The organism is Leptotrichia wadei (assembly GCF_007990445.1).
Taxonomy (GTDB): domain Bacteria; phylum Fusobacteriota; class Fusobacteriia; order Fusobacteriales; family Leptotrichiaceae; genus Leptotrichia; species Leptotrichia wadei_A.
In genome coordinates this window covers 1,095,759-1,153,429 of the sequence record NZ_AP019841.1, presented here as the reverse complement: position 1 = coordinate 1,153,429, position 57,671 = coordinate 1,095,759, and the positions used below count along the sequence as shown (strand labels likewise).

At 27.0% G+C, this 57,671-nt stretch carries 54 protein-coding genes and 1 pseudogene (2 of these 55 cut by a window edge); 8 read left to right on the top strand and 47 right to left on the bottom strand.

The features are described from left to right. The 6 genes from hisH to hisB form a co-directional block, all read right to left on the bottom strand. Positions 1 to 430 carry the 5' portion of an imidazole glycerol phosphate synthase subunit HisH gene (gene hisH / locus FVE74_RS05500; protein WP_147003593.1) on the bottom strand. Its footprint begins 206 nt before the window's first position, so only the first 430 of its 636 coding nucleotides appear in the window; its start codon is at positions 428 to 430; its stop codon lies off the left edge, out of view. Positions 431 to 655: 225 nt separating this feature from the next. Beyond that, positions 656 to 2,305, bottom strand: a complete 1,650-nt coding sequence (locus FVE74_RS05495; RefSeq protein ID WP_147003592.1) for an AAA family ATPase — start codon at positions 2,303 to 2,305, stop codon at positions 656 to 658. A 67-nt stretch (positions 2,306 to 2,372) separates the two neighbouring features. Next, positions 2,373 to 4,691 carry a phospholipase D-like domain-containing protein gene (locus FVE74_RS05490; protein ID WP_147003591.1) on the bottom strand — a complete coding sequence of 773 codons (2,319 nt, stop codon included), beginning with the start codon at positions 4,689 to 4,691 and terminating at the stop codon, positions 2,373 to 2,375. A 45-nt stretch (positions 4,692 to 4,736) separates the two neighbouring features. Further along, positions 4,737 to 5,549, bottom strand: a complete 813-nt coding sequence (locus tag FVE74_RS05485; RefSeq protein ID WP_147003590.1) for a hypothetical protein — start codon at positions 5,547 to 5,549, stop codon at positions 4,737 to 4,739. After that, the gene (locus FVE74_RS05480) at positions 5,549 to 6,244 is read right to left on the bottom strand and encodes a DNA alkylation repair protein (protein ID WP_147003589.1); all 696 of its coding nucleotides are present in this window, start codon (positions 6,242 to 6,244) and stop codon (positions 5,549 to 5,551) included. Before FVE74_RS05480 ends, FVE74_RS05485 begins: the two co-directional genes overlap by 1 nt. Positions 6,245 to 6,385: 141 nt before the next feature. Continuing rightward, the gene (gene hisB, locus FVE74_RS05475) at positions 6,386 to 6,976 is read right to left on the bottom strand and encodes an imidazoleglycerol-phosphate dehydratase HisB (protein ID WP_147003588.1); all 591 of its coding nucleotides are present in this window, start codon (positions 6,974 to 6,976) and stop codon (positions 6,386 to 6,388) included. A gap of 167 nt (positions 6,977 to 7,143) precedes the next feature. On the opposite strand from hisB, the gene FVE74_RS05470 reads away from it, so the two are divergent. Next, complete coding sequence (locus FVE74_RS05470; protein WP_147003587.1) at positions 7,144 to 7,539, top strand: hypothetical protein; 396 nt, start codon at positions 7,144 to 7,146, stop codon at positions 7,537 to 7,539. A gap of 69 nt (positions 7,540 to 7,608) precedes the next feature. On the opposite strand, the gene hisC is transcribed toward FVE74_RS05470, so the two are convergent. From hisC to FVE74_RS05425, 9 genes are all read right to left on the bottom strand, one after another. Beyond that, on the bottom strand, positions 7,609 to 8,682 hold the full coding sequence (gene hisC, locus FVE74_RS05465) for a histidinol-phosphate transaminase (protein WP_147003586.1): 1,074 nt from the start codon (positions 8,680 to 8,682) through the stop codon (positions 7,609 to 7,611). Positions 8,683 to 8,746: 64 nt separating this feature from the next. After that, a complete protein-coding gene (locus FVE74_RS05460) occupies positions 8,747 to 9,475 on the bottom strand; it encodes a hypothetical protein (protein WP_147003585.1) in 729 nt (242 codons plus the stop codon). A 139-nt stretch (positions 9,476 to 9,614) separates the two neighbouring features. Then, positions 9,615 to 10,895, bottom strand: a complete 1,281-nt coding sequence (hisD, locus tag FVE74_RS05455; protein ID WP_147003584.1) for a histidinol dehydrogenase — start codon at positions 10,893 to 10,895, stop codon at positions 9,615 to 9,617. An 86-nt stretch (positions 10,896 to 10,981) separates the two neighbouring features. After that, entirely contained in the window at positions 10,982 to 11,599 is a 618-nt protein-coding gene (hisG, locus tag FVE74_RS05450) for an ATP phosphoribosyltransferase (RefSeq protein WP_147003583.1), read from the bottom strand. Then, on the bottom strand, positions 11,577 to 12,752 hold the full coding sequence (locus FVE74_RS05445; protein ID WP_147003582.1) for an ATP phosphoribosyltransferase regulatory subunit: 1,176 nt from the start codon (positions 12,750 to 12,752) through the stop codon (positions 11,577 to 11,579). Before FVE74_RS05445 ends, hisG begins: the two co-directional genes overlap by 23 nt. A 169-nt stretch (positions 12,753 to 12,921) precedes the next feature. Then, the gene (locus tag FVE74_RS05440; protein ID WP_232054106.1) at positions 12,922 to 13,446 is read right to left on the bottom strand and encodes an NUDIX domain-containing protein; all 525 of its coding nucleotides are present in this window, start codon (positions 13,444 to 13,446) and stop codon (positions 12,922 to 12,924) included. Between the two features lie 33 nt (positions 13,447 to 13,479). Continuing rightward, positions 13,480 to 13,665, bottom strand: coding sequence for a hypothetical protein (locus FVE74_RS05435; protein WP_147003580.1), 186 nt, complete (start codon positions 13,663 to 13,665; stop codon positions 13,480 to 13,482). Positions 13,666 to 13,948: 283 nt separating this feature from the next. Next, positions 13,949 to 14,806, bottom strand: coding sequence for a YlmH/Sll1252 family protein (locus FVE74_RS05430; protein WP_147003579.1), 858 nt, complete (start codon positions 14,804 to 14,806; stop codon positions 13,949 to 13,951). A gap of 416 nt (positions 14,807 to 15,222) precedes the next feature. Then, positions 15,223 to 15,678 (bottom strand): YkvA family protein, encoded by a 456-nt coding sequence (locus tag FVE74_RS05425; RefSeq protein WP_147003578.1) that lies wholly within the window; start codon positions 15,676 to 15,678, stop codon positions 15,223 to 15,225. 229 nt (positions 15,679 to 15,907) lie between these two features. Here FVE74_RS05425 and FVE74_RS05420 point away from each other — a divergent pair, with 229 nt between their 5' ends. Beyond that, the gene (locus tag FVE74_RS05420) at positions 15,908 to 16,399 is read left to right on the top strand and encodes a hypothetical protein (protein WP_147003577.1); all 492 of its coding nucleotides are present in this window, start codon (positions 15,908 to 15,910) and stop codon (positions 16,397 to 16,399) included. Between the two features lie 733 nt (positions 16,400 to 17,132). Here the strand turns inward: FVE74_RS05420 and FVE74_RS05415 are convergent. The 3 genes from FVE74_RS05415 to FVE74_RS05405 all read right to left on the bottom strand — a co-directional run bounded on the left by FVE74_RS05415 (position 17,133) and on the right by FVE74_RS05405 (position 19,914). Next, positions 17,133 to 18,650 carry an ABC transporter permease/substrate-binding protein gene (locus tag FVE74_RS05415; RefSeq protein ID WP_147003576.1) on the bottom strand — a complete coding sequence of 506 codons (1,518 nt, stop codon included), beginning with the start codon at positions 18,648 to 18,650 and terminating at the stop codon, positions 17,133 to 17,135. After that, positions 18,643 to 19,389 carry an ABC transporter ATP-binding protein gene (locus FVE74_RS05410; protein ID WP_147003575.1) on the bottom strand — a complete coding sequence of 249 codons (747 nt, stop codon included), beginning with the start codon at positions 19,387 to 19,389 and terminating at the stop codon, positions 18,643 to 18,645. The genes FVE74_RS05415 and FVE74_RS05410 overlap by 8 nt, the downstream gene beginning before the upstream one ends. Positions 19,390 to 19,464: 75 nt before the next feature. Then, positions 19,465 to 19,914, bottom strand: a complete 450-nt coding sequence (locus FVE74_RS05405) for a MarR family transcriptional regulator (RefSeq protein WP_147003574.1) — start codon at positions 19,912 to 19,914, stop codon at positions 19,465 to 19,467. A 171-nt stretch (positions 19,915 to 20,085) separates the two neighbouring features. Between FVE74_RS05405 and FVE74_RS05400 the strand changes: the two genes are divergently transcribed. From FVE74_RS05400 to FVE74_RS05380, 5 genes are all read left to right on the top strand, one after another. Then, positions 20,086 to 21,147, top strand: a complete 1,062-nt coding sequence (locus FVE74_RS05400) for a zinc-binding alcohol dehydrogenase family protein (protein WP_147003573.1) — start codon at positions 20,086 to 20,088, stop codon at positions 21,145 to 21,147. A gap of 155 nt (positions 21,148 to 21,302) precedes the next feature. After that, a complete protein-coding gene (locus tag FVE74_RS05395) occupies positions 21,303 to 21,659 on the top strand; it encodes a Fur family transcriptional regulator (protein WP_147003572.1) in 357 nt (118 codons plus the stop codon). Positions 21,660 to 21,696: 37 nt separating this feature from the next. Then, positions 21,697 to 22,611, top strand: coding sequence for a metal ABC transporter substrate-binding protein (locus FVE74_RS05390; protein WP_147003571.1), 915 nt, complete (start codon positions 21,697 to 21,699; stop codon positions 22,609 to 22,611). 52 nt (positions 22,612 to 22,663) lie between these two features. Beyond that, positions 22,664 to 23,362, top strand: a complete 699-nt coding sequence (locus FVE74_RS05385; RefSeq protein WP_147003570.1) for a metal ABC transporter ATP-binding protein — start codon at positions 22,664 to 22,666, stop codon at positions 23,360 to 23,362. Positions 23,363 to 23,404: 42 nt separating this feature from the next. Further along, positions 23,405 to 24,247, top strand: a complete 843-nt coding sequence (locus tag FVE74_RS05380) for a metal ABC transporter permease (protein ID WP_147003569.1) — start codon at positions 23,405 to 23,407, stop codon at positions 24,245 to 24,247. An 87-nt stretch (positions 24,248 to 24,334) separates the two neighbouring features. Here the strand turns inward: FVE74_RS05380 and FVE74_RS05375 are convergent, their stop codons facing one another. The 29 genes and pseudogenes from FVE74_RS05375 to FVE74_RS05235 form a co-directional block, all read right to left on the bottom strand. After that, positions 24,335 to 25,342, bottom strand: coding sequence for a LacI family DNA-binding transcriptional regulator (locus FVE74_RS05375; RefSeq protein WP_147003568.1), 1,008 nt, complete (start codon positions 25,340 to 25,342; stop codon positions 24,335 to 24,337). Between the two features lie 224 nt (positions 25,343 to 25,566). Beyond that, the gene (lacG, locus tag FVE74_RS05370) at positions 25,567 to 26,973 is read right to left on the bottom strand and encodes a 6-phospho-beta-galactosidase (protein ID WP_147003567.1); all 1,407 of its coding nucleotides are present in this window, start codon (positions 26,971 to 26,973) and stop codon (positions 25,567 to 25,569) included. 59 nt (positions 26,974 to 27,032) lie between these two features. Next, positions 27,033 to 28,736, bottom strand: a complete 1,704-nt coding sequence (locus FVE74_RS05365) for a lactose-specific PTS transporter subunit EIIC (protein ID WP_147003566.1) — start codon at positions 28,734 to 28,736, stop codon at positions 27,033 to 27,035. Then, the gene (locus FVE74_RS05360; protein ID WP_146964330.1) at positions 28,736 to 29,053 is read right to left on the bottom strand and encodes a PTS lactose/cellobiose transporter subunit IIA; all 318 of its coding nucleotides are present in this window, start codon (positions 29,051 to 29,053) and stop codon (positions 28,736 to 28,738) included. The genes FVE74_RS05365 and FVE74_RS05360 overlap by 1 nt, the downstream gene beginning before the upstream one ends. A gap of 150 nt (positions 29,054 to 29,203) precedes the next feature. Continuing rightward, the gene (lacD, locus tag FVE74_RS05355; protein WP_147003565.1) at positions 29,204 to 30,181 is read right to left on the bottom strand and encodes a tagatose-bisphosphate aldolase; all 978 of its coding nucleotides are present in this window, start codon (positions 30,179 to 30,181) and stop codon (positions 29,204 to 29,206) included. Positions 30,182 to 30,475: 294 nt separating this feature from the next. Continuing rightward, the gene (locus FVE74_RS05350; protein ID WP_147003564.1) at positions 30,476 to 31,414 is read right to left on the bottom strand and encodes a tagatose-6-phosphate kinase; all 939 of its coding nucleotides are present in this window, start codon (positions 31,412 to 31,414) and stop codon (positions 30,476 to 30,478) included. Between the two features lie 164 nt (positions 31,415 to 31,578). Next, positions 31,579 to 32,094 carry a galactose-6-phosphate isomerase subunit LacB gene (gene lacB / locus FVE74_RS05345; RefSeq protein WP_147003563.1) on the bottom strand — a complete coding sequence of 172 codons (516 nt, stop codon included), beginning with the start codon at positions 32,092 to 32,094 and terminating at the stop codon, positions 31,579 to 31,581. A gap of 57 nt (positions 32,095 to 32,151) precedes the next feature. Continuing rightward, positions 32,152 to 32,574, bottom strand: coding sequence for a galactose-6-phosphate isomerase subunit LacA (gene lacA, locus FVE74_RS05340; protein ID WP_147003562.1), 423 nt, complete (start codon positions 32,572 to 32,574; stop codon positions 32,152 to 32,154). Between the two features lie 313 nt (positions 32,575 to 32,887). After that, positions 32,888 to 33,646, bottom strand: a complete 759-nt coding sequence (locus FVE74_RS05335) for a DeoR/GlpR family DNA-binding transcription regulator (protein WP_147003561.1) — start codon at positions 33,644 to 33,646, stop codon at positions 32,888 to 32,890. A 164-nt stretch (positions 33,647 to 33,810) separates the two neighbouring features. Next, positions 33,811 to 34,002, bottom strand: coding sequence for a hypothetical protein (locus tag FVE74_RS05330; RefSeq protein ID WP_147003560.1), 192 nt, complete (start codon positions 34,000 to 34,002; stop codon positions 33,811 to 33,813). Positions 34,003 to 34,013: 11 nt separating this feature from the next. Continuing rightward, positions 34,014 to 34,658 (bottom strand): CRISPR-associated endonuclease Cas6, encoded by a 645-nt coding sequence (locus FVE74_RS05325; protein ID WP_147003559.1) that lies wholly within the window; start codon positions 34,656 to 34,658, stop codon positions 34,014 to 34,016. 63 nt (positions 34,659 to 34,721) lie between these two features. Next, positions 34,722 to 35,462, bottom strand: a complete 741-nt coding sequence (gene cas6 / locus FVE74_RS05320) for a CRISPR system precrRNA processing endoribonuclease RAMP protein Cas6 (protein ID WP_147003558.1) — start codon at positions 35,460 to 35,462, stop codon at positions 34,722 to 34,724. Beyond that, a complete protein-coding gene (gene csm5, locus FVE74_RS05315) occupies positions 35,462 to 36,613 on the bottom strand; it encodes a type III-A CRISPR-associated RAMP protein Csm5 (protein WP_147003557.1) in 1,152 nt (383 codons plus the stop codon). The genes cas6 and csm5 overlap by 1 nt, the downstream gene beginning before the upstream one ends. Then, complete coding sequence (gene csm4 / locus FVE74_RS05310) at positions 36,613 to 37,677, bottom strand: type III-A CRISPR-associated RAMP protein Csm4 (protein WP_147003556.1); 1,065 nt, start codon at positions 37,675 to 37,677, stop codon at positions 36,613 to 36,615. The genes csm5 and csm4 overlap by 1 nt, the downstream gene beginning before the upstream one ends. Positions 37,678 to 37,680: 3 nt before the next feature. After that, complete coding sequence (gene csm3 / locus FVE74_RS05305; RefSeq protein ID WP_147003555.1) at positions 37,681 to 38,400, bottom strand: type III-A CRISPR-associated RAMP protein Csm3; 720 nt, start codon at positions 38,398 to 38,400, stop codon at positions 37,681 to 37,683. A 16-nt stretch (positions 38,401 to 38,416) separates the two neighbouring features. Then, entirely contained in the window at positions 38,417 to 38,956 is a 540-nt protein-coding gene (gene csm2 / locus FVE74_RS05300; protein ID WP_147003554.1) for a type III-A CRISPR-associated protein Csm2, read from the bottom strand. A gap of 191 nt (positions 38,957 to 39,147) precedes the next feature. Further along, positions 39,148 to 41,613: a type III-A CRISPR-associated protein Cas10/Csm1 gene (cas10, locus tag FVE74_RS05295; RefSeq protein WP_172617438.1), complete on the bottom strand. Its 2,466-nt coding sequence runs from the start codon at positions 41,611 to 41,613 to the stop codon at positions 39,148 to 39,150. A gap of 480 nt (positions 41,614 to 42,093) precedes the next feature. After that, positions 42,094 to 42,480, bottom strand: a complete 387-nt coding sequence (gene csx20, locus FVE74_RS05290; protein ID WP_147003552.1) for a CRISPR-associated protein Csx20 — start codon at positions 42,478 to 42,480, stop codon at positions 42,094 to 42,096. Positions 42,481 to 43,106: 626 nt separating this feature from the next. After that, positions 43,107 to 44,690 carry a hypothetical protein gene (locus tag FVE74_RS05285; RefSeq protein WP_147003551.1) on the bottom strand — a complete coding sequence of 528 codons (1,584 nt, stop codon included), beginning with the start codon at positions 44,688 to 44,690 and terminating at the stop codon, positions 43,107 to 43,109. Between the two features lie 85 nt (positions 44,691 to 44,775). Then, positions 44,776 to 46,059, bottom strand: coding sequence for a TIGR02221 family CRISPR-associated protein (gene csx2, locus FVE74_RS05280; RefSeq protein ID WP_147003550.1), 1,284 nt, complete (start codon positions 46,057 to 46,059; stop codon positions 44,776 to 44,778). 36 nt (positions 46,060 to 46,095) lie between these two features. Beyond that, entirely contained in the window at positions 46,096 to 47,430 is a 1,335-nt protein-coding gene (csx2, locus tag FVE74_RS05275; RefSeq protein WP_147003549.1) for a TIGR02221 family CRISPR-associated protein, read from the bottom strand. Positions 47,431 to 47,801: 371 nt separating this feature from the next. Then, positions 47,802 to 48,806 (bottom strand): class 1b ribonucleoside-diphosphate reductase subunit beta, encoded by a 1,005-nt coding sequence (nrdF, locus tag FVE74_RS05270; protein ID WP_147003548.1) that lies wholly within the window; start codon positions 48,804 to 48,806, stop codon positions 47,802 to 47,804. A gap of 142 nt (positions 48,807 to 48,948) precedes the next feature. Continuing rightward, positions 48,949 to 49,317, bottom strand: a complete 369-nt coding sequence (locus tag FVE74_RS05265; RefSeq protein ID WP_232054091.1) for an Abi family protein — start codon at positions 49,315 to 49,317, stop codon at positions 48,949 to 48,951. A 210-nt stretch (positions 49,318 to 49,527) separates the two neighbouring features. Further along, a complete protein-coding gene (locus tag FVE74_RS05260) occupies positions 49,528 to 50,382 on the bottom strand; it encodes a Fic family protein (protein ID WP_147003547.1) in 855 nt (284 codons plus the stop codon). Continuing rightward, on the bottom strand, positions 50,375 to 51,292 hold the full coding sequence (locus tag FVE74_RS05255) for a hypothetical protein (protein WP_147003546.1): 918 nt from the start codon (positions 51,290 to 51,292) through the stop codon (positions 50,375 to 50,377). The genes FVE74_RS05260 and FVE74_RS05255 overlap by 8 nt, the downstream gene beginning before the upstream one ends. 67 nt (positions 51,293 to 51,359) lie before the next feature. Beyond that, positions 51,360 to 52,218 (bottom strand): annotated as a pseudogene (locus FVE74_RS05250) (IS30 family transposase). Between the two features lie 158 nt (positions 52,219 to 52,376). Continuing rightward, positions 52,377 to 54,476, bottom strand: coding sequence for a class 1b ribonucleoside-diphosphate reductase subunit alpha (gene nrdE, locus FVE74_RS05245; RefSeq protein ID WP_147003545.1), 2,100 nt, complete (start codon positions 54,474 to 54,476; stop codon positions 52,377 to 52,379). Positions 54,477 to 54,493: 17 nt separating this feature from the next. Further along, entirely contained in the window at positions 54,494 to 54,871 is a 378-nt protein-coding gene (nrdI, locus tag FVE74_RS05240) for a class Ib ribonucleoside-diphosphate reductase assembly flavoprotein NrdI (protein WP_147003544.1), read from the bottom strand. A 146-nt stretch (positions 54,872 to 55,017) separates the two neighbouring features. After that, positions 55,018 to 55,257 (bottom strand): thioredoxin domain-containing protein, encoded by a 240-nt coding sequence (locus FVE74_RS05235; protein ID WP_018498041.1) that lies wholly within the window; start codon positions 55,255 to 55,257, stop codon positions 55,018 to 55,020. Positions 55,258 to 55,631: 374 nt separating this feature from the next. On the opposite strand from FVE74_RS05235, the gene metH reads away from it, so the two are divergent. After that, positions 55,632 to 57,671 carry the 5' portion of a methionine synthase gene (gene metH / locus FVE74_RS05230; protein ID WP_147003543.1) on the top strand. It continues 1,467 nt past the right edge of the window, so the window shows 2,040 of its 3,507 coding nt (coding positions 1-2,040); its start codon is at positions 55,632 to 55,634; its stop codon lies beyond the right edge, outside the window.

Genomic DNA, 57,671 nt, shown 5'->3' with positions numbered 1-57,671 from the left:
TCACATTTTTCAAAATTTTATCATTTCTAAATTCATCATTTATTTTCAAGTTGTTCCATCCCATATGAGGTATTTTCAAATCAGAATTTTTTAGAATATATTTTTTTATTTCCTCAACACTTCCATTTATAAGTCCAAGTCCTTCAAATTCACCGTATTCATAACTTTTCTCAAAAAGCATTTGCATTCCAAGGCAAATTCCTAAAAAAGGCTTTCCATTTTTTGCTTCATCTATCAAAATATCTTTTAACCCATATTTTTCAAGATTAGAAACAGCATCTCTAAAAGCCCCCACTCCTGGCAAAATTATCCCTTTCGCACTTTTAATCTCTTCAACATCATTAGTCAGTTTTGTATCAAGTCCAACATAATTTAATGAAGATAGCAAAGAGAAAAGATTACCCACTCCATAATCAATAACTGCGATCATAGTTTAAACTTCCTTTCTTTATACTTTTATTTTATTTTATTTTTTTGATAAATTTAAATCTTTTTACTTACTTAAATTATATCAAAAAAAATATATTGTTGCAATTAAGAAAAATTTTTTCATAAATAAAAAAGGCCCCATTTTTTATGAGACCTTTTTTGCTCCCCTGCCAAGGAACATAATTTTACATTATTTTTTATACAATGTCAACTATTCAAAAAAATTTTAGTTTTTCACAACTTTATATTTCACTTTAACTCTTTTTCCAAAAAATGCCATTCCAATATGTACAATTTCTTTTACTCCACATTCCTTTAATAAAACAGGATATTTTTTATTTTCAATTTGACTCAATGCTTCCTCTGCTCTTTTTTCAATCTCTTCTTCAGTTTTAGAAACTTTAAATTCAAATATATATCCAACATCTCTTTTATTTATTGGATTTAAAGCTAAATCATTTCTTCCATAGCCAGTTTCATTATTCGATAAAACTGTGTACTCATTATCAAGATACAACATCATTCCTAAAATAAAAGTATGATATGGTTTTTCTGTTTTAGAAGTATCGTGATAACTCATTGACACTAAAAATATTTCATTTAAAAGTTCTTCAAATCTGTCAAAATCGAAGTTTTTAAATGCTTTTATCATTTCTCTAAATCTGCTAAAACCTCCTAAATTTTGAACAAACATATCTTTAAAAAATGTTTTAACTTCATAATTTGGCAATTTTAAAGCATATTCATTCATAGCAATTTTTTCTTCAACAGTCAAATACCCTCCAAAAAGTAATAACTGCCAAACTTCTTGTGGATCTTTCAATCTATCCATATTCGATGAAGCCATTACCATTTGCTCTGTTGTTCCATTATTGAATAAATCTTTTAATTCGTCAAATAAATCTTTATCAGCATTTTCTATTGCTGAATGAATAAGCCTGTTATCTGATGTATTTATCCAATAAACGTTTATTTCTTTTTCATCGAGATAGTTAATTATACTCCACGGATTATAAATTTGAATATTCCCAAACTTATAGCCGTTATACCATTTTCTCACTTTTTCAATATTTTGCTCTAATCCATAATATTCCAAGGCATTTTTCACTTCTGTTTCAATCAATCCAAAACTTTCTGCATATTTATTATTCAAAACCGTATAAGTTTTCAAATTATTCAATCCAGAAAAAATCCCTTCCTTTGCTACCCTAAGTATCCCAGTCACAACTGCAAATTGTAAATATTCATTATCTTTCAATGTATTTGAATAAAAACTTTTAAAAAATCTTCGAGACTTTTCATAATATCCTTCGTTCCAGGCACTTGTCATTGGAGTGTCATATTCATCTATTAAAATTATAACTTTTTTTTCGTAATATTCATACAGATATCTTGATAAATTCTTTAATGAATTTTCCCAATCTGCATTATTTTTTTTGAGCCATATATTTTCAAATTCAACTAAATCTCTTTTTTTTAAATTGCTAGAAATATATTCAAAATTATCGTACAAATTAGAAATGAGATTCTTAATATTAAAAAAACTATCCTCCCAATTTTCTGCCTCGGCATTTCTTAGGCTTATAAGAATTACAGGATTTTGTCCTTGATTTTCCATATACTCACTTTTTGAAATATACAAATTATCAAATAATTTTCTATTTTCCTCTGCATTTCTAACATCAAAAAAATAATTTAACATAGACAAATTTAAAGTTTTTCCAAATCTTCTGGGCCTTGTAAAAAGTTTAACTTTTGATAAATCTTCCAGCAAATCTTCTATGAACTTTGTTTTATCGACATAATATCCGTTTTCTTGTATAATTTCCTTAAAATCAGAATTTCCAATTGCTAGTCCTTTTTTCTTTTTTTTCATAATTAATCCCTACTTTCCCTTTAATTACTTAAATTATATCAAAAAAAATTTGACATTACAATGAAAATCAATTCTCACTTTTCTTTTTCTTAAAAAAATCTAGAATCGTCTTCTTATGCTCCAATTCCTTGGGCAACGGCACTCCTATCCAATCATGAAACTCCTTTATTTTAATTTCGATAATATCTGAAGAATTATTGTCATTTTTACATTTTTGTGATAATGCATTTAAATATTTTGTTGACGGAAGAATTTTTGTACCAAATCTATTGCTTTGTCCTTCTTCACTATCTAAACTTTTTAATTTAAATAAATATACACCTTTTTCTTTTTGTATTTTAAAATCTTGATGATTATATTCGTATAATTTTCTCCATAAAGACTGATTATTTTCTACAGTGTCATCATATCTAGTTTCAGGAAACCAAGCAGGAATTTCGATTTGAGCAATTTCAAAATATTCCTTAAAAATTTCACGAGACCAATAAAGGAAATCTATCAATCCTGTAGAAGAGTGTAGAGAATAATTTTTCCAGCTTAAATTATCATCTGTCAACTTTTCTGCAAATCGAATAACAAAATCTTGGAAAAGAGTATCATTAATAATTTCAAACACTTCTGTATATGCTTTTACAGATTTTTTCTTAAGTTTCGTATCAAAAACTTTATCATTTTTCACATAGTATGATCTTCTTTGTGACCGTTGTGGCAACGAATATTCCAAAGCATTTGTTGTTCCAATGAAACAAGGCGTAAAATCAAAATTTGAAGTAGAAAGATTTGAAACATTTACAATCAAGTTGTTTCCTCTATCTTTGTTTGAAAAAAATTCTTCGTCAATTTCATCAATTAAAATTGGAGCTACATTATTTTCATTCATCCATAGTTGAATTTGTGTTATCGTATCTGCTTTTTTTGTTCTTCCAGTCGGAATAATGTTATTGTACAAAATAGGCTTTGATTTAGAAAGGCCCAGCATTTTTTGTAAAATCTGCAATAAATTACTTTTTCCTGAACCAGCAGTTCCTCCGATAAATAGAAATTGTGGAACATCTAATTTTTCCGAATCAGATTCCAGTTTAAACCTAATATCCTGAAGAAAAGGCGAAGTGAATGCATACAAAATTATCTCAACAATTCTTGAACCATAATTATCGTTATAGTCAATTACATACTTTCTATAGTTCTCAATCAATTTCACAATACTTTCAATAGAAGTTTTTATTTCTTCTTTTCCAGCTTTTTGCCCAAACGGTTTCGTGTTTCCATTTTCTTCAATATATAATCCCGAACGTCCAAATCCACGATCAGTATCTTTTGAAAATAACAATTCTCTTTCAGAAGTCGCTTGATTTAATTTTGGAGCAATTTTAATTTCCAATTTAGGTTTTATCTTTTTCGCAAATGTTTCAGGCGTCACAACCATACTTTCTTTCTTTTTAGCCTGTCGTGAAATAGTATTAATCGACAATTCATAAGCAAATTTTTCAACTTCAAGTTCCTCTTTTTTCTCATTCTCAATTATTTTCTGTTTCTCATCAATCGTTTTAATTTCCTCAATTATCGGCAAAGCAACACTATCTTCTTCCTTAACAATTACCTCATTAAATTCTTTAACAATATCTTTCGAAATATCTATTTGCAATTTGGAATTTTCATCTTGTGTAAATCTCACAGAAAATTTCTCTTCCTTTTTTTCATCATTATTCTCATCTAAAACTTTAATTTTACTTTTCGCCTTTTTTCTTATAGCTTTCGTAATAAAATCAGTACAAGTTAAAGTAATTTCGTTAAAATATTCTTCAAACTGGTTAAATAATGGGGAATTATCAAAAATGACAATGTTTTCAAATTGGTTCCTTTTGTTTGAAAAAGCCTGAAATGAAAGATTAGCCGATCCAAAAATCAATCTCGTCTCCGAATCATTTTTCAAAAGATAAAATTTACTATGAATTGTCGAACTTATTGGCACTCTCAATTTCCACTTTTCTTCCACAATACTTTCTTGATTCTCCCTTGAAAGATTCTCAAAAAAACGGATTTGTTTCTTTTTAATAATCGCCTTTTGACTCTCAATCAAATTCTTGGTTTCATTTTTCAAAGCCTTCAATCCTCTAACTTGGACATCTACATCTTGTATCCCGATAACCAAATCAACACTTTTAAACGGAGTTAGGTATTTATTCAAAAAACTTTCGTCAGCTGAAAAAGTGACAGCCTTTATCTCATAAAACCTATTACTATCGAAAATCTCTTCAATTTCTAAATCAACTCTTTCACCATTTAAAATAGTAAAGAGTGTATTTTTAACTTTTATAGCTTCAGTTTTTTCAATATTTTCATTTTCAAATAAAGTTAAAGATTCAGATTCTAACTCTTTTTCCATTTTTTCTCCTTGTCTATTGCATAATCTTTTTTACTAGTATTCGTTTTATTTCCCAAATTTCAATATTTTGTCTTTTATATATTTTTCTTCTTTATATCTATCGCTTTTTTTTATATTATTTATAATATCCTCAAAGTATTCGTTCTGTTTTTTTGTTATTTCAAAAAGTTTTCCAAAATAAATTTTCTCATCTTTTTTATTTTCCAATTCAGAATAAAATAATGCTTCATCTTCCCTAAATTTTAACCATTTTTCTTGAAAATTTTCTAAATTGCTATAATAATGTCTAGGATAGCATCCATAACCAATCGTTCCACCATAATTTATATATTCATCTCCCATTAAATCATGTAATTCAGTATACTTATCATTCATTTTTTTATTCTCTGTTTCATATTCTTCTTTTGACTTTCTCAATTGATCAAAAGATAAACTTTTTTTGTTTTTTAATTTTATAGCTAACTCCATTAATTTTTTTATTGTCTTATTATCTTCTTCTCTATAAAATTCATACAAATTCGTATTAAAGCCATATTTTATTTCTAAATCATCAAGAAAAGAAATATTGTTTTTCCAAACAGCATCCCAACTTTCATTATTTTTTTCTAATAATTCGCTACTTTTTTCAGGAAAATTATCAATTATAAATTTTTTTAAGCCAGACCTTTTTGAATTTTCTTCATACCTATTTTGATATTTAGTAGTCGTATCATTGTTATAAATATCAATTTTTTTTATTTCTTCTAATTTTTCTAGTACATACTTTTTAAAATCATTTTCAGAATTTGTATTTGTAAATGAATTTATTGAACACAACAAAGAAATCAATCCTATAAACATAACTTTTGTGATTTTCATTAAATTAATTCTCCTTCTTTCTTTCTTTTCAATCCCTTCAAATACCCCTTCTTGTCTTCCAAAATCCTCAAACTTTCTCGGGCCTTCTGTATCGTCTTATTATGCACCCAAACATCCAATCTATTATTTTCTAAATAAATCACCGCATAATCCCACTGTTTCGCAAGTGCAGTTGCAAAAAACCAAGCAACTACCATTTTCACATAATACTCCTCAGAATGAATATTCGCTACCATTTCCAAATATTCCTTTTTAAAGTCTTCATCCAAAAAATGCGTCATCAACATTTCTACACCAAACCTGCAAGTATAAGTTTTATCCGATTGAGACCATTCCTTTATTTTTTCAATCAGTTCTTTTTTATGCTTTTTAAAAATTTTTGGAGAAATCGTATCACAAACCGCCCAATTATCAATAAATGGCAAAAAATTATCAAGCAATTCAATGCAGTTCTCAAAATCTTTGTTCTCTGAAATAATTGCTCCATGCAACAAATTCTCATCGTAATATTTATGTGGCAACTCCTTCAAAAAATCTTCATATTCATTATTCTTTACCAATTTTTTAGCCAATTTTCTTATTTCAGGAATTCTCACTCCGATAATTGTATCCTCCGATACATTTGGCGTCAATTTACTTAAAAATTTCATGTATTCTTTATCTTGACGTGAAAATAATTCTTTTTGTATTTTCATTTTAACCCCTCCTATTCAAGTTTTCCTTATTATCCATTTTTTCATTTGTTACTTTTGCTTTTATCAGTGTATTATTAAAATTCTCATCACTATCATTACATCACTATTTTCAAAATCATTTGAAACTGTTAATAAATTTGATTAAACCAAAACTCCCTTAGTCGAAGGAATCTCATCCCTATATTTCTCATCAATACTCACTGCTTCTGCCAAGGCCCTAGCAACTCCTTTAAAAATTGACTCAATTATATGATGTGAATTTTTCCCTGCCATATTCTTTATATGCAACGTTGCATTCAAATGCCGTGTAAATCCAATAAAAAACTCTTCCACCAATTCAGTATCAAAAGTTCCTACTTTTTCAGTCGGAATATTTACATCAAAATTCAAAAAATATCTCCCACTCAAATCAACTGCAACCAATGTTAACGCCTCATCCATTGGCAAAAGAAAGTTCCCATATCTCTTAACACCTTTTAAATCTCCCAAAGCCTCATAAAAACATTTTCCAAGCGCAATCCCAATATCTTCTGTACTGTGATGATCATCAACTTGTGTATCTCCATCACAATAAACCTTCAAGTCAAATCTTCCATGTTTTGCAAACAAGTCAAGCATGTGATCCAAAAAACCAACTCCTGTACTATTTTCATATTTCCCAGTCCCATCAATATTCAATTCAATTTTTATTTTTGTTTCAAATGTATTTCTTTCAATTTTAGATTTTCTCATAACTTTATCCTTTCATTGCAAATTTATTTATAAATAGTATAATCTATTTTTTTATCTTTTTCAAGATTAACAAAAAATAAGAAATTTATTTTGACATATTAATTAAAAATTATGGTATAATTTAGTGAGTAATTTAATGTATTCTATAAAATATAGGAGGTGAAAATATGCTTTACGATGAAGCTAAAAATGTACTTTATGCTGAAGAAAGAGCTGAATTTTTTATAAGAAAATTAGGTTTTGATTTTGATAAAATTGATAAAAATGAAATAATTTTTCTTCTAAATAAAGAATTCGAAAGAGCAATTACAGAAAGAGAAAGCAAATTTTATGATAGTTCCGAATGTCTACGTGTATTGTGTGGATATTTGTATTGCTTAGGCGATGTTTCGGATATTCCATTATTAGAAAAAATAAAATATGGTATTGATATGAATGTTGGAACTATGATTGATAGCGAATGGATTGATAGTTTGGAAAATGGTGGGATAGAAGATAAATATACTCAGACAAGAAAAGAAATTATAAAAGGTTTTGTAGATTATTACGAAAGCTGGCTCTGATCTAATCAGTATTCTGACAAGGGGAATTACCCCCTTGCATATTCAGTTTATTTTTAATTTACATTATTTTTACAGCAAATCTTCCAATTTCTCAATAAAAATTCCCATTTCCTCATCCGTACCAATTGTAACCCTCAAATAATTATCAATCCTGTCTTTTGCAAAATATCTAACCAAAATTCCATTATCTTTTAGCTGTTTATACAAATCTCCTGCAAAAATTTTATTATGAGAAATAAAAATAAAATTAGCACTTGAATTTAGCACTTTAAATTCCAATTCTTTCAATTTTTTTACAGTTTTTTTCCGTGTTTCAATAATTTTAGCGTTAATTTTTATGAAATAATCATCATCTTTAAATGACTCAATTCCAGCTTCAATTGAAATTTTGTCAATCGTATATGAATTAAACGAAAATTTTAGCCTGTTAAGCCCTTCTATTGTATTTTCCGAACCAATCGCATATCCCAGACGCATTCCTGCAAATGAACGAGATTTTGAAAATGTCTGCACAACAAAAACATTATCATATTTATTCACCAATTTCACAGCACTTTCCGCACCAAAATCAACATAAGCCTCATCTACAACAATAAGTTGATTAGGATTTTTTTCTGCAATTTTTTCAATTTCTTCCAATTTTAATGCAATCGAAGTCGGTGCATTTGGATTTGTAATAATTATATGTCCATCAAGTCCAAAATATTTTTCAATTTCAATTTCAAAATTTTCATTTAAAGGAACCTTTATTTCTTTTAAATCAAATAAATCTGCATAAACAGGGTAAAAGCTGTAAGTTATATCAGGATAATAAACTTTGTCTCCTTTATTAAAAAAAGTCATAAAAATAAGTGCTAGTACTTCATCTGAACCATTTCCCACAAAAATTTGCTCTTTTGTAATTCTTTCATCAATTTTTTTCGAAAAATATTCAGCAATCACTTTTCTAAGTTCTGAAACATCTGGATCTGGATATAGTTTCAAATCTTCCAAATTCATAGACTTTATTTTTTCTATAACTTTTTCTGACGGTGGATAAGGATTTTCATTTGTATTAAGTTTAATATATTTTTTGTCTTTCGGCTGCTCTCCAGGAACATAAGGCTCTATTTCCTTTATTTTATCATTCCAAAATTTGCTCATTTTACAATTTCTCCCTCTTTATTTTTTTCTTTACTTTATCTATTATTTCAGATAAATTTCCTTATTAATCGTCAATGTCATTTTTCATACTTTCAAAACTATCTTCCAAATTTTTTAATGTCTCATTTATCAAATCATTATAATCAAAATTTACTTGCCATTTTCCATCAACTTTTTCAATTTCCATTTCTGTAGTACTTTCACTATAATCGGAATCCTTTATTTCTTCTTTTATTTTATTTTCAAGATATTCATAAAATTTATCAATTTTTGCTTTACTAACTTTTTCAAAATGGTCCAATTCCTTATCGGTAATACCAGATTTTTTTAATGCTTCTTCAATAATTTCATCAGTGTCAATATCATTTATATCTTTATATTTAATTGATATACTAACTTTAGCTTTATTTTTACTCAAAAATGAAATTTCCTTGATAGAAATGTCCATTTTATCAAGTGTATCAAAACCATTTTGTGATATAATTCCAGTAAGTCTGCTTAAAAATTCTTTAAATATTTGCCGTTGATTTTTTGGAGAATTTTGTACTATGTTGTCCATTAATGCGTCCATGTATTTATTGTAAAGTTCTTTTGCCTTTCCTATTATAACTTTTTTTCCTTCGTTGTTATATCTTGAAATAATCTTATCATTAATAATTTTATCAATCTCTTTGCTATCTCTATCCGCTTCACTTTGAGAAATTTTAACCCCATTTTTCACATAAACTTCATAGTTTTGCTGAGCCATTCCAAGTGTTCCTAAAATAAATAGTCCCAAAAATATTTTTTTCATTTTTAAAATTTTTCCTTTCTAATCTAACCTAAATCTAATCAAAGCCAATATAATTTATTATTAAATTATCGCTAATATCTTTTCTAAATTTAAATTTAGATAATAAATTATGTAATTATTTATTTTTTTACAATTAATTTTATTTCTCAAATCTTTTAGAAACCGAACGAGCATGTGCTGTAAGTCCTTCATTTTCAGCAAATTTAATTACTTTGTCTTTGACTTCTTCTAATCCTTGTTTAGAATAATAAATAAACGAAGATTTTTTAATGAAGTCATCTACTGATAAAGGTGATGAAAATTTAGCTGTTCCACTTGTTGGTAATGTGTGATTTGGACCTGCCAAATAATCTCCAATTGGTTCAGGTGTATTATGTCCCATAAAGATTGAACCTGCGTTTTTTATTCTTGGCAATAATTCAAAAGGGTTATCTACTGCTAATTCCAAATGTTCTGGTGCTATAAAATTACTTACCAAAACTGCTTCATCCATATTTTCTACAATTATAATTCTACCTTGAGTTTCAATTGAAGTTCTGGCAATTTCTTCTCTAGGTAATTCCTTTAGTTGTTTTTCTACTTCTACTGCTACCTCATCTGCTAATTTTTGTGATGTTGTAACCAATATACTAGCTGCTAATTTATCGTGTTCTGCTTGTGATAATAAATCTGCCGCTGTATGAACTGGATCTGCACTTTCATCAGCAATAATTAATACTTCGCTTGGCCCAGCTATCATATCAATTGAAACTTCTCCGTAAACCATTTTCTTAGCCATTGCAACGTAAATATTTCCTGGTCCACCAATTTTATAAACTTTTGGAACAGTTTCTGTACCATAACTAAGAGCAGCTATTGATTGAGCTCCACCTACTTTAAAGATTCTATCAACTCCAGAAATTTTAGCAGCAACTAAAAGAGACGGCAAAATTGTTCCATCTTTTGTTGGAGGTGTCACCATTACAATTTCCTTACATCCAGCAATTTTTGCTGGAACTGCATTCATCAAAACAGTTGATGGATATGCAGCTGTTCCCCCTGGAACATAAAGTCCAACTTTTTCAATAGGATTAACCACTTGCCCCAAAACTACTCCATTTTCCTGTCGTATTAAAAAATCATTTCTAACTTGCTTTTCGTGAAATTTTTTAATATTATCGTGAGAATATTGAATAACTTCCAGCAATTCCTTATCAATCGTATCAAAAGCCTTTTTAATTTCTTCTTCTGTAACTTCCAAATTTTCTAGTTTCACTCCATCAAATTTTTCAGTATATTCAATCAAAGCCTTATCTCCTCTTGCTCTAACATCTTTCAAGATGTTTTCCACAGTTTCATTCACATCATCATAAGAAAACTGGCTTCTAGCAAGTTCCTTTTCCAAATCAACATCTTTTGAATATTTTATAGTTTTAATCATAATAGATCACTCCATTTCATTTTTTATTTTAAAAACATAAATTTTTTAAATTGTACTATAGTAAATAGAAATAACACTAACTATTTTTATAAAATTTCTTTTATACTTTTAACAATTTTTTCTATTTCTTCATTTTTAAATCTATAGCTTGACTTATTAGCAATAAATCTAGCACTTATATCTTCAATAGTTTTCAATACTTTCAAGTTATTTTCCTTTAAAGTTGTTCCAGTTTCAACAATATCCATAATTACATCAGAAAGTCCTAAAATTGGTGCTATTTCAATAGAACCATTTAGTTTTATAAGTTCCACATCTCTATTAATTGAATCAAAATATCTTTTTGAAACATTTAAATATTTTGTCGCTACCACCAATGGTTTATCAAAATTTTCCTTAAAATTCACAGGCCCAGCAATCGCAAATTTACATTTACCAAATCCCAAATCCATTAACTCATAAATATCAGGATTTTCCTCAAGCAGAACATCTCTTCCTACAACTCCAATATCTGCACTCCCCTTTTCAACATAAACCCCAACATCTGACGGTTTTACCAAAAGAAACCTAACATTTTTTTCTCGATTTTCAAAAATCAGTTTCCTATTATCTTCCTTTATTTCTGAACTTTCATAACCTATTTTTTCAAATAAATCATATACTTTATTCCCTAATCTTCCTTTAGGAAGAGCAATATTTATCATAAAAGCTCCTTTCATTCTTTACATTTTCATTAATTAAATTTCCATTTTTAAATAAATATTTTTCATCATAATTAAAAATTTCGCTATCATTTTCTTTGAAATTTTCAATATTTTCGGTTCTCACTCTAAGTCCTTTTTCTTGAAAATCATTTACAATTTCTACCAATTTTTCAAAATCACTATTATCATAAGCAATCAATATTTCAAAATCATTTTTATCTTCATCTTTATAATAACCCTTCAAACTATCAGTTAAAATCGCAAATCCAACTGCTCCTGTGTCAACTCCAAATTTTTCAAATAATTTATCATATCTTCCACCAGTCAAAATCACATTTGGAAATCCTTCAATGTATCCTTGCAAAATAATTCCATTATAGTAATTTAAATTTTTTATGATAGAAAAATCAAATACAATTTTTGATTTTTTATGAAATTTAAACAGTAAATTATTTAATTGTTTAAGTTCAAGCAAAATTTTCTTTATATCATCATTCACTTCATATTTCAAAAGTTCTTTTTCAATATCCTCTAAATCTCCAGATAATTCAGGAATTTTATAAATCAATTGTTTCACATTTTCAGAAATAAATTTATTATTTTCCAATATCTTTCTTATATCATGACTATTTTTCTTATTTATACAATCAAAAATTTCTTCCTTTACTTCATATTCCAAATTAAGATTATCAAAAATCGAAGAAATAAATCGAGCATGTGACAAAGTAATCATACTTTTTTCATTTATAATATCCAAACTCTTTATTGCAAGATCCACAATTTCAAAATCCAAAAATGTAGATTCTTTCCCAATCAGCTCAATCCCTAACTGTTCATCTTCCTCATATCCAACATATTTTGTCAGATTATATGTATTTTCCTGATAATAAATTTTACTATATTTCAAAGACTGATCCTTAGAAATTTTCTTAGCGACTGACAATGTAATATCGGGCCTTAACGCTAATAACTTCCCATTTGGACTCATCACAGTCAAAACATTTCTATCAATAAAATCCTTGTTTTCATTATACAAATCATATTCCTCAAAACTAGGAAGTGAAATCCTTTTATACCCATACGAATCATACATTTTACGTATATCCAACAATATTAAGTCTTTCTTGCTCAAATTTTTTATATAATTTTTCACAATCTACCTCACTTTCCACATGCATTATTTTTTATTTTATTATTTTATCTTGTTATATAATTATCTTACCATATAATCGCAAAAAAAGGAAGTTTTTATGTATTTATTTACTTTGATTGAATTTTATTTCTGAACAAATCTAATAAAAACTAATTCAAAAATTTACAATTTATAAATACCTATAATATCTTTTAAATTCCTCACTAGCCTCATCTTCAGCCAGTAAAAAGCATTCCAATTCAGCTTCCTGTCTCTCTCTTTTTTCATCTAACAAAAGCTTATACCGAAAATCAATATGAATATGTTCACCCTCATTTTTCAAAGGATTTTCAGGAATCTCAATCACATTAACATCAATTAGCCCAAAGTTCTTCATCTTCTTATCAATCACAGCACTAAATCCCGTTTCTTCAAAAAACTCACGAATAGCCGTATCCAAAGGCATCTCTTCATTTTCCACATGCCCCGCTGGCAACAAAATTGTTTTTAAATAAGGATGTCTTATAAAATAGCATTTTTCATTTTTAAAAACTGCCGCACTTGCTGACAAATGCACCTTTGACTTCCTATTTGTCAAATTTTTTGCTTCCGCCTTTAACAATATTTCCAAAATACTTTCAATTTTTTCAGTTAATTCAGGCTCATATTCTATCAAGCTCATCACATGATTTTTCAAAAAATTTATATTTTCCATCTTCAATTTAAAATTCCCTTCCTATAAATTTTTTCAATATCTGTCATTAAATTTTTGATAAATAAACAATATTAAAGTAATCGAAATTATCCATATCGCAACGGATAAAAATATTCTAAGTGCCAATTTCAGCAACGCAATCACAGCCACAATCCCAATCGCTATTCCCAAACATTTTATTAATATTTCTAAATTATTTTTTGGTGTTACATCTTTCATTTTTTTACCTTCTTTCTTATTTATTTTTTTATTTTAGACTATAGACAAATATAATCTCAATTATTTTGAAGTTATATTATTTATTTTATACTCAAATCCATTTAAAATAGAACTGATAAAAATTATATAAATCTATAGTCATAATTTTTGAGTTCAGTTTTAAGTCAGTTTTACTATATAAAAATTTAAATTTAATTTCCTCTAAAATTTTTACTCTACAAATAATTTAATTTTTTGGAATAAAATAGAATAATTTCCAATATATTATATTTTAAATAAAAAATCAAATATATTTTTTTACAAGTATCCGTTCCTTCCCCTTCCTAGTTTCCCCTTTATCCAAAAACAATTTATATTTCCCAAACCCTCTAATTGTAATTAAACTCCCAATTTCAAGCAATTTAGATTTATCTTTTTCTTCCACATAATCAACAAAAACTTTTCCCTTTTCAATCGGATCAATCACTTTTGTACGAGATAAATTTGTGATTGTCGAAACTATACTATCTAACCGCTTTGATGGAACTGTAATTAATTTATCATCATATCTATACTTAGGAAGATCGTTTTTATTTTTAACATCCACAATCTCAATTTCACAAGCCACCTTCCCAATCTGCTTCAACTCTGAAACAATATAATCTGAAATTTTTTCAGAAACTGGAATATATCCACAAATCCATTTCTTTTTATCATTTTCAAGAATCAAATCCCCCATAAGTTCTCTTCTTACATTGAGCCCCATGAGACTTCCCAAAAAATCTTTATGCAAATACTCTCGAAATCTTGAATCTATTGATATTTTTAACAATTTATTTGGAAATTGAAGTTCATTTCGATTAATTCTAAAATTTTCAAAGTCACTCTCATTATTCTCAAATCCAAAATTATTATTACCATCTACAAAACCATCAGGAACAAATGCAATCTGTCTTCTATCACTATCCTCAAAAACTCCATCACAAATAATATTCACTCCTCCAAATTTCTTCCCTAATTTCTTCCAAAAATTCGGTGTATAAAATTCTTCTGTAAAACTAATAATTTCATAATCTTGTGCAATTTCATAATAATTATATAATTTACTAGCCAAATATTCCTGCTCTTTCGGAAATTGTTTTAAAAAGTTTTCTTTTTTCATTTGTTATTTGTTGTTCCCTTTCCTTAATTTTATTTATATGTTAATTTTTATATTTTTTCATTTGTTATTTTCTATTGTATAAGTTATTATATATTAATAGTAACAATATGATTAATGAAGTGGTTTATTTGTATATAATAATTAATAATAATATAATAATATAAATAAATAATAACGTCCGATAATTTTATTTTAAATAAATAATTTTAAAAAATAATAACATTAATCAATTATTGTATTTTCTTTCCCCACTCCGCTTCTCGCCGCTTTATCTCCATTTTTTTCAACTTACTTCTAATTAACTCAAACAAAAACATTACTACTTTATACTTTTTTCTTTTTTATGTGTTATTTTATTAATGTATTAATGGAAACTTTCTCTCATTTTTATTTAATATTTTTATCAATTTCTTCTCTTATGATAAAAAAATTTTTGAAAAATATTTCTTTTCATTATTAATCTTATCTTCACTAACAACTCTCAGGTTATCCCAATCAGTATTTTCACTTTTTTCTTCTTCCTTTTGCATTTGCATTTCAAATTTTTCATATTCAGAAATTAAGTTGCCTAATTTAGAAATCACATAAACTACGACACCAATATCATCACCAAATCCAATAATTGGCAAAATATCAGGCACTGCATCAATTGTTGAAATAACATAAATAATTGCTCCCACAATTTTTACCTTATCCATTGTTGGAATCTTAAATTCTTCTCTTCTATCTGATTTCACCATTCTCACAAGAAGTTCAAATTTCGTTGCAACTGCTCCCAAATTATTTTTCAATTTTCCAGCTTTTTTCAGATCTTCTGCTGTAATTTTTATTTTTTTATATTTTTCATATAATTTTTTTGCATTTTTTAACATAATTTTCTCCTTTCACATACATTTAGAATACTTTATTTGGTTAATTATACTAAAAAAATCTTTTTTATTCAATTATATTGGCTTATTATTATCAAAGTAAAAAAAATTTAAAACTTCACAAAAAAGACACAAATTTTACATAATTTTGTCAAAATTTATTGATATTATATTCTTGTCGATAAGGAAAGGACATAAAAAATAAAATTACAAATAAATTGGAGGAATTATTATGAAGAAAATAGGAAAAAAGAAAATTTTAGGAATCGCTTTATTAACATCATTATCAATCTTTGCAGGTACAACAGCAAATAATATTACCAGAACAGCACCTACAACAAATAACACAGTAAATGATGAATGTAGACCGCCACATAAATTGCAAAAAGATTCAAATGGAAATCTTGTAGATGAAAATGGAAATATTATAAAAAAACCTGACCCAGCTAAAATTGAAGAATTAAAGGCAAAATTAAACAATGGAAAAATTACAAAGGCTGAAGGAGCTGAAATTGCAAAAATGCTAGATAGAAGAGGCCCTCACAAGCCAAATGATAAATGTAAGCCAAAAGATGCCCCAAAAAGATTGACTGACACAGAAATTCAATCATTAACAGATTCATTAAATAGCGGAAAAGTTACAAAAGATGAAGCAACTAAATTAATAGAAATGTTAAATCATAGACCTAAAGGACCTAGACCTGATAATGCACCTTTAAATTAAAAAGTTAATTACTCTAACATGATCATACTAAACTAATTAATGCTAACAAATATATAATCTTTGATATTCACAACTTAAATGGCAGTTCTATATTAACTCTCTCTACTGCTATTTAAGTTCAAAAATGGCAATCTTGTAAATTAAGAAAATAGGAACTATAATTTATTAAGACTGTCATTTTTTCTTTTATTATTAATTATTTTTACATTTTTTTCACTTCTGTCTATCTGATCTACTGTGATCTTTTTATTTATTATATGAAAATCAGCATTTATATTGTAATTTAAGCAGACAGAAAAAATATTATTTTGTTAGTTAGTGTTAAGAGAAATAAAATAATAAATAATAATATATTAGACCTGTTCGACAACCTAAATTTTTTATTTCCACAAGGGGTTAAGACCCCTTGTTTCAGAATATTCGTTTTATTAAATTTTAGAAGTTTCCAAACAAGTCTATTATATATATATTATATAATGATATATATTATATAATGAATATCTGTATTATATATTTTATAAATATAAACGTCCGATAATTTAATTATATTATAAAAAATTAAAAAATTTAATATTGATATTTCTTCTATAATCTTTAATCTTTGTTGTTTGTATTGTTAAACAATAATCTGTCATAATAAATAAACAAATAAGAAAATAAATTTGATTTTTTCATAAAAAAAAGCCAAATTTTCACTTGGCTAATTTTTTTAATTAATTTTCTAATTTTATATTTATTTTTTAATAATTCCAGCATTTCTCAAATATTCTCTAGCAACATCTTCCGCTTTCTCACCTTTCACAGAAACACGATAATTCATTGTCGACATTTCTTCATCTGAAATTTTTCCACTCAATTTTTCCAAAATCTTTTTCAATTCAGGATATTTTTTCAAAGTTTCCTCACGCATCATTGGAGAACCTTGATATGGCGGAAATAAATGCTTATCATCCTTTAAAATGACCATATTATACTGAGCAAGTTCAGGATCAGTAGAGTATGCGTCAACCAAATTAATATCGCCACTTTGAACAGCAACATAACGGAGTTTTGGCTCAAACTCTTTAATATTCGGAATTTCAAACTGATACAATTTTTTAAGTCCAGGATAACCATCTTCACGGTCATTAAATTCTCTTGTAAATCCAGCTTTTATCTTATCCTTCACTCTCGCCAAATCAGAAATCGTCTTCAAATTATTTTCATCAGCAAACTTCTTGCTAACAGCGATTGCATAAGTATTATTATATTTCATAGGTTTTAACATAACCATTTTAAATTTAGTTTCCATTCCTTTTTGTGCTTGATTAAAAACATCTTCAGCATTATTATTCACAGGAGTTTCATTCAAGAAAGTGAAAACGGCAGTTCCTGAAAATTCAGGATAAATATCAATATCGCCATTTTTCAAAGCATTGAATACGAATGAAGTTTTTCCAAGTCCAGGTTTTAACTCAACGCCAAGTTTACTATTTTCTTCAATCAAAATTTTATACATATTTATCAATATTTCTGGCTCAGAACCAAGTTTTCCAGAAATTATCAATTTGTCTTTTTTTGTATTATTAAAACTGCTAATTGACCCAAAAAGAGACGCAAATGTGATTAAAATTAGGAAAATTAATATTTTTTTGATACTCAATTTTTCCAATTGCTTAAAGATGAAATCGAATAAAATCGCAAGTAAAGCGGCAGGAATTGCTCCTAACAAAATCAAATAGTTATTATTCCTATCAAGACCAAGTAAAATCAACTTTCCAAGTCCTCCAGCTCCAACAAGTGAAGCCAATGTGGCAGTCCCAATAATTAAAACTGCAGCCGTTCTAACTCCTGTCATTATTACAGGCATAGCCAGTGGAAGCTGAACTTTTGAAAGTTGCTGAAATTTATTCATTCCTAAAGCTCTTGAAGTTACCATATACATTGGATCCACGCCAGTAATTCCAGTGTAAGTATTATGTAAAATTGGAAGCAGAGCATAAAGTATTAAGGCGATTATAGCAGGTTTTCTCCCAATTCCAACAATAGGAATTAGAAGTGCTAAAATTGCTAAAGATGGTATAGTTTGAATAACGCCGTTAATCGCAATAACAATATTTGCTAATTTTTTATGATAGCTCAAATAAATTCCTAGTGGAATGGCGATAATTAGAGCGATTATTAGTGCAATAAAAGAAATTTGAATATGCTCCACAATTCCACTAAAAAGTTCGTCTTTTTTTTCTAAAAAAGTCAAAATTAATTTATTCATAAATTTCACCTTCTTTCTTTTTAAAAGCTATAAATTTTTTCACAAAATCATTTTTAGGATTTGATATTATTTCATGTTTCGTTCCAGATTGAATTAATTCGCCATCTTGAATAATGCAAATTTTATCCCCCAATAAAAATGCTTCCTCAATGTCGTGAGTTACAAAAACAATTGTTTTGTGAATTTGTTTCTGAAGTTTTTTCACATCTTCCTGTAAATTTGCACGAGTGATGGGATCTAATGCACTAAATGGTTCGTCCATCAAAATAATTTTTGGATCAGCAGCTAGAGCTCTTGCAATTCCAACCCTTTGTGCTTCTCCACCAGACAATTCCGAAGGGTTTCTCTTTCGATATTTTTCAGGCTCAAGCCCAACCATATTTAATAACTCATTAATTCTCGCATCAATTTTTTCTTTCTTCCATTTTTTCAATTCAGGCACAATCGCAATATTTTCTTCAACCGTCATATGCGGAAAAAGTGCCACTTGCTGCAAAGCATATCCAATATCCCAACGCATTTTGTGAATATTATAATCCTTCACATTTTTACCATTAATTTTCACTTCCCCAGTCGTATTATCCTCTAACCGGTTAATCATTTTCAAAAGCGTAGTTTTCCCGCTCCCAGACGGTCCAATAAAAACCGTAATTTCAGACTCCTTTATAGTCAAGTTTATATTTTTTAATCCAACATTCCCATTTGGATAAGTCATTCCAACATTGATAAATTCTATCATTCATTTACCTCCAGTTAAATACCAAATAAATTTTTATAAATTTTATAAATTTCAAATTTTGTTCAGTATTTTAAATTATTTTTTATTAAATTCCTGTTCAGCTTTTTCAAAATTATACAAAACTTTTTCTAAAGTCGCCTCAAAAGCCAATCTCTCCTCATCTGAAATTCCTTCAAAAGAGATTTCAGTCATTTTGTCAGAAATTTCATCATATTCACTTTTCAAAGATTTAGCATAATCCGTTAAAAAAATTAAACTTTTCCGTTTATCAGTCGGGCAAAATTTTCGTATCAATAATTTTTTTTCTTCCATCCGTTCAAGCATCGTTGTAAGTGAACTCATAGCAAGACCAGATTTTTTCGACAATTCTCTATTACTAATCCCATCATTTTCCCAAAGCACATGCAAAATTCGACCTTGTTCCCCATTAAACGCCGTTATATTTTTTTGTGCCAAAAATTTATTCAAAAGTCTAGTATTTACTTGTTTTATTCTGCTTATATAAAATCCAGAGTTTGATTTCATAGTATTTTCCTCCTTTACAAAATTATTACTATATGATAATATATTCACATAAAAATATTACTATATCGTAAATTTATATTACCATATAGTAATTAAAAAGTCAAATATTTTTTATAAAAATGATAAAATGTTTTAAAAATAAAAAAAACAAAAGGAAGGAAGTTAAGATTTATGAAAGCAATGGTGCTTGAAAAACCGTGTAGTGCTGAAGAAATGAAAATAAAAAATGTTCCAATTCCAGAAGTGAAAAAAGATTGGATTCTTGTGAAAATAAAAGCATTTGGAATAAATAGAGCTGAAATTTTTACTCGTCAAGGAGATTCGCCATCGGTAAAACTTCCAAGAGTAATTGGAATTGAATGTGTTGGCGTTGTGGAAGATCCAGCTAACAGCGATTTTAAAAAAGGTGACAAAGTTTTTTCGATGATGAATGGCATGGGAAGAGAATTTGACGGAAGTTATGCAGAATATATTTTGATTCCGAAAAATCAAGTTTATAGATTGCCTAATGAAAAAAGTTTCTTCAAGAATATTGATAATATCAAGTTAAAAAATAAGGAGCAATTAAAAGAAAAATTTTCAAAAAATTTGGAAATTACAGAAGAAAATATTTTCTGGTCAGAAATTGCAGCGTATCCAGAACTTTATTATACAGCGTATGGCTCACTTTTTAAAAGTTTGAAATTAAAGGAAGGAGAAACACTTTTAGTTCGAGGTGGAACAGGGTCGGTGGCATTAGCAGCTATTCAGTTGGCAAAAGCTATCAATGTGAGAGTTATCGCTACGAGCAGAAGTGCATCTAAAGAGCAGTTTTTGAAGGAAAAAGGCGCAGATGAAGTAATTGTTGGGAATGAAAATTTTGATGAAAATTTGAAAAAATTATTCCCAGATGGCGTGGATAAAGTTTTAGAATTAATTGGAAGACCAACTTTGAAATCGTCACTAAAATCAGTAAAGCAAGGTGGAATCGTCTGTATGACAGGATGTCTTGGAGGATGGATAATTGAAGATTTTGAGCCATTGGTTGATATTATTTCAGAGTCATATTTAACTTCATTTGATAGTACAAATGTCAATAAAGATACAATAAAAGAAATGTTTGAATTTATTGAAAAATATAATATTAAACCATGCATTTCAAAAATATTTACATTAGATGAGATTTCTTTGGCACATAAATATTTAGAATCAAATAGTGCTAATGGAAAAGTTATTATAATGACAGAACAATAATTTTTTAGTCCGTATAATCTGAAGTTTTTTATAAAATATATGAAAACCTATTCATTTGACAAATAGGTTTTTTTAATATATAATAAATTATATTTTGCGAATGATTTGCAATTTATTGAAATAAAAAACGTTTTTTATTATTAGGAGATGTTATTATGAAATTAACTAAGAAAAGGCAACAAATACTTAATCTTATACAGTCTTCAGACACTCCAATAAATGCCAAGTTTTTAAAATCAAAAGTAGATTTTGACTTATCGACAGTTTATCGGGCTTTGGAATTTTTAGAGAAAAATAATTATATTTTTTCGTTTGACTTTGAAAATGAAAAATGTTACTTTAAGGAAGAAAATGCCAATTTTTTTATTTGTGATTCTTGCAAGCATATTGAAACTGTGCCAGAATTTTCAAATGAAGAAACAGAAAAGGAAAAAAGCGAATTAAAAAAACGAGGCTTTTCACTATTGTCACATCTTTCTATTTTTAAAGGAAAATGCAACGATTGTGATTAAATTTATGATTTACAAAATACATATAGGAGGAATTAAAATGAAAAAATTATTATCATTACTTTTATTATCAGCTCTGTTTATTTTTTCTTGCGGAAATAAATCAGAAACTAAAAAAGAGCAAGGAACTGCAGGAACAAGGGAAAAAATTGTAACAAGCGTACCACCTTTGAGATGGCTCACTCAAAAAATTGCAGGAGATGATTTTGAAGTTATTTCAATTGTGCAGCCAAATATGAATCATGAGTTATTTGAACCCAAACCTTCAGACTTGAAAATTTTGGAAAATTCAAAAGTATTTTTTACTTATGATATGCTGGGATTTGAAGAAACTATTTCTGATAGTTTGAGTGATAAAAATAAAATTGTTAATGTTTTAGATGGTGTTGATAAAAACTTGTTTATCAAAGGAGATCATGACCATGAACATGAGCACGAACATGGGAAAAATGAAAAACACGAGCATGAAGAACATGAAGGAATTGATCCACATGTTTGGTTTTCGCTTGATATGATGCCTAAAGTTGCTGAAAATATAAAAAATGAATTGTCAAAACTTTATCCAGATAAAAAAGAAACTTTTGAAAAAAATTACAACGCTTTCATTACAGAACTTAATCAAGTAAAAGCAGAACTTTCACAAAAAATGGCTTCAAAAACTAAAAAATCATTTATGATTTATCATCCTGCATTAAACTATTTCCTAAAAAATTATGCCATTGAAGAAATTTCAATCGAGCAGGAAGGAAAAGAACCATCAGCACAGCAAATAAAGGAAATTATTGACGAAGCAAAAGAACATAACGTAACTACAATCTTAGTTCAACCTCAATTTCCAAAACAAAGTGCTGAAGCTATTTCAAAAGAAATTCCTAACTCAAAAGTCGCTGAATTTAATGTTGACAAGGAAAATGTCTTTGAAAATCTAAAACAGTTTGTAGACTATTTAAATTAAAAATTTTTATTCAAAAAAAGAACGAGAAGAAAAACGAAAGGATAAAAATTTGATGGCTAATGGACAGAATAAAAAACTTGTGAGTGTACAAAATCTTAATTTTAAATACAACAATGACTATATTTTGAATGATATAAATCTAGATATTTTTAAAGGAAAAAATGTTGCAATTCTGGGAAGAAATGGTGGCGGAAAATCGACTTTAGTAAAGGTTATGCTTGGATTTTTAAGAAAAAATTCTGGCAGTATTAAATTTTTTACAAATGAAAACAAAATTGGTTATTTGCCACAAATAAGGGAGTTTGACACTTCCTTTCCCATTAACATTTTTGACTTGGTAATATCGGGATTGACTAATAAAAATAATCTCTTCAGAAGATTTAACAACGAAGAAAAAAAAGGTGCTGAAATACTCTTGAAGGAATTTGATATTTTTCATTTAAAAAATAAATTGATAAACGAAGTATCTGGTGGACAGCTTCAAAGGGCATTAATTGCACGTGCCTTAATTTCTTCGCCAGAACTTATTTTTCTTGATGAGCCGGAATCATTTCTGGATAAGGAATTTGAATTTAAACTTTTTGAAAAAATAAAGGAATTGTCAGATTCAACAATAGTTGTAATTTCTCACGAACTTGAAAAAATCTACGATTACATTGATTCAATTTTTGTCGTGGAAGGCAATATTCGAGTTTACGAGAAAAAGGAAGATTACGTGTGCAACAATCCTTATTTACATTCACACAAATAAAATTTACAAAATTAAAGATAAATTATTAAAGATTGGGGAATTATGGAATTTATAAAAATTTTTGAATACGCTTTTATGAGAAATGCCCTTATTGTAGGGCTTCTTTCAAGTATATGCTGCGGAATAATAGGAACTTATATTGTAAATAAAAAAATGGTCTTTATTTCATCAAGTATTAGCCACGCCTCTTACGGCGGTATCGGAATAGGAATTTACCTGATTTACTTCTTTAACTTGCCAATAAAAGATCCATTATTTTTTGGACTGATTTTCTCAATATTGTCAGGTGTGCTGATTTTGATTCTAAAAGACACTCTTCACGTTGACGGTGATTTGGGAATAGGTATCGTTATGTCAATGGGAATGGCTATTGGAATTATTTTTTCCTTTTTGACGCCAGGCTACCAGTCCGATATGTCAACTTATTTATTCGGAAATATCCTTTTATCCAACAGCCTAAACATAATTTTACTGCTAATACTGGACATCATCACAATCACATTTTTCATCATCTTCTACAAAAGCATCGTCTACACCAGCTTTGATGAAAACTTTTACAAAATCCACAGCGTCCCAGTAACCTTCATAAACTACTTTATGATAATCCTAATATCCTCCGTCATAATAATAAACATAAAAACAATAGGAATTATCCTAATAATCTCAATCCTGACAATCCCGCAGGCAATCGCAGCCTCACTCGCAAGAAAATACTCAACAATCATAATTCTATCCATAATTTTCTCATTTATCGGAATACTGTCAGGATTATATTTTTCCTATACGCTGAATATTCCGTCAGGCCCTTCGATTATTGTATTGCTTACGATTTTATTGGCGTTAGTTAAGGTTGGGGGATTTTTTAAACAAAACTTTAGAAATTAATATAAAATAGGTAATCTGATAAAAATTTGATTACCTATTTATTAAGTATTAAATGTAAAAAAACATTTTCATTTTTTTATTTTTAATTTATATTTTTTGACAACTTTGCCTTTCTATTAATTCAATAGGTAAAAAAACTTTTTTGTGGTAATCTCTTTTTCCTTCTAATAATTCAACTAAAGAATTTACTGTTTCTTGAGCTATTAATTTTGTATCTATTTTTATAGTTGTCAAAGGCGGTGTATAATATTTTGATAATTTTAAATCGTTAAATCCTATTATTGACATATCTTCTGGAATTTTCAGCTTTTTTTCCCGAATTGCTCTATATGCTCCCATTGCAATCGAATCATTTCCACAAAAAACTGCTGTCGGCTTATCTTCCAATTTTAAAATTTCTTTCATCATAAAGTAGCCACTTTCCATCGAAAAATCGCCAATTTTAAGATATTCTTCTCTATACAGTCCATTTTTTATCATTATTTCCTTAAAATATCTTTCTCGAAAATCCACTAAATTTTCCACAACTTTATTCCTTCCTACTAGTAACCCTATTTTTTTATGTTTTAATTTAAACATATAATTTAAAACCATTTCAACTGAATTTCTTGTGTCAAATTTTATATAATCTGTGATATTATCCGTGTCATACACATCTACACAAATAATATTTCCATTTAAAGTTTTAAAAAATTTTAACTTTTCCTTATTTATTTCACCGACAAAAATAATTGCATCTGCAAAAGAAAAAGTTGCTATTTCATTGGATTTTATTAATTTTTGGATTTCATATAAATTAAAAATCCTTATTCTAGAAAAAATTTTTTTTAATTTGTTTTCTAAATTTATTTTTAAAGAGACAAAATAAGGATCTTCTTTTTCAATTTTTTCATCAAAACATTTTATTATTGCAATATTTGACTGTGAAATTTTATTTTTCTTTCTTTTTTTTACATAATTTAGCTGTTTTACAGTTTTTAAAACTTTTTCTTTTGTACTTTTACTCACATAAAAACTATCGTCGTTATTTAATATTCTGGAAACTGTCGTTATTGAAACTCCTGCTTTTTTTGCAACTTCTCTGATCGTAGCCATTTTATCCTCCTTTCTATTAATTTAAAAATTTTTATAATATTTTATTTTTTTATTTTATCAAGATTTTTTGAATAAAAATACACCAAAAGTAAGAACTTTTTAAAAATTATAATAGAAATAAACTTATAATGAATATATTGTATAATAAAAAAAGCAAAAAATCATTTATTCAATCAAAAATTTTTACTGCAAATGGGGATAACCCAAACTATCCCCAAATTTTATTATTCAATTTCTTTTGTTTTTGCCACTTTTTTATACCAATATGCACTTTTTTTAGGATAACGTTTTTGTGTTTCAAAGTCAACATAGAATAGTCCATATCTCTTTTCATATCCATTTGACCAAGAAAATACATCCATTAATGACCATAAGAAATATCCTTTTACGTTAGCTCCATCTCTTATGGCGTCTGAAATTACTTCTAGATGTTGTTTTATATAGTCAATTCTAGCATCATCATAAACTGTATTATCTTCAAAAACATCTTTATATCCTAAACCATTTTCAGTAATATAGATTTTTTTATAGTTTGGATAATCTCTTTTAACTCTAAAAATTTGATCATAAAGACCTTTTGGATAAATTATCCAATCCCAGTCAGTTCTAGGAATACTTTCGTTAGCTCTTCTTTGTCCTATACCTTTTAATTGATATTTAGAGCTTCCTTTATTTCCAGTGGCATTATGAATAATTTCATTTTCACCATCATATTCAGTCATCCAATCACTCATATAATAATTTATTCCAAGGAAATCATTTAAGTCTTTTGCTGCTTTCAATTCTTCAAAATCTTCTTCTCTTAAATCTAATTTTCCACCATTAACTTTTAAAATATGATTTACACCTTCCATTGTTTCTTTTGAATATTCACCTTTAAAAGTAGCATCTAAAATAAATTTATTATGAATGATGTCATCCAATTCAGCGGCTCTAACATCTCCAGGATTATTTGGATCATAAGGATATTTTGTTGGCAAAGCACAAACCATTCCTATTTCTCCGTGATAGCCATTTTTCTTAAATAAATTAACTGCTTTTGCATGTGCTAAAACCATATTGTGATGTGATTGAAATAATTTTTCAAAATCATATTTTATTCCTGGAGGGAATTTCCCAACAAGATATTGTCCTTCTCCAATAGGTCCTATTTCATTAAATGTTGTCCAGTAATTTACTTCAGTAAATTCTTCAAAACAAAATTTAGCATAATTCAAAAAATGTTCTATATTTTCACGATTTAAAAAGTCTCCATTTGAATGTAAAACTTCTGGTGTATCAAAATGATGAAGCGTTATAAAAGGTTCAACTTTTCTTTTTTTACATTCAGCAAATAATTTATGGTAAAATTCTACTCCTTTAGGATTTACTTCTCCATATCCATTTGGAAAGATTCTAGACCATGCAATTGAAATTCTTATTCCATTTATTCCAAATTCTTCACAAAGTTTCAAATCTACTGGATATTGATTGTAAAAATCACTTGCTGGCTCAGCTGTATACCAATAATTTTCTTCCAAAAAAGTATCCCAAGCCACACGACCTTTACCATCTGTTTTTGTTGCACCTTCAGCTTGATATGCTGCTGTTGCTCCACCAAAAATAAAATCTTCTGGTAATCTTTTTGACATAATTAAACCTCCATAATTATATAAAACTACTACTATTACTTAGTATTAAAATACATTAATTAATCTTGAAATTGTTTTTGTACAAAATCTAATGCACCTTTACCATCACGAGTCAATTTAATATACTGAGCTCCTTCAGTTTTAGCTAATTTAATTCCTAATTTATCAGTTTCTGCTTTCATATCTTCAAAATTTGATGCAACTTGTGGTGCAAGAATAACTAAATCAAATTCAGGAAGTATTTCACGATGTGCACCATACCCACCTGCTGCAGCTTTAACAGGGACATTAAATTCTTTTGCTGCTTTATTTAAAGCATTAGCTAGAAGTCCACTTGTTCCTCCACCGGCACACAATACAAGTACATTTGTTTCTTTTGTTATATTATTTTTAACAGCCTCAGTTTTTTCAACCCCAGCTTTTTTAAGTATATTATCTGCTTTTTCAGTATTGAAGTTAGCAGCTACTTTATCTTTTAATTCGTTATTTGTAGTTCCTAGACGTTCTTCTTCAAGAATTTGCTTATCGTATACTTTTATGAATGGATAATAAATAATAAAGTCCACAACTATTAAAAGTGCTGCTAAAATAAATGATAATACTTGAAGATTTGTCCCCAAGATTATTCCCAACGGTCCTGGAGTTGTCCATGGAAGGTTAGCAGTAAAGCTGTTCATTCCAAACACATCTATAAATATTTTAAAAATCCAAACATTTACTATTGGTGCAAAGATAAATGGTATAAAGAATACTGGATTTAATACAATTGGAGCACCAAATAAAAGTGGTTCATTTACACCAAAGAATGTAGGCACTACAGAAGCACGTCCAATAGCTTTATTTCTCTTAGATTTACAAATCCACATAAACATAAATGGCACTATTAAAGTTGCTCCAGTTCCTCCCATTGTAACTATAAACATTTGTGTTCCTGAAGTTAAGATTTTATCCGCATGTTGTCCAGCTCTCATAAGATTTAAGTTTGCATCTATATTAGCATAAGTAACAACTGCAATAGCTGGTTCTACAATTGAAGGTCCATGAATTCCAACAAACCAGAAGAACGCAAAAGCTCCAAAGATAATAGTAATTCCTACATATCCATCGGCTGCTGAGAATAAAGGTCCAAAAAGTTTACCTACTGCTTCTGCAACTCCTGTACCAATAAAATGACGTACAAGAATGTCAAGAACATAAAGTGATACAACTGATAAAGTAAATGGTATTACATCTTTAAAAACTTGTGAAATATTAGGTGGAACTTCTGAAGGCATTTTAATAGTTACTTCATTTTTTATACAAAATTTATAAATAGTTACAGTTATAAATGATGCTAAAAATGCAGTTAAAAGTCCTTTTGTCCCCAAGAATCCAGTTGAAAATCCATCTTTAGTGGGATCTGCTGCTAACAATAACAAACCAACCATCGAAGCTAAAAGTGTAGAAATATAATTAACTTGATTAGTTGCTGGCATAGAACGATTTACAGAATCTGTTAAAGATTTAGCTGTTGTTCCAGCTACTAAAAATGCTAAGATACCCATAGAATAACTATATGGTTTCATTAATAAAGCTTCTATACTTTTTGGCCAAAAAAATCCAAAAGCATTTGGAACATAAGCAATTAAGATAAAAATACTAGAAAACAATATAACTGGCATACCAGCTATAAAACCATCACGAATTGCTCTTAAATATATATTCCGAGATAATTTTTCAAAAAAAGGTTTCCCTTTTTCTATAAATTCAATCAGTTTTTCCATTACTTTGCTCCTCTTTTATATAATTCTATTAAATGTTTCATTAATTCTTTCAGTAATATTGTTGTCATTAAATGGTCTTGTCCATGAACCATAATGAAACTTATTTCCAAATTTTCTCCAGCTGCTTCTTTACCTAAAATATCTGTTTGTGCATTATGTGCACCAACTAAGCATTCTTCAGCTTCTTTTACTAAGTTTTCTGCTTCTTCAAATTCTCCATTTTGAGCTTTATTTAATGCAATCATTAATTTAGATCTTGCATCTCCTGCATAAGCTACTATTTCAAATCCAACCATTGTTACATCTTCTTTAGTCATAGTGATTTTCTCCTTTTCAATTATTATTTGGTCATTCATACGTATTTGCAAAATACAATTATTTTTAATTTATTTTCTACTTTGCAACAAGGGGTAGAAAACCCCTTGTTAATATTACTCTTTATTTTTTTTTATTGCATATAACTTATTTTATTTTTCTTTCCAAGATGTAGCAGTTTTTGCAACTACTTCATTTAATTCTTCAATATTTTTTCTTCCAACTGTATTTAACCAGTTTACTGTAGCTTCTTCTCCGTCTTTTGCGAATACTTCTACTCCATTTGCCCAAGTTGCTCTTCCACATAATACTCCATTAAATTTAGCTCCTGAATCATGAGCGAATTTCAATGTATCTTGGAATAATTTTGCACTAACTCCAGCACTTAAATAAATGTATGGCAAGTTTGTTGCTTCATCTTGTTGTTTGAAATAGCTTGCTGCTTCTTCTTTAGTATAAACAACTTCTCCATCAGCAAATCCTTCAACATATTTCATATTTACAGGAACCTCTACTTTCAATACATCTACGTTATATCTTGGTTTAGAGAATTCTTTCATTGCTTCGATAACTTTTCTTGGTTTCAATTTTGCAAATTCTGCTGTGCTGTTGTCAGCATCTTTGTAGTTGTAGCTTAAAATTTCTAAGAAGAATGGAATATCTTCAGCTACGCATTCAGCTCCAACTCTTTCCATGTATGCTCTCTTTTGATTGTTGATTTCATCACTTTCATCTACGTCATAGTATAATAAGAATTTTACAGCATCTGCTCCTTCTTCTTTTAATCTTTTTGCAGACCAGTCAACAAGGCAATCTGGCAATCTTCCAACTGCATTTGCATCATATCCAGTTTTTTCATAAGCTAATAACAATCCTGCATTTTTATCTCTAGCTTTTGCTGCATCCAATCCATATTCAGGATCTAACAAGATTGAAGAAGAGTATTTTGTTAAATGTTTTGAAACTAATACTTTAAATTCTTTTATTTGTTCAGCTGTTGCTTCTGAAGCTTGATGTTTATTCAACATTTTTTTCAAAGCTCCTCTTTGGTCAATTGCTAAAGCTGATATAAATCCATTTTCATCACTTAAATTTTCTAAATATTTTCTTTTTTGATCTGTTAATTTCATCCTTATTTCCTCCTAAAAATATTATTATCTTTATCAATTTCTGATTTATTTTGTACTTAACTTTATTTAAATTATATAAAATAAAATATAGTCATAATAAAATTTAATTTATTTTACAGCATTCAAAATCAATTTTAAAACTATTAGCTTGATTATGAGAGAATCCAAGCATATCCACCTATTCTGAAAGTTGGAAATGATTTTTAATATACTGTATTTAGCTATTATTAAAAATCTAGATATAAATTTCAAATTTTATTCTTACACTATATAAACTTCTTTAATAAATCTTTCTTACAAATTAACTACTTCAATTTTTCCAAACAATTCTTCATATCTTTCTAAATTTACAAATCCTGTTAATTTTTCCATTGCATTTAGCATTCCAAGAACGTTTGCTTTTCTTAATAAATCTTCATCATTTGCATTTTCATGAATTGCTGATGTTATTCCTGCAACTGTTGAATCTCCTGAACCTACAGGATTTACGACTTCTATTTTAGGAACATTCACTTTATAAAATTTATCATTGTGTTTTGCAAATGCTCCATCTGCTCCAAGTGAAACAATTATCCACTCAATATTTTCAAATAATTTATCTTTTAAAACTTCTTTCAATTCATCTGGATTTTTAGACACATCTTTTCCAATTAATTGTGACAATTCTTCTGTATTAGGTTTTATCACTTTTGGTTTGTGCTCATTTTCCAAAACTTCTACTAATGCTTTTCCTGAACAGTCTAAAACAACTGGTTTCCCATATTTTTCACAGATTCCAATCATTTTTGAATAATAATCAGTTTCCAATCCATCTGGTAAACTTCCTGAAATAGCGATAATTTTAGTATTTTCATTTTTTACTAATTCTTCGAAGTGTTTTAAAAAATTTTCACTTTCAGATTTTGTTATAATTGGTCCTTTTTCTAATATTTCAGTTTGATTTCCTTCATGTAAAATTGCAATACAATTTCTAGTTTCTCCTGAAATTTCAAAAAAATCATTTTTTATTCCTTTTTTTGATAATTTCTTTTGAATATCTGTTCCTAAAGCACCACCTATAAGTCCAGTTGCAACAACTTCATCATCTAATTGTTTTAATACTCTTGTAACATTTAAGCCTTTTCCACCAGGGGTTTTACTAACCTTAGCTACTCTATTTACAGTATCTAAATTAAATTCTTCCAAAGGATATGAAATGTCAACAGAGGGATTCATTGTCACTGTTAAAATCATTTTAACCAGCTCCTTTATTTTATTTATCTCATCTGTTTAAAAATTAATTATATTTAAAATCGAACCTAAAAGGAAAAAAAACTATAATTAACAGGATTAATGTTATTTTTTAAGTCCGATTTTAAAACAAAATATTATAATTTTAATTTTTGAAAAAATTTATCCTAATCTTTATATTCTCCTCTGTCCCATTTTTCCAAAAATTCATCAAAAAAGTCATCATTTTCTTGATTAGGATTCACAGTTTCTATTGCTTTAATTTTTGCAATTAATTTTTCACTTTCTTCAGTTTTTTTGTATTTTGCTTTTATAAAGGCTTCCACAATATCAAATAGTAATAATTTTCCAGTTATTGCACCACCAAATCCAATTACATTTGCATTCAAATGTTCTTTTGCATAAAGTGCTGAAGTCATATCTCTTACTAGAGCTGAACGGATTCCTGGAACTTTATTTACACTATTATTAATTCCAACTCCTGTTCCACAAATACAAACACCTAAGTCAGCTTTTCCATTTACTACAGCTTCTCCAACTCTTCTACCATAAATTGGATAATGCGTTCTTGTAAAATCATAAGTTCCACAATCTAAAACTTCATAACCTTTTGATTTCAAAAAATCCGATAATGCCATTTTCACATCGGTTACTATGTGATCACATCCAATTGCAATTTTCATATTTTTTTACCATCCTTTTTTAATTTTCTATTTTTTATTATTTTTAAATTAAATAAACTAACACATTTTATTTAACATATCTACTCTAATTTGATGTCTTCCACCGTCATAAGGAGCGCTTAAAAAATCTTTTACGATATTTTTAGCAAGTCCTTTTCCAACAATTTCAGAACCTATTGTAATAATTCTAGAGTTGTTGTGTCTTCTAGTCATATATGCTGATCTTTCATCAGAAACTTCTGCTGCTATCATTCCTTTTATTTTTGTAGCAACCATAAAGCTTCCTGCTCCATATGCATCAAACACAATTCCTAAATTATCATCACCTGATAAAACTTCTTTTGCTACTGCACAAGTTGTATCTACAAAATCTTTATCTTCAGATTTATCAATTACATCATACCCATTTTCCAAAAGATAATTTTTGATATAATCTTTTAAACTTTTGCCGTCCGTATCAGCACCTAATATTACTTTCATCACGGTCATCTCCTTTATTTTAATATTCTTTTTACTTTTTCTGTTAAGAGTATACCTCAAAAAAAACAAAAATCAATACTTTTTGTTTGTATTTCAAACATAAAATTGTTTGTTTAGTAAACAAAATTTTTAATATATAATTTTTTATGCTATTTATATAATTTTAGTTGTAGTAAACAAAAATTTAATTTATATTTAAACGAAGAAAAATTTTTAACTTAACTTGACAATTTAAATTTAAAATTTGACAAAAAAAAAGTACCTCCGAACTTTTAAGTTCTTTGGTACAATTAATATTTATTTAAAATTTTAGTTAAATAATTAAATTTACATATTTTTCAATTTTAGTTAATGTCTCTTTTTCCGTATTATTTATTACAATTCCTGTTAGTTTATCTAACGTATAAAAATTTATAAAATCCACCTTTTCAAATTTTGAATCATCCACAAGTAAATATTTTTCATCAGAATTATTTAAAACGATTTCCTGTGTATAACTTTCTTCAAATGTAGAAGTCATAACATCATTTTCCTTTATTGCATTACAGCTAAAAAACGTCTTATTAAAATTTATATTTTTTAATGTCATATTTGCTATTTCTCCCACAAATGACCTCGTTATTTTTCTAAATTCTCCTCCAACAAGAAAAGCATTAAAAGTTTCACTTTTCTTTTCAGACAATATTTCAAAAATAGGTAAACAATTTGTCAAAACTCTAAGTGATTTAAAACTGATTTCTTTTGCCAACAATTCAACTGTTGTTCCAGGACCTAAAAAAATTGTATCTCCCTCTTCTATTAATTTCACTGCCTTTAATGCTATTTCTCTCTTTTTTTCTATATTTAAGACATATTTATCCTCATGCGACAGCTCCTTATACTGAAATGTATTTTTACTTTTAGCCCCACCATGTATTCTTTTCAATATCCCTAATTCTTCGAGTTCAGTAAAATCCCGCCTCACTGTCATATCTGAAACATTTAAACTTGTAACTATTTCTGAAACTCTCACCGTCCCTTTTTCCTCAATTATTTTTGTTATCGCCTCTAATCGTTTATTCTTATTTAACATCTGAAAGCACCTTCTTTTTTTGATTATCATTATTTAAAATATAAAAAACTTCCCTATTAATATTTTATCAAACTTCTTCAAATTTTTAAAGCACTAAATTTTTAAATTGCAACAAATGTATAAATATTCTAAACTTTTTTATTTCTCTATTTTTTTAAAATTATTTAATTATTAAAAACGCAAATATAATTATAGTCTACTAGATTTTCAGTTTCTGTCTTATACGGTGTTCGTTCTAAAAGTTTTAATAAAAATTTTCTTTTTCCCTCAGATATTTTCTTCTCTTTTATTAAAGTTTCATCTTTTGAAAATCCTAAAATTCCTAAAAATAAAAAAATCAAAATTAATTTATTCATATATATTCCTTTCATGATTTTATAAAAGTTCCAAATCCAATACTTTTCCTTTTCCCAATTGAGAAATAATCTGGAAATTTCAAATTTACAGAGAAACTTCCTATAAATGCTATCATATTTACATTTTTTAAATCTCTTGATGTTATTTCCAAATTTTGAGATACATAAATTTTATTTTCTCTGTCAAGCCAAATTCCCAATCCTTTTAAAACTTCTAATATATTATTCGTAATAGCTTGTTCCAATGTATATTCTCTTTTCAAGTATTTTGCATAATTTTTTTCATTTAATGGCAAATAAGGCGTCACAAATCTATACTCGTACATTTTATCACCTGTATATTTTATCTCTTCATCGCATATTTCCAGCTCTTTCTGAATATCAAAAATAAAATTTCCATCAATATTTAAATAATCAACTTCCTCAAAAAGTTTTTTATTTATTTCAATAACCTCTTCACCAATTCCCATCACAGAAAGTGTATTCATAATCAATTTATACTGTAACTTAGGATATGAATAATTATATCCATCTGATAAATGATTATGAAATAATACATTTTCTTTATATTTATCTGCCAAAAAGCCTCTTAATTTTTCTAGATCTCTCATTGAGTGTTTTTCGTTTCTTTTGAATTTTAATATTGAGTATTTCACTAGTAGAACTCCTTAAATTTTATTCATATTTATTTAAAAAATTTTATTTAATAATTATAAAACTCAAAGTTTTATAATTATTTGTCCAAATCCGTAATTAGAAAATTTCCCTATTCCATAAAATTTAGCAAATATAAATATCGCATAAATTAAATTTTTATATTGTTCTTCTATTATTTTAATTTCAATCTCTCCTAAATAAGAATTTTTAATTTTTTTATTTCTTTTTATTTCTTTTATATAATATTTCTCTTTTTTAACAAGAAAATTTTTTCTATTATTTATCCAATTAAAATTCTCGTTGCAGTATTCAGAAAAATTTTTTAAAATTTCACAAAAGATTTTATCAAATTCAAATATAAATTTATTACTTTTTTCCTCAATTACAGGTGTCACAATTTTTATTTTCAAGTTACTTGTCAGTTCATCAAAATCCTTTTTCAATATTTCTTCTAAATTATAGTATCCAGTCCAAATTTTATCATTTGAAATTATGCCCTTTATTTTAAACTCATTTTCACCAATAAAAATAATTTCTTTATTTAAAGCTTTTCTAAATAATTTTTGAATGACCGAAGAAAAATATTCTGTTTTTTTTATTGTTATCATTATTTTATAGTTTTTTTCTTTATCAACTATAAAAACATTTTCAAAAAAATATCCAAAAAAAGATGATACTCTAAAATCATTTATACCCATTTTAGGAAATATTTTATTAAAAGCTTCATGTATTTTTATGCTGTAATCAGCTTCTGTAATAATAGTATTTTTAACAGGGGATAATGCAACTAAAAAACTATTCATTAAATATCTACCTCTTCTACTTTTATTAAGACCCATCCCATAGGATAATTATTTTCATCTAAAATTGTTCTTGAATTTTCACTGGGATTTGTTGTTAGCAAGTTTATAGTTTTATCATTAAATCCTGTATATTTCCCTATTCTAACTAAACTTATATTCTTATTCTTGAAACTATTAAATATTTTTTTTAAAAATTCATAAAAATTTCTTAGATTGTAGCTGTCTTTTTCCCTTTCTTTTTCAATTTCAAAGTTTAATATATTTTCCATTTTATCATCTAAAGAATCCAACAATTTTTTTATCCCTAAATTTTTTTTGTAATCCATCATCGAATTATCTTTTAAAGAATACTCTGTTAAAATAATATTAAAGTTTATTCCTTTTTCAAAATTCACTTTTTTAGTTTTTTTTATTTCATTGTATGTTCCATTTAAAACTTCACAAAATAAATTTCCTTCTTTTATTTGAAGAACATTTACAGAAAATTTTTCCAACTCAATTTCTTCTGTATCAAAAATTTTAACTGTTTTGAAAGGATCTTTTTTAGGCTCTAAGCCTAGTTTTTCTCCTTTTTTATTTCCATATCTGTCTTCTTTTTCAGCCAATAAAACCTCTGATTCCATTATCTTAGCTTCTTTATCAATCTCTTTTCGATTATAAACTCTTTTCCCATTTTTTATTTCATAGCTACTTTTTATTTCATATTTTTTCTCATTTTCTAAAAAATCACTGTATATAAAAGCTGTTCTTAACGCTCCTTTTATTGAACTTCCTGGAATATATTTTTTATTATTATATCCGATAAATTCAGAAATACTTAGCTGACTATTTTCTTGACTTTTATCATCTAACTTCTCTTTATAATACTTTTCAAAATCAGAAGATACTTTTTCTTTATAAATATATCCCCATTTTTCCTTATAATTATTATATATCCAACTTCTTATATTAAAAAAATTATTTTCTTGAAGTATTTTATAAAAATTTTCTTTTTCAGAATCATTCATCTTATCAAAAACTTCTGACATATCAATTCTATACATATATTTATCTTTAACTGTATATTCATATGCCTCTATATCTTTTCCACTTCCAATATAAATATCTGTCAATGGAATTAATTTCACATTGTATTTTTTTGCTACATTCATTAGTCATCAACTCCCACAATAAAAGGAATAAGACACTGAATACTTTTCTCATCATCTTTTTTCAGATTTTTCAATACTCTCCCTTTAACTGAATCAGGATTCCCTTTAAAATAAGAACCCTCTGTATAGCAAATAAAATAATCTTTAAAAGGATTTTCTGTCATATATGCTTTAGGTTTTTTAGTAAGAAGTTTAGAATTTATAACTTCTATATTATCCTTTTTATTTGGAATATAGTTAGAAAGAACTACAAAACTATTCTTAGCTTTTCTTTCACTAAATACTTTTTCTGGTTCCATTTTAATGATTTCAAATTGTCCTTTACCTGTACTCGCACTTTTTCCATATCCATTAAAAGATATATATTTTAATCCTTGTTCAAATTTTTTCATATTAAAATTATCTCTTATTTTTACAAAAATTTCTATTTCTGTTTCTTCAAAAAATCTAATTTCATTTTGTTCAAATAATCTTATATCATTTTCTTCTTCACTAATAATTCCAAGTCTGTTTATTTGATTTCGTATTCTTCCTTCTATCTTAAAAAATTTATTTTCTTTATTTATTTTCTTATTTTCATCTGTTGTTCCATTTAACATTTCTTCCAAAAAATTTTCATTAATTCTTGAATTACGAGGATTTTTTCTTTTTTCTAATGTAGAAAAATCCCTTTTTCCTTCTAAAACCTCCAAATATATTTGTTCTAATTTTTTACCATTTAAAAGTTCTTCAAATACACTTCTGCTAATATATTTTTTCTTTTTCATAGCTTTATAAAATTCTATTCTTTTTCTATCAAATTTTTTTAATTTAGTATTATCTATTTCATTTAAAAATTCTTCACTCAATTCTCCAAAAATAGGATAATTTCCATTAATTATAGGATTCGAAAAAATAAAAGGTGGATTATAATTTTTTGTTTCTTCTATAATATTTTCAATAAATTTTTCTCCTTCTATCATTTTCAAGGCCCAGATCATTGATCCAAATAAAGTATCCGACTGAATAGGTGTTATAAATGAACTTTTTGGTTTTAATTTTATTTTCCAAGTACTATAACCCATCTTCTAATCTCCTAATTTTATATCATTTAAATTTAAATTTTCTTCTTTTTGTTGTTCATCAAATAAATTTTTTATTTTTAAATTTTCAAATTTTATTTGTCCACTTCCTCTTGAAACTGCTCCTCCAAGCCCTTCTATTTCAACTAATTTTAATCCATCTTTTATTATTTTTTCTATTTCATCTTTTTTATCTATATTTAAAACTTTAAAATTAATTTCCATATCAAAAATTAGATTTCTTGGGACTCTCTCTAAATTTCTTGGATTAGCACTTGAATCAAGTCTATTTATACTATTCTCTATTTTTAATTCTGTATCCGTTCCCGTTCTCTCTTTCATTTTCTTTACTTCTTTTTCTGAATCCTCACTCAAAAATATATCTTTTACTGTTATTCTTGTAGGACCTTTTCTACCATTTCCACCTGCCGTTCCACCAAATACATTTAAAAGTGTATCACCTTCACTATCTTTTGATAAATTTTTTCCATCATATACCTTTCCATCGCTAGTCACTTTTCCAGTATACCATTCCAATAAATATCTCATTTTCCCTTTTAAACTACTTCCTGGTATATAAGGATTTTCTGTTGCTATATCTCTTACAATAGGATTATCATTTCCTCCAATTTCTATAACACCTTCATCTCCACCGATATGTAATCCTGTTTCTAATTTTATTTGTCCACTTATTTTATATATTCCCATTAATTTATATTCTGACATTTTTTATTCTCCTTTTCTATCTATTATTTACCCCACCAAGTCCATACATATATCCTAATACTGTTTCAAAAAATACTAAAAAATCTTTATAACTTTGTATTGTATTTTCTTTAATGACAATGTCAATATTTTTTTCCATAAATTCAGAAAATTCATTTGTTATTTTCTTTCCACCTTTTTTATACTCTAATTTTGATTTTAATATCAATAACTCTATATGTAATTTATCTACATTTTTCTCATTTTCATCTATATATTTTTGCTTTAATTTTTTTAATTCATTAAAAAATGCTCTTAACTGACTATTTGTTATTTTCATATTTTCTGCTATATTTTTAGCTTCTATCGATACAAGCTCTTTTCTTAATACATTTTTTGATTTGTCTCGATAACCTTTTTCTAATATTTCTTTCATTATTTCTGTCACTTTAAATTTTGGACTATTCCAATTATTATTTTGTATATTTTTACCATTCCGATTTCGACTATTACTACCTCTTCTTTCTGAATTATTTTCTTTCTTAAAATCACTAAAAAATATTTTACTATTTCCCATATTCTTCACCTGCTACTTTCTATTCAAATAAATTATATAGTTTAAAACTATTCTCATATATTTTGTTAAAAAATTACCTTGCTTATTGTCTATTTCTTCCATAAATTTATTTCTTAATTCTTTAATTATTTCAACTTTTTCTTCCTTATCTTTAATTATTTTTACTATTTTATTTTTTTCTTCATTATCTCTTACTTTTCAAGTTTTTTTCTATTTTTTTCAATCTCAGATTCAAGTTCCTTCAATTTTGGCAATATATTTCTACCATAGTCATATTCAAATTTTGAAATATATGTTAATAAATTAAAATCTATATTTTTCCCAGCTTTACTATTTTTATCAATTCCTGACAAAGATTTATATAACTTTTCGGCCATTTCTGTATAATTTAAACACCTATATAAAAATGTTTGTGTAATCATTTCTCCTTCTTCTTTATTTCCATATATTTTTTGTAGTCTTTCAGCAAACTCAAATATTTTTTCAAATTCATCCCATTTAAATGATTTATCAAATAAAGTAAGAGCATTTTTATCTTTGTCAATTTCTTTAGATTTTTCTTCAAGTTCTCCAGCTTCATTAATTCCATTTATTATTTTTAATTTTGGGTGTGAAATAGCTATTCCACCAGATAGAGTTATTTCTTCGTTTTCTGTCACAAACTTTTCAAAATTATTTTTTATAAAATATGATACAAAGATAATTTTATCCCAAGGACCTATTATGACTAAATCATCTCCTCCAGAATAAAGAACATATATTTCACTCAAGTCTATTTCTTTCTTAATCTTGTTGCCTAAATAGATTTCTACTTTTCCTTTTTCAAAAATTGAATTCATCCAATACGAAAAAAAGTATTCCATATTTCTGCTTAAAGTAGAAATTCTTGAGATAGAACGATAATCTTTTTTTTCATCAGTTTCTTCTAATTTCTCCAATTCTTCATCCGAAAGATTCTTTTTTTTCTTAAGTCCTATACTGAATATCATTCCTAAATTGTCTACATCTGCTTTATAAACTGCTATTTTTTTATTTCCCATTGCTGTACTAGAAATATCTTCAAAACTTTTCAATGAATTTTTATTTTCTTCTAAAGGAGCATAGTTACTAATAAATCTTAATATTGTGGGATAATTTTCAACTATTTCAATATTATTGAGAGATATTACTAAATCTATTTTCTCGTTTTTTCCTGAAATATCAATATCTTTCTTTGATTTAAAAAACTGAATAGACATATTTTCAATCACTTCAAAAGTTTTTTTATTATCTGCTTTATGATTGTATCTTATACCTATAAATTTAGCTTTTGGAATTTTCCCTCCCATTTCCTTAAATTTTTCATTTAATCTATCTAGAGCAGTTGTTCCATCGCTTCTATATCTTACATCAAAAATTGGATTTTCTTTTATTTGATTAAAGAATCTTTTATCTTTTTGCCAATTTAATTTTCTATTTCCCTTTTCAAGAATTTTAGTAAAATTTCTAGCTATTTCATTACCATTTGATTCAATAGTTACAATATTTACAAAAAGCTGCCCAAAAAATTCTTTATACAAATAATCATTCAATTTTTCTTTTATTTCCTCTACTTTTTTCGTCGAATCGTCCGTATTTTGAAGTAAAATATAAAACTTTCCACCAGCAGTTAAAATAATATTTGTTAAATTTAACTCAAATTCTTTTATTAAATGTAATGCTATGGCATCGCTTATCATTTTTACAAAAAAAGATTTTCCTCTCAATGTTTTAGCAGCACCTTCTGATTTTATACCATCATAAATAAAATTCTGAATCCCACTAACATCTCCAACTAAAACTGTAAATTGCTTAATTTCTTTTCTAGGCTGATTCCCATTTTCTAATATGTTATTTTCTTTATGATATTTATAAGAAGCCAATGCTAATGCTGAAGTGCTTTTTAAATGATCAAACAACGAGATATCCGATATTTTTGTTTGTGTGTCCGATGCTATACACCACATATATTTTTCCATTAATAAATATAATTGTGAAAAAAATACATCATAGTTACTACTATTTATATTTTTTATTTCATCAAAAAAATTACATATATGTTTATACAATTCTTCTTCATTATTTCCTCTAAAATTATTCGCATCTATTCCTGTTGCAAGTCGTTGACAAAAAATAGATTCATAACTAAGGGAATTTAATTTATATGCAAAATATGATGAATCATTTTTGTTTTCATCATTTTTTAAAGAAATTGTTTCAAATATTGGATTTAAAGGTTTTCTTCTCCAATGAGTGTCCTCTCTTTGATCTTTTTCAATGGACTCTTCTCTTCTTTCAAAAGCAGAATAATTATCTGCTCTTGCTACTATATTTCCAATTCTTTGTAATTTTTTATCTTCAATATCCTTAACTGAAAGCTTAACTTCATTAAATTCTTTGCTTTCGTGATGTTTTAAAACAAGGTCCTTCAAATTTTCTAACAATTCAGAACTTTCTATTATTCTATTTTCTTCTAAAAAACATATAAATTCTTTTGACAACACAGGATGCTTAAATGTTCTATATTCTTTATTTTTTATATTTTTTACATAACTTGATGATCTATTTGTAAACTTTCCAAAATCATGTAACAGTCCAGCCAAGGAAACAACTTGTTCCATATTTTCTAACTTAAACATCACTCCTCCTTTTTTATATTTAACATTGTTATATATATCCATCTAATTTTATTTTTATTACTATATTTATACCACATTTCTTAAGAAATAACAATTTTTCACTAAATTTTTTAACAAAAATCTAATTAAATTAATAAAAATTATCATGAGTTCTATTTTATTTTAAAATTTGTTGCATTTTATTATACAATCTATCTTTACTAATACATTACTTTTACTTAACTACAAACTTATTTTACTATACTTTTTGATTTTTCAAAGTTTTTTTGAATTTTATATAAAGGTAAATCATAAAGGCACTTTTATAAAACATATTATTTTATAGTAAAACTACCTTAAAATTAAACTTAAAAGTTATGACTATTTTACTTAAACCCTAGTTTTATATAATTTTTAATAGTTCTATTTTAAATGGGTTCGAGCACATTTTGGTAATTATCATTTTTTTCATATCATATTACTTTAAATATTTTGTATATTTTATTCATATTTAATAAATTTTACGTGTTTGAAATAACTAATTTTTTTTACAGTTTCCCCCTCTTTTATTTCTTCAACATTTCTTTCAGTGTAACTGTATACAGGAATTAATTCTTTTTCTATTGACCATTTCACAAGATTGTAAGTATATCCCCAATTGCCTTGTATTAAAATTATATCTCCTTTGTCAAAATTTTCTTTAACAAATTCTTTTATTTTTTTTAAATTTTCTTTATAATCTTTTTTTATTGAAACATTTGACCACATATTTTGTAGTTCTTCTGGCAAATGCTCAATCTCTTTTACTCCATATTCTTCAACTAGTTCTTTTTCTTGATTTTCTGTTAATTGATGCGAAAATACTAATAATGCTTTTTTATTTTTCATTCCCTATCTTTTTCCTTTCATTTTCGTAAAAATCAATTTTTTTTCGTAATCCTCATATATTATAATTAATACATAAATCATAAAGGAAGTACTTCGTTATGCTTGCCACTCTTATCGTTACTTTAGTTATTAATGCTTTAAATGATTAATCTAATTTCGTAAGTCAACTGTTCGTTTCGTAATCTTTACCGTATATAATTAATACATAATCACAAAGGAGGTGATAAATATGAATCCTATTATTATCAATGCTGCTGCTACTATTGTTGCTACTTTAATCATCAAGGCTATAAATGATAATTAATTTCATACTGCCTTATTTTTCTTATTATAATTATAAAGGAGGTGCTTATTTATGAACTCAATTATTATCAGTGCTATTGCCACTATTATTACTACTCTAGTTACTGATGCTTTAAATGATCTTTAATTCTTATATCTTTACTGTTTATATTTTTAGGAGGTATTCTTATGATTACTAATATTCGTGATATTCTTCTTATCGATATTATTCCTATGATTACTAATTAATTTTTTCACGTCTAACCAGCGGTTATTCCGCTGGTTTTTTTATTACCATTGAAATTTTTCTGAAATAAATATACTGTAATTTGCTTTTTGTGAATTTAATAGTATGAAATCTTCTCCTGTAAGATTGTATTTTTCATTTCTTCTTTTATCAATTCATTAATTACTTTTATTACTGATTTTACTTCATTAAAAATTCTAAATATTGGAGATGGATTTTTAGCTTCCTTTCTTAATTTTCTATCTCTATTTTCTAAAATATTACGTACTTCATTAGATCCTAATTTTCTTTCAGTATTAGCCACTTCAAGTAATTTGTAAATAGGTATATATTTTATATTATTCGCTTTTAAATTCACATTTATTTCCAAAAAATTATTTTTTGCTTCAAGACAAGGAATTTTTATAAAAGTTTCTCCAAAAGTCAGTTTTAGAGCTTCCTCTTTCAACTCTTTTTCAAAATCAAAATCAATAACATCTTCATCTCCATATATATAGTTTGTTATTTCATCTAAATTATTAAATTCTTCTTCCATTCCATCAGCTTTAATTTCATCATTTATTTTTTTGACTACTTCATTTAAATAAATTTTATTTCTTTTTCCTGATAAGAAATATCCTTTCGCCATTAAATAATAATAATATTTATCCTTATCAAATTCAAAATATTCTTCTTCAAACTTTTTAAAATCTTTTTCTTTTATACCAAAAACTTTATCATTAAACCTAAACCACTCAATCTCTCTTTTTTCAAAATCTTCATAATCTTCATATAAAATTAAAAATAATAAAAAACATATAACTTTCTTTAACTTATTTTGCGTTTCTTTTTCATAAAATCTCTCATAATTAAAAATTTTTTTCAATATTCTTTCCAGCTTGTCATAAAAACTATAACTGTCCTCATCCAGCATTCTATCAAGATCAAAAATTTTACTTATTTCACTATAAAAAAATGCCGTATCATCTCTTCCTGTTATCTTATAAAACTTCGCTACATTATGATAATCCATTTTTTCTATTGCTTCATTAATCATTGTGTATATGCTCAAATGCTCTTTTATAGGCTCTTTCATAAAATTTAAAGTCATAGTTGGGTATAAATGTATATTCCCATTAGCTCTCTTTATTCCCCCATCATTTACAACATATTTTGAAATTTGCTTTTCATTCCAATTAATGGCTCTAATTTTTCTTTCCGATGAAATTCTATACATTGCTGTGGATAATGTTTTCATTCCCAATGTAGTGTCAAAAATAGTATCTAATTTTGATATCTTACCTGAATAAATCAATTTTTTTATTTCCTTATAACTTTCTTCGATAGTATTTCCAACTATCTGAATACCAAATGATTTTATATTTCTCCCTTTCATCTCTTCTGAAATTTTATTAAAACTTTCTATAGTTTCTTTAGTATACAAAAAATATATTTTTTTTATATTTTTAAATATCCTTAAATCCTTTTCAAACGACATCTCAGAAAAAATATCTTTCTTTTGCGAATAACTTACAGCTGATACAATTTTTGTAATTCCAAAATTATCAAGATCAGCTTCTCTTGCAAATTTTTCTCCCTGTTCTTGAATTATATTTTTATAATCTCTTTCCAATAATAATTTCTCTTCAAATGTCATTTTATTATTTTCATAAAAATACAATTTTAAAACTAAGTCCAACAATTCATTATTTTTCCATAACTTTCATCAACCATATTTAAAATTTCATTTTTTATATTATCAAGCATTAGTTCCATATTTATATTTCCTATTCTGCATCAAAAACAATTTCTTTTATTTTTTTGAAATTTTTTTCTAGTGTATTTCTAAATGTTAAACTATCTATTTTAGATCTTGGTTCTCCATTTTCTTTATTATCCTTCAGATTAAATCCACCATGATTTATATCATTTCTAATATTTTTTATATTACCATAAAGAGATTTTAGTTTTTGAAAATCTATTTTTCTTTCATTTAGTTTTTTTACTATATTTTGCATTTTTTTAATATCTCCTGAATATTCTTTTATATTTTCAAGACCTATAAAATTTGAAAATTCTTTCCTTTTATTTTTATTTGTGTAATCAATATTCACTTTATCTAATAAGAATGTTATTAATCCTTCCTGTAACATCGTAATTCCCTGTTGAAATAGTTTTTTTTCAATACACCATTCTACAGCATAAAAAACATTATTTACATTTTTAATTTTAAAATTATGAATATCTTTTTCTATCTTATCAATAACTAAAGTAAATGGAGGATACAAATCTTTCTTCATTTTTTCCATTTCTTTTCTAATATTTTTTATTTTCTTACCTTCTACTATGTTAATTCCCCTATTTGTATATATATCTAATGCTATGTCTTCTAATTTTTTTGAAACATTTCCAAAATTAAGTTTATCCATATCTACATCTTTTGATTTAGATTTGAATTCTTTCTTTGCTAAAGCTGAAAAATGTTCTGCCATTCCAGTTTTTACAAAAGAATATCCTGACAAAGACCAATCTTGTAATTTTGAAAAGCTAGTAAAATCCATAATTGGACTTACTTCTATTTCGTTATCATTATCATCTTTTGCCATATATTTCATTTCAAAAGCACCATAACATAGTTTTTTCACTTTTATATTTTTTAAAAATTTTGCATGTTGTAAAAGTAAAAGTCCCAGCATAGGTAAAAATCTATAACTATGTGTTACATCAAAAGTCACTTCATCGTTTTCTTCTAAAACATCATAAATTTTCTGAAAAATAGCCCATATTTCTTCCTCATCTTTTCCTTTTACAATTTCAATACTTTTGTATTTATAATTTTTTTCTTTTTCTAATTCATTAAATCTTTTTTTTAAAACTTCCTCTGTGCAAAAAATATATTTTTCATCAAAATTATTTTCCTCAATTTCAACTACTGCATTTTGTACATATTTCACATTTTTACTAATTTTATTTTTGTCTTTATCAATATAACTGCTCTCTCTATAACCTATTTCAGGATTTCCTAACCCTAAAAAACTTAAAAATACTCTTCTCGATTTTCCTTTTTCCATTTCGTATCCTCTCCTTATACAATAATTTTAATATTCTTATTTTTCTAAAAGTCTATTTGAATATTTATTTTCATAATAGTTAATAAATTTTTTATCATACATTACAGTTTTCAAAAATTCTATAGAATCTTTTAGATATTTTATATCATTATTTACTTGAATTCTTTTGCCTAAAGAATGTGAAATATCATTTCTTATTTCTTGAGATTTAAATAAAATTCTACACAGTCTATGTTCTTTTTTTTCTAATTCATTTTTATGTCTTATACTGTTTAATTTTCTTTGAGAATAATAAAAATAATCCTTTATTTTCAAACCTATGCTTTTTTCACAATTATTTAATCCAAATATATCAATCACAAAATTTCTTATACTTTCATTTATATTAATTGCAACCATAACATATTTTTTTTGATTAAAATACCAGTTACCTAGTTCTAAAAGTATCTCATAATCTTTTTCTAATTTTTTAAAATGTTTTAAAAAATTCTCAACTACATTTGGTATTATTAATTTCCCTGGACCTTCTAACATATTTATTTGATCACATAATTTACCTAAAGATTGTATATTTTGTTTTATAGTTCCAACATAATTTAAATTCAGTCCATCAGAAAAATCTTTTATACTATTCTTAACTTCCTTATCTTCCATTATTTCTAATAAACCATAACTATTTCCATAATTTTTAAATTCATTTGCTCCCTTTATCCATTTCATCAAATCATAAAAAGCCTTCAAATCAACTATAGGTGCTCTTTTTTTAGGTCTATTATTTTCTCTAGGAATATCTCTACCTGCTTCAAACATACCATATGTAATTTTTACAATATTTATTTTTTTATCAAGAACATCAGTTATGTAATTCATAATTAAAAACATCCACATAGCACTTGAACGAAATGAATGAGTTATATCAATGTAAACTTCATCTCCATCACTCAACATTTCACCAATTTGCATTACTAAATTAAAATTTTCAAAAATTTCATTTTCATTAATCCCAAATTTCGTTATTATTGCCTTAACTCTCCCTTCAAACTTTTTATTAAATTTTTCTATATTAATTTCTGAAACATCTGAATCTTTAGTTGTATTTATAATTGTATTTTCCAATTCATCCATGTAATCTTCGTCTTCTAAACTTAATTCACCTGTTGAATAATGTAAATATAGTTCATCCCACATTGAACCAACTGTACCAATGTATATTGTTTTATCTATTTTATAATGCTCCTCTAGTACCGAAGTAATAAATGTTCTATCTTCATATAAATTATTTTCATTATCAATATAATAATCCACTAAATTATACCCCTTGCCTTTTTCTTTCTTTCCTCCGCCAATTCCCGCTATCAGTATCTTCGCCATCTTTATTTTTCTCCTTTTCTTTTAATATCAGTCTTATTCTTTTCTTATATCAACTATTATATTGATATTTATTTTTAATTTGTTTGTACTTTATCTAAGGATAACCTAAAAAACTTCCAAAGTCAATAGTAATCCACATTTTCCCTCAAAATTTGTGCCAATTTATCATATTCCCTATTTTCAAATAATAAAAAAATAACCACTGTATTTTACAATGATTATTAATATTTTTTATTCTTTATTTTAATAGATAAACTACTTTAACTTCTACAAACACTATATTTTTCTCTTTTGTCAAAATTTTTTATTAAATATTTTTCAAAAAATGGAAGTCCCTAATCAAAACTTCTATTTTCACTCATCTTTTAAATTTAAATCAATTCATCTGCATCTTCATCATCAAATTTAAAATCATCATCATGCAAATGAACAACTTCCAAGGCTTTTTCATAATTTGTAGATTTTTTAGAGAAAAAATCATGCTGAGTTGTTTCCACGTTTAATCCATTTAGAACAATTGGATTTACATTTTTTACTTCAAATTCTTCTTCAAATCCTAAATTCATAAGGGCCTTATTTGCATTATAACGAATATACTCTTTTACATCTCCTGTAAGTCCAACATCTCCATACACTTCATCAGTATATCTGCTTTCATTTTCATATAATTCATAAAGCAACGTATTCAACTCGTTTCTTATTCCTTCTTTAGTTTCCTCATCAAACGAATTATATAATTCTTGAAATAGCAATCCAACAAATACTCCATGAATCGATTCATCTGCAATAATTTTTTTAATGATATCACAACTTGCAACCATTTCTCCTTGTCCTGCAAGCCAAAGTGGTAAAAAGAATCCACTATAGAATAAGTAAGTTTCTAAATAAACTGAAGCTGCCAAAGCCATTGCGATATCTCGTCTTGAAGCCTCAGGATTATTCATCTTTTGATAATATCCATCAATTTTTTTAGCTTTGTATTGTAAATGAGGATTTTCTTGAACCCATTTAAAAGTTTCATTTATCTCTCTAGTCGATGCTACAGTTGTAAATATTGTCGAATAAGATTTTGCATGAATCGACTCCATCATACACATATAAGAAAGCACCGATCTATTTTGCAACGAATCAATATGGTCAATAATTTTAGGCATCCCAGTATGACTTTGCAACGTATCAAGCATTGTAAGCCCTCCAAGTGCATGTAAATAAGCCAATTTCATTTCAGGTTTCAACGCATTCCAGCTATCAATATCCCTCGAAGGAACATACTCCGTATCAATCCAAAATTGTCTTATATTTTGCTCCCAAAAAGTTTCCACATAATCATTTTCAGGGGTATTCCAGTTTACTGCTTCGTATATTTTCTTTTCCATTTTTTATTTTTCCTTTCTTGATAAGTTTGTTTTATCAATTTGCGTTCTCAATTAACCCTCATATTTTATTAATCAATTAGTTTATCACAATTTTAATTTCTATTTGTACCAATCTTTTGGAAAATCCATTTTATATAAAATATCATTTATATCTATTAAGTTCCAGATAACTTTCTTTATTTGCATAACATTCCGAATAATAATATGCAATTGCTGTTTTAAAAGCTCTTTCCAATTGTGTCAAAACATCAAAAAACAACATTCTCAAACTTTTATCAAAATCATACAACGCTTTCAAATGATTAAAATGAACTCCCGATTTATAAATATCATTTCCTTTTAAATCTTTCCCTTTTAAAAAAGGTTCTTTGTAAAAATTTATGATGGAATAATAATTATACCTCATTAAATAATAAATTGTTTCATCATCAGTTTTTACCCGTAGTTTATCTCCATTTTCTCCATTTAAAATCTCAACTTGTTCCTTAAAAGTTTTAAATGACTTGTCCATTACCTTTCCCCCTTTTATCTCAAAAATGCAAAAAAGCCCTATCAAAATTGAAAGAGCTTTTTCTACAGTCTACAACAACGCACAATTAAGTGGGTTATTTTTGTAGTACGATCACTAAAATTATTATACTCTATATTTTGATATTTGTCAAATGTAAAAAACTTTCATTTTGCTTCGCTTTTTTATAAAATAACATCTGCCTGTATTTAACTATTTATCCCAACCTCTTGGAAAATCCCTCTCTATTTCTGGATAACCCTCAAATCTCTTTTGATAAACTTCTTTCGGATTAATTCCATTCTTTTTTAAATATTCTTCAAACTTCATTTTTGTATCTTCATCAAAATATTTATAATACATCCAAAAAGTATTTTCAGCACTCTTTTCTATAAAACCAGCAAGCAGCTCGTAATTTGATTCAACTTGTGCTGTTTCCAAAGCAGTATAATATTCATCTCTATCTTCATTTCGTATAACTGTAATCGGATAACCATTTTTCATAAGTTCCAAATTCAGAAGTAATCTCCCAGTCCGTCCATTACCATCAATAAATGGATGAATCTTTTCAAAATCAGCATGAAAACAAGCAACTTTCATTATCAAATCATTATTTTCACTACTATTGAATTTTTCAATCAACTCCGTCAACTTCTCTTCAACAAGATAGTAAGGTGTGGTTTCAAAACCAGCACCCAAAATTTCATTATTACTTTTCTTAAACTTCCCTCTATTTTCAATATCATCATTCAACACAAGAGCATGAAATTCTCTTATCAACCTCAGCGATAAAGATTCATTTGTTTTTATAACTTCCTTCAGAAAATTAAGAGCATATTCCTGCCCCTTGACTTCCTCATGCTCCTTCAAACTTTTCCCTTTCACAGTAACCCCGTATTGAAGAATAATATCCGTTTCTTTCAAAGTAAGAGTGCTACCTTCAATCGCATTTGAATTATAAATAAAATTCGTTTTAAGATTACTTTCTAATTTTGTTAAAATTCCTTTGTTTAAAGGTCTTTCTTGTTCTAGGAATGCTTTGAATATTTTTATTTTTAATTTATTCATTATTTTCCTCTCTTCTATATAGTATTTCAATACACTCAGCAACTTCACTTATTCTTTTTCTCTTATCACGAAATCGTAATTCAAACAATTTATAGATAAAATGCAATCCCATAAATAAAATAATTAAAAATAATATAAAATTTGACACATTTGAAAATGTTGACCATTTTTGAATATTATCTAATGTTAATATTCCTGAAAATATATTTCTATTACTTTCAAAATAATCATACAAAAATTTACCTATAAAAGGGACTATTGGAATTAATAGTAATCTTTTTACAACTCTTTCTAATTTTTGTTCATTGTATATTTTTTCTATGTTTTCTTTTAATTTCTCATAATTATCTTTATTTTCTATAAAATTATAACTTTCTTTTACTTTTTTCAAGAAAATTTCCCTAGTTTTATCTCTCAAATCTATATTCAGATCTTTATTTAATAAAGATATTTTATTTTTTTTGTTTTCACTATTTAATTTAATAATCTGAGTATTTAAATTATCAATAATTAAAAATCTATAAATTATAATAAAAATTGAGATAAAAAATAATAATAACCAATGAATCCAAAACCAGTTGTCATTATACATAAGTAATACCAGAAATATAATAAATGGTATTATTAATAATAATTTGTTTTTATTTTTGAACACTTTATAACATAACAAAGATACAAATAGTAATAACATTTCTACAATTAAAATCATTGCTCTTGGAATTGTAATATTTAAAATTTGAAAATCCCTTCCATTAAATATTCCAAAAAAAATTATAAAGCAATAAAAAGAAAGTAGTGGTATTAAAAGATAATATAATATTTTAGAAAATCCACTAAAATATATATTTTCATCAAATTCTTCTCTTTCATCAACTAGAGTTTTTATAAAAATTAAAAATCTTTTTTTCATCGAAATTCCTCCAATATTCTAAATTATTTTATTTTAAATCATAAATTGCAACATTAATTGCGACATTTTACCAATTGTTTTTAAAACTAATTTCGTGTAAAAATTTTTCAAACGGTGTTGCATAGTTTAAACATTTTCTTGGTCTTGAATTTATCAGCATTAAGGTTCTTATCAAGTCTTCTGTATCTATCTTTGATATGTCGGTCTTCTTTGGGTAAAATTCTCTTAGAAGGCCGTTGCTGTTCTCGTTGCAGCCTCTCTGCCATGAGCAGTATGGATCTGCAAAATAGAAATCTATTCCCATCTTCTCCACTTCCTCCCAGCATGAAAATTCCTTGCCCCTGTCTTCCATCTTTACTGCTATATAAAACCGTGTCTTCAATTCCACAAATGTTGCAAGGCAGGCTTTGCTCCCCCCTCTTGACGAAACTACAGAATCCAGTTCCCAATGTCCGAAAACTTCTTTTTTTTTTGACTTCTTCCGGTCTGTCACCAATTGATTTCCCAATATTGAATTTTCCTCTCGTCTCCTTAGTTTTCGCTCTTCTCCCCTTTCTTCTTAGGACATTCATGGAAACTTCCAGGAAATCACTGTACAGCCAGTTATAGATAGTCTTGAAAGACAGTCTTCCCTTTAGTTCCCTGCCGGCAATCTGTTCAGGAGACCAAGTCTTGCAGAGCCTGTCCTCTATCAGATTTTTCAGTTCGGGAGTAATTTTTGAATTTCTTCCTTTGTTGGCAGCTTTTGCATTAGCATCTGCCTGAGCATTCTCAGAAGAGTATTCGCCATTAATTCTTTTTATCTCACGGTAGATGGTAGCCCTGTGCCTGTTAAGGACTTGAGCAATTTTAGAAATTCTGTAGTTTTCTTTTAGCAGGACCTTTAGCTTATTTCTTTCGTTTATGGTAAAATATTTATGGCTCATGATATATTTCCTTTCGTTAATGTTTTTGTCGTTACTAACATTTTAACACGAAATTATCATGAGTTTTTATATTTTTTTAGTTTGTCGCAATATATTATACAATCTATGAAATCAAAATAATAATTTAATATTACTAAATTTCTTAATTTTTTATCGTCTTACACCGAACATGAAATACACTCCTCAATAGTAGCCTTCCTAGTCCGAGTATAATAAAGCGACTTCAACCCCAGCCTATGTGCATAAATATAAAGTCTAGCCAAATCCCTAGTACTATCTGTACTCTTCGTATACAAAATAGTTGATATTCCTTGATCTACGTGTCTTTGAATTACAGAAATCAATTTCAAGATATTTTTTTGATCCATATCGTAGGCTGATTTATAGAAGAAGAAGTTGTCATTTGTTAAGTATGGCATTGGATAGAAAGTTGTACTATCTCCATATTCTCTTACTTCGATTGTGTCAACTACTGGCATTACTGAGGCTGTGGAGTTCATTATGTAGGATGTTGACTGGTTTGGAGCGATTGCCATTCGGTAGGCGTTGTAGACTCCATGTTTCATTACTTGCTCTTTTAAGTTTGCCCAGTCTTCTTTTGTTGGGATGTAGATTCCTTCAAATAGTGATTTTACTTTTTCTGTTTGAGGCATGTATTCTTTTGTCACATATTTATTGAAGTAGTTTCCGTTGGCGTATTCGGATCTTTCAAAATCTTTGAATGTTTCTCCTTTTTCTCTGGCTATTTCCATTGATCTTTCCAATGAATAGAAATTAACCATCATAAAGAATACATTACAAAAATCAAGTGCTTCTTTGCTTTCATACATAATGAAGTTTTTAGCTAAGAATCCATGTAAATTCATTGCTCCAAGTCCTACAGAATGTAATTCCTCATTTGCTTTTTTAATTGTTGGAACAACATCAATGTTTGTTAAATCTGAAACCATTGTAAGTGAATCAATTGCAGCTTTCGTAGCTTCTTTTATTCTTTTATTTTCCATAACAGTTGCAATATTTAATGAACCTAAGTTACATGATATTCCTCTTCTTATCGTATCTTCTTCATAATAAGCATTAATATCTGAAACTTCTGACAATTGCATTATTTCAGTACACAAATTTGAGAATTTAACCGTTCCAATTCCTTTTAATGCGTGTTCCTTATTTACATTATCTTTAAAGAATAAATAAGGGTATCCGCTTTCTTTTTGTGTTTGAGAAATTTTTACAAGAAGTTCTCTTGCATTTATTTTTTTCTTTTTAACATTTGGATTATCAACTAATTTTTCGTACATTTCGTTCATATCCATTTCGTCCAAGTATTGTCCGTATTCTAAAAATACTGTGTGTGGATTAAATGTATAGCAAACTTCATCTTCCATTGCTAACTGCATAAATTTGTCTGGAACGATAACTCCAATTGATAGTGATTTTATTCTAATTTTTTCATCGACATTTATTTTTTTACTGTCTAAAAATTCGTTAATGTCTGAGTGAAAAACATTCAAGTAAACTGCCCCAGCTCCAGCTCTTTGTCCCAATTGATTTGCATAAGAAAAAATATCTTCTAAAATTTTCATAATTGGTAAAACTCCAGAGGCCCTACCTTCTACACCTTTTATAGCTTCACCTCTTGCTCTAATTTTAGACAAGTTAATCGCAACTCCTCCACCAATCGAAGACAATTTCATAGATGAGTCAAAAATATATCCAATTCCACTCAAATTATCTCCCATTTCATCTAGAAAGCACGAAACAAGTTCTCCTGATCTTTTTTTCCCAGAATTTAAAAAAGTAGGAGTAGCTGGTTGATATTCTTGATTTATTAACATCAAAGCATATTCTTTTGCCTTCTCAAAGTTCCCCTGTGCCAAATACAATGAAACAGCCGAAATTCTATCCTCATATCTCTCTAAAAATTTCTCTCCAGTATCATCCATCAACGCATAACTTTGATAAAATTTAGAAGCACTCATAAATGAAGCGAATCTAAATTTCTTATCATAAACCATTTTAAAAAGCTCTTTAATTTCATCATGACTATACATTTGATAAAAATCGATATAATAGTCATTTTTTATTAAATATCTCATTTTTTCTTCTAAATTATGAAAAAATACTGTATTTTTATTTACATAATCTACAAAATATGAATAAACTGCTTCTTTATCCTTTTCAAGCTGAAAATCTTCACCTTTTTTAACCATTATTTCATTATTTAAGTATATCCACTTTTTAGCTCTGTTATCAACCATTTTTCATCTCCTATTTATTATTTATAATTATTTTCCAGATAATTTATATAATTTTCCACTTCCGTATTAGTTCCCGACAATTCAAATTTCATTAAAACTGGAATTCCATATTTTTCCTGAATTTTATCAGCCGCCACTGCAAAAAATACTCCCCAGTTTCTATTTCCGCTGGAACTTACTGATTTTATCAATTTGCTATTATTTTCATTTTCTAAAAATTTATCCGTCATTTCTGGAACTTCTCCAATTTTTGTTGTAAATGTCAGAAAATGCCCTTCATTTTCAATTTTCATATTTGGATCTATTTTTATAAAATGCCAATCTGAACGTTGTCTTTCCATTTTTTTTACAAATCTTTGGACATTTCCTGTTTTTGAATCGTAATATATATACATTGATTTCACCTTACTTTTTTCATTTTTGATGAATTTCCTGATTTTTTTGTAAAAATATACTCAAAACTGAATATTTTAATAAAAATTGTTTTGAGTAGTATTATTAATTAATTTAAATTGTATTGTTAGCTCAAATTATTTTTTAATTACATCATTGAAATAATTTCATTAATTTCTTCCGGCTTGAATCCAATTGTTCTTTTCACTTCTTCATTTTCTTCAAATAAAATTACTGTTGGAACACTTCTCACTCTGTATTTTACAGCCAATTCTGGATTATCAAAGGGATTTATTCTTTCGTATTCTACACCTTTTTTATCTAATAAGTCTGACACCATTGCACATGGATTACAGTCATTTTTTTCAAATTTCACTAATTTTTTCATTCTCTTTTCTCCTTTAAATTTATATATATTTTTCATTTTATTATACAAAAACACAATATGTTGTGTTTATTTTGATTTTTTTACCGTATATGTAGTGTATCTTATTTTTGAAAATTTTTCAATAAGATTATTTTTAATTTTTGATTAAAGAGTTTTCTAAGTTGATAAATAAAGGGATTTATTAATTATATATTTTATATATGGACAAATGATTATTTATTATTATTTCTAAAGATATAGGAAAAATGACGATTGGAGATGAAATAATAAAAATATATAAATTTATGAAAAATAAAATTAATTTCTATATACACACAGATTTTTTTATGATAGAATAAAGTAATATAAATTTACTTACAGGAGTTGAGCAAATTATGGAAAATAAATATAAAAATTCATATAATTTATTACAAAATGATCTAAAAAATAAAATACTAATGCTGGATGGAGCAATGGGAACAATGATTCAGCGAGAAAATTTGACTGCTGATGACTTTGGCGGAGAAAAATATGAAGGATGTAATGATTATCTTGTGCTGAAAAGACCTGATATTATTAAGAATATTCATAAAAAATATCTGGAAGCTGGAAGTGATATTATTGAAACTAACAGTTTTGGAGCTTTAGAAATTGTATTAAAGGACTATGACTTGGAAGACAAAGTTTTTGAAATGAATAAAAGGGCTGCAAAACTTGTAAATGAAGCTATTGCAGAATATAGAAGTGAACATCCTGAAGTTACACGAAATCTTTATGTTGCAGGAGCTCTAGGGCCTTCTAACAAGTCAATCAGTGTTACTGGCGGAGTTACCTTTGAAGAACTTATTCACAATTATTATACCGCTGTTTCAGGGCTTCTGGCTGGTGGAGTCGACTTGATTCTATTTGAAACGATCCAAGATACAAGAAACTTGAAAGCAGCTTATTTGGGGCTTAAAAAGGCTATGGAAGAAAATTATACTGTTCCGTTAATGCTGTCATTTACGATTGAAAGTACAGGAACTACGCTTGCAGGGCAAACTGCAGATGCCTTTTATTATGCTGTAAATCACATGAATCCATTTTCTGTGGGGCTAAATTGTGCAACTGGACCTGAATTTATGACACAGTTCTTAAAAACATTGAATAATATTTCAAATACTTATATTTCAGTTTATCCAAATGCAGGATTGCCTAATGAAGACGGGGAATATGAGGAAACTCCAGACACATTGTCAGCTAAAATTGAACCGTTTTTCCAAAACCATTATTTAAATATTGTTGGTGGATGCTGCGGAACTACGCCTGAACACATTCAAAGAATTAAGGAAAAAAGTATAAATTATGAACCAAGAGTTATTGATAAAAATAAAGATTTTAACGATGTTTCTGGATTAATAGCCTTGGAAACGCCAAAAGATCGACCAATTTACGTGGGGGAACGTACAAATGTAATTGGTTCACGTATTTTTAAAAACTTAATTGCCAGCGAGAAATTTGACGAGGCGACAGAAGTTGCTAGACTTCAGATTAAGGGACGTGCGGATGTAATTGATATTTGTCTTGCGAATCCTGATAGAGACGAGATTGCCGATATGAAGGCATTTTTAGATAAAGTGGCAAAATTTGCTAAAGTTCCGCTTATGATTGACTCAACTGATATAAATGTTGTTAAAGAAGGACTTACTTACTTGCAAGGGAAAGGAATTATAAATTCGATTAACCTTGAAGATGGGGAAAAGAAATTTACTGATATGGCAAAAGTTATTAAGGATTTTGGGGCTTCTGTTGTTGTTGGACTAATTGATGAGGAAGGTATGGCTGTTTCTGTTGAGAAAAAATTGAAAGTTGCCAGAAGAAGCTATGAACTGCTTACAAAAAAATATGGGATTGATGAAAGGGATATAATTTTTGACACATTAGTCTTCCCAGTTGCAACAGGAGATCAAAAGTACATCGGATCTGCTACAGCAACAATTGAGGCAATTAGGCAAATTAAAGCAGAAATGCCGAATGTAAAGACAATTCTTGGAGTGAGCAACGTTTCATTTGGACTGCCGATTGCTGGAAGGGAAGTTTTAAACACTTATTATATGCAAAAGGCTTATGAGGCTGGACTTGATTATGCAATTATAAATACAGAAAAAGTTATTCCGATGAATGAAATTTCAGATGAAGAAAAAGAACTGTCAGAAAACATTTTATTTCATACAAATGATGAAAATGTATCAAAATTTGCAAATTTCTATCGTGAAAAAAAGGCTGTAAAAAAAGTTGCTGATACAAGTAACCTAACTACTGAAGAAAAAGTTGCAAACTTGGTTGTAGAAGGAAGTAAAAAGGACTTGACAATTTTACTGGATGAATTATTGAAAAAATATTCACCAATTGAAATTATAAACGGGCCTTTAATGACTGGAATGGATGAAGTTGGA

Coding starts and splice junctions, on each gene's coding strand:
- hisD (WP_147003584.1), bottom strand. CDS start 10,895: ATGATTAAAACTATAAAATATTCAAAAGATGTTGATTTGGAAAAGGAA.
- hisG (WP_147003583.1), bottom strand. CDS start 11,599: ATGATAAATATTGCTCTTCCTAAAGGAAGATTAGGGAATAAAGTATAT.
- FVE74_RS05430 (WP_147003579.1), bottom strand. CDS start 14,806: ATGAAAAAAGAAAACTTTTTAAAACAATTTCCGAAAGAGCAGGAATAT.
- FVE74_RS05235 (WP_018498041.1), bottom strand. CDS start 55,257: ATGAAAAAATTAGTGAAATTTGAAAAAAATGACTGTAATCCATGTGCA.
- FVE74_RS05365 (WP_147003566.1), bottom strand. CDS start 28,736: ATGGAAAAACTGATTGAATTTATAGAAAAAGGGAAACCTTTTTTTGAA.
- FVE74_RS05410 (WP_147003575.1), bottom strand. CDS start 19,389: ATGATAGAATTTATCAATGTTGGAATGACTTATCCAAATGGGAATGTT.
- FVE74_RS05385 (WP_147003570.1), top strand. CDS start 22,664: ATGGCTAATGGACAGAATAAAAAACTTGTGAGTGTACAAAATCTTAAT.
- FVE74_RS05490 (WP_147003591.1), bottom strand. CDS start 4,691: ATGGAAAAAGAGTTAGAATCTGAATCTTTAACTTTATTTGAAAATGAA.
- hisB (WP_147003588.1), bottom strand. CDS start 6,976: ATGAGAAAATCTAAAATTGAAAGAAATACATTTGAAACAAAAATAAAA.
- hisC (WP_147003586.1), bottom strand. CDS start 8,682: ATGAGCAAATTTTGGAATGATAAAATAAAGGAAATAGAGCCTTATGTT.
- cas6 (WP_147003558.1), bottom strand. CDS start 35,462: ATGAATAGTTTTTTAGTTGCATTATCCCCTGTTAAAAATACTATTATT.
- FVE74_RS05265 (WP_232054091.1), bottom strand. CDS start 49,317: ATGGACAAGTCATTTAAAACTTTTAAGGAACAAGTTGAGATTTTAAAT.
- FVE74_RS05440 (WP_232054106.1), bottom strand. CDS start 13,446: ATGGAAAATATAAATTTTTTGAAAAATCATGTGATGAGCTTGATAGAA.
- lacB (WP_147003563.1), bottom strand. CDS start 32,094: ATGAAAATTGCAATTGGATGTGATCACATAGTAACCGATGTGAAAATG.
- FVE74_RS05390 (WP_147003571.1), top strand. CDS start 21,697: ATGAAAAAATTATTATCATTACTTTTATTATCAGCTCTGTTTATTTTT.
- FVE74_RS05460 (WP_147003585.1), bottom strand. CDS start 9,475: ATGAAAAAAATATTTTTGGGACTATTTATTTTAGGAACACTTGGAATG.
- lacG (WP_147003567.1), bottom strand. CDS start 26,973: ATGTCAAAAAGATTACCAGAAGATTTTATTTTTGGTGGAGCAACAGCA.
- csm3 (WP_147003555.1), bottom strand. CDS start 38,400: ATGTCAGAATATAAATTAATGGGAATATATAAAATAAGTGGACAAATA.
- FVE74_RS05360 (WP_146964330.1), bottom strand. CDS start 29,053: ATGACTAAAGAAGATGTAACAATGGTTGGATTTGAAATAGTAGCTTAT.
- FVE74_RS05495 (WP_147003592.1), bottom strand. CDS start 2,305: ATGAAAAAAAAGAAAAAAGGACTAGCAATTGGAAATTCTGATTTTAAG.
- csm2 (WP_147003554.1), bottom strand. CDS start 38,956: ATGGGAAATAGTAAAATATTTTTTAGTGATTTTAAGAAAGAAAATAAT.
- FVE74_RS05415 (WP_147003576.1), bottom strand. CDS start 18,650: ATGAATAAATTAATTTTGACTTTTTTAGAAAAAAAAGACGAACTTTTT.
- FVE74_RS05485 (WP_147003590.1), bottom strand. CDS start 5,549: ATGAAAATCACAAAAGTTATGTTTATAGGATTGATTTCTTTGTTGTGT.
- csm5 (WP_147003557.1), bottom strand. CDS start 36,613: ATGAATGTAGCAAAAAAATACAATGTGAAATTAATTCCATTGACAGAT.
- FVE74_RS05400 (WP_147003573.1), top strand. CDS start 20,086: ATGAAAGCAATGGTGCTTGAAAAACCGTGTAGTGCTGAAGAAATGAAA.
- FVE74_RS05395 (WP_147003572.1), top strand. CDS start 21,303: ATGAAATTAACTAAGAAAAGGCAACAAATACTTAATCTTATACAGTCT.
- nrdF (WP_147003548.1), bottom strand. CDS start 48,806: ATGGAAAAGAAAATATACGAAGCAGTAAACTGGAATACCCCTGAAAAT.
- FVE74_RS05375 (WP_147003568.1), bottom strand. CDS start 25,342: ATGGCTACGATCAGAGAAGTTGCAAAAAAAGCAGGAGTTTCAATAACG.
- FVE74_RS05435 (WP_147003580.1), bottom strand. CDS start 13,665: ATGAAAGATGTAACACCAAAAAATAATTTAGAAATATTAATAAAATGT.
- FVE74_RS05425 (WP_147003578.1), bottom strand. CDS start 15,678: ATGTTAAAAAATGCAAAAAAATTATATGAAAAATATAAAAAAATAAAA.
- csx2 (WP_147003549.1), bottom strand. CDS start 47,430: ATGGCGAAGATACTGATAGCGGGAATTGGCGGAGGAAAGAAAGAAAAA.
- nrdE (WP_147003545.1), bottom strand. CDS start 54,476: ATGGTTGATAACAGAGCTAAAAAGTGGATATACTTAAATAATGAAATA.
- csx20 (WP_147003552.1), bottom strand. CDS start 42,480: ATGAAAAATAAAAAAGCATTATTAGTATTTTCGCATCAATTAACAGAA.
- csx2 (WP_147003550.1), bottom strand. CDS start 46,059: ATGGAAAAAGGAAAATCGAGAAGAGTATTTTTAAGTTTTTTAGGGTTA.
- FVE74_RS05480 (WP_147003589.1), bottom strand. CDS start 6,244: ATGAAAATACAAAAAGAATTATTTTCACGTCAAGATAAAGAATACATG.
- cas10 (WP_172617438.1), bottom strand. CDS start 41,613: ATGTTTAAGTTAGAAAATATGGAACAAGTTGTTTCCTTGGCTGGACTG.
- FVE74_RS05380 (WP_147003569.1), top strand. CDS start 23,405: ATGGAATTTATAAAAATTTTTGAATACGCTTTTATGAGAAATGCCCTT.
- FVE74_RS05330 (WP_147003560.1), bottom strand. CDS start 34,002: ATGAATAAATTAATTTTGATTTTTTTATTTTTAGGAATTTTAGGATTT.
- FVE74_RS05260 (WP_147003547.1), bottom strand. CDS start 50,382: ATGAATAAATTAAAAATAAAAATATTCAAAGCATTCCTAGAACAAGAA.
- FVE74_RS05470 (WP_147003587.1), top strand. CDS start 7,144: ATGCTTTACGATGAAGCTAAAAATGTACTTTATGCTGAAGAAAGAGCT.
- csm4 (WP_147003556.1), bottom strand. CDS start 37,677: ATGGGTTATAGTACTTGGAAAATAAAATTAAAACCAAAAAGTTCATTT.
- FVE74_RS05255 (WP_147003546.1), bottom strand. CDS start 51,292: ATGAAAAAAAGATTTTTAATTTTTATAAAAACTCTAGTTGATGAAAGA.
- FVE74_RS05420 (WP_147003577.1), top strand. CDS start 15,908: ATGAAGAAAATAGGAAAAAAGAAAATTTTAGGAATCGCTTTATTAACA.
- nrdI (WP_147003544.1), bottom strand. CDS start 54,871: ATGTATATATATTACGATTCAAAAACAGGAAATGTCCAAAGATTTGTA.
- lacD (WP_147003565.1), bottom strand. CDS start 30,181: ATGAAATTAACAGATCAAAAAAGAAAATATTTAGAAAATTTAAGTGAT.
- FVE74_RS05350 (WP_147003564.1), bottom strand. CDS start 31,414: ATGATTTTAACAGTGACAATGAATCCCTCTGTTGACATTTCATATCCT.
- lacA (WP_147003562.1), bottom strand. CDS start 32,574: ATGAAAGTAATATTAGGTGCTGATACGGACGGCAAAAGTTTAAAAGAT.
- FVE74_RS05405 (WP_147003574.1), bottom strand. CDS start 19,914: ATGAAATCAAACTCTGGATTTTATATAAGCAGAATAAAACAAGTAAAT.
- FVE74_RS05335 (WP_147003561.1), bottom strand. CDS start 33,646: ATGTTAAATAAGAATAAACGATTAGAGGCGATAACAAAAATAATTGAG.